The organism is Clostridium sp. C2-6-12 (genome assembly GCF_009928485.1).
In the GTDB taxonomy this organism is placed as follows: Bacteria; Bacillota; Clostridia; order Clostridiales; family Clostridiaceae; genus Clostridium.
This window is the reverse complement of sequence record NZ_JAABNP010000018.1, coordinates 57,672-114,206: the sequence shown is the minus strand read 5'-3', so window position 1 is coordinate 114,206 and position 56,535 is coordinate 57,672. Positions and strand designations below refer to the sequence as shown.

Sequence of the window (56,535 nt, the reverse complement as noted above, 5' to 3'; positions counted from 1 at the left end):
TTTGAAAAAGGAGCTATCGCTAACCGATTTTAATCCGCTAATGCGACAGCCCCTTGCCATTAATGTTTTATTTGTATTTTATTATATTCTTATGAAAATTTTCAGTCAATATAAATTTACAAATATTTGAATTAAAAATATTTTTTATAGATAGATTTTCGAATATAAAGTTATTTAAATGAATTTGTTTATTTTATACGGTTTCTTTAAACATTTGTGGGTTAAATTATTTTATTAACTTACAGTTTATTAAGAACATAAAAATATAATTTTTCTTTTTTATATAAAATTGAAAATAGCAAAATCCAATAAAGGAATTGTGAATAAAATAATTATGAGCAAAATTTTAATATTTATTAAATAAAATTATATTACATAAATGCGATTGACAAACTAGGAAACAATTGATAATATATATGTATTCCTACAGAAATTATATGAATTGAAAGAAAGTAACAAAAAGGAGATAAAAATGAGCATTGACTGGAATTTTGTAGTGACTAATCTGCCTTTATATGAAAAAGCTGCATGGCTTACACTTAAATTAGCAATTGCAGGAATAGCTTTATCATTGGTGATTGGATTACTATGCAGCATAGTATTATATTTTAAAGTAAAAATAATAGATGTTATTGTACAAGCTTATATAGAACTTTCAAGAAATACTCCACTTCTAGTACAAATATTTTTCTTATATTTTGGATTGCCAAAATTGGGAGTAAAAATGAGTGAAAGTACATGTGGAATAATTGGACTGGCTTTTCTTGGCGGAAGTTACATGGCTGAAGCTTTTAGAAGTGGGTTTGAAGCAGTAAATAAGACACAAATTGAATCTGGAATAAGCATAGGATTATCTAAAATTCAGGTTGTTAGATATGTGATAATTCCACAGGCCTTTTCTATAAGTATGCCTTCATTAAGTGCAAATTGTATATTCTTATTAAAAGAAACTTCTATATTAGGAGCAATTTCAATAATGGATCTTACTAATTTAACTAAGGATTTAATAGGAATGTATTATAGGACCTTTGAAGCATTAGCTATGCTGGTTTTAATATACCTTATATTGATACTGCCGTTATCTTTTTTACTATCTTTAATAGAAAGGAAGGTGCGATATGCAGAATTCGGGAATTAATGTTATTTTGCAAGAAAAAAATATTCAGCGTCTAATATTTGAAGGGTTATTTGTGACAATAGAAATTGCTTTTATTTCTATTGTAATAGGTTCGATTTTAGGTATCTTAATTGGATTAAGTAGAACAACGAAATCAAAAGTAATACTTTTTATAAATAGAGTTTATCTTGAAGCTTTTAGAATAATACCTACATTAGTATGGCTCTTCATTTTTTATTTTGGAGTGACTACAGCACTTGATTTAAATTTAAGTGGTGAAGTTGTTTCTATCATAGTATTTAGCCTTTGGGGAGCAGCAGAAATGGGAGATATTGTTAGAGGTGCGTTACAGTCACTTCCGCAGCATCAAATTGAGGCTGGTAAGGCTTTAGGATTAAATTATTATCAATTATATAGGTATGTATTAATACCTCAAGCTATAAGAAGAATGATTCCAGGAACTATAAATCTAGCAACAAGAATGATTAAAACTACTTCACTTGTAGTTTTAATAGGAGTAATAGATGTAGTTAAAATTGGTCAGCAGATTATAGAGACTTCGCGTTTTGAATTTCCGACTGCATCCTTTTGGGTTTATGCATGCATATTCTTTTTATACTTTATAATATGTTATCCACTATCTAAAATATCAAAAAGTCTAGAAGCTAAGTGGAGTAATTAGGAGGAAATACAATGGATAAGAATAATAATCCTGTTTTACTTCAAGTACAGGATGTTCATAAAAAATATGATGAAAAAGAAATATTAAAGGGAATAGATTTAAGTCTACACAAAGGTGAAGTTTTAGTTATTCTAGGACCTTCTGGTTGTGGGAAAAGTACTTTTCTAAGATGTCTTAATGGACTTGAAAAAATTCAAGGTGGAGATATTAAATTTAAAGAGCAAAGTCTTACAGATAAAAATGTAAAGATGCAGGAGATTCATGAAAAAATAGGTATGGTATTTCAAAATTATGAATTGTTTCCTCATATGACAGTTATAGAAAATATTCTTCTTGGGCCTTTAAAGGTTCAAAAAAGAAATAGAGCGGAAGCACTTGAACAAGCTGAACAGCTTTTAGATAGAGTTGGCTTATTAGATAGAAAGGATTCATATCCTCGTCAGCTTTCAGGGGGACAAAAGCAAAGAATAGCTATAGTAAGAGCTTTATGCATGAATCCAGAAGTAATTCTTTTTGATGAAGTAACAGCATCTCTTGATCCTGAAATGGTAAGAGAAGTTTTGGATGTTATCTTAGAATTAGCAAAGCAAGGAATGACAATGGTAATTGTTACTCATGAAATGGGTTTTGCAAGATCTGTAGCAGATAGAATAATCTTTATGGATAATGGAGAAATATGTGAAGAATCAATTCCAGAAGAATTTTTTACAAATCCAAAGACTGAACGTGCTAAGCACTTTCTAAATATATTTCAGTATTAATTAATAATTATAAATGAGAGGATGATGAATTATGAAAAACATAAAAAAAATCGTGACAGCACTGCTTATGAGCACTATAGTAATAGGAGGACTTGTAGGCTGCGGTAATTCAGCATCAACTGCAAATAAAAATGATTCAAAAACTGCATCAGCAAGTTCTATTGATGAAATAAAGAAACGTGGAACTATAAAAATTGGTGTATTTAGTGATAAAGCTCCATTTGGATATGTTGATTCAAATGGTAAAAACCAAGGTTTTGATGTATATATTGCAAAGAGATTTGCAAAAGATCTTCTTGGAGATGAATCAAAAGTTGAATTTGTTTTAGTTGATGCAGCAAGTAGAGTTGCATATTTGGAATCAAAAAAAGTTGATGTAATAATGGCAAACTTCACTGTTACTGATGAAAGAAAGCAAAAGGTAGATTTTACAAACCCTTATATGAAGGTATCTCTTGGTGTAGTTTCACCTGATGGTGCTAAAATTACTTCAGAAGATCAACTTAAAGGTAAAAAGATAATAGTTGCTAAAGGAACAACTGCTGAAACTTATATGACTAAAAATCACCCAGATGTTGAATTAGTTAAATTTGAACAATATTCAGAGATATTCCAAGCTTTAAAAGATAAACGTGGAGATGCTATTTTAAGTGATAATACAGAAGTTATAGCATGGGCTAAAGATAATCCAGGTTTCACTGTTGGAGTAGCATCACTTGGAAGCGCAGATACAATTGCACCTGCAGTAACTAAAGGAAATACAGAACTTAAAGATTGGATTAACACCGAGCTTGAAACTTTAGGTAAAGAAAATTTTGTTCATAAAGCTTATGATGAAACTTTAAAGTCAGTTTATGGAGCAGAATTTGAGGATAGCCTTGTAGTTGAAGGCGGAAAAATACAATAGAATAATTATATTTTTAGTTGATGTGGAAAGTTATTGGCTTCCACATCTCTTTTATTATGTTTTTTTATAGCAAAAGGTGTAAGAATATGTTAGTATTTTAATTGAAATGATGTTTAATGTAATTTGTTTTTTATCACTAATAGAGCACTGTTTTTAATTTAATTGGAGTGCATTTTTTATATAAATTATTTCATTTGGAGGTGTGTATGAGAGTTATTAGTGTCTCCAGCCTAAAAGGTGATGAAATACTTGCAAAGCAGATATATGATGAGACTGGCAGGATTTTACTTAGCGCTGGAGTGAAGCTTAGACCATATTTCATTGATAGAATTAAGGATCTTGGAATTCATTCTGTATATATTGAGGATGATATATCAAAAAATATTATCATAGAAGAAAATATATCTGATATGACAAGACAAATGAGTAAACATGCTATAAAACAAATGACTGAAAAATATTGCCGAGAAGGAAAAACTGATAGTAGAAGTATTATGAATTCCGTAAATTCAGTTATTGAGGACATACTTTCAAATAAAGATGTTTTAATAAATGTTGCGGAAATAAGTTCAAGTGATAATAATGTATATTCACATTCTGTAAATGTTTGTGTTTTAGCTACAATAATAGGAACACATATGGGATATAATATGTCCAAACTTAAAGAAGTTTCAACTGGAGCAATACTTCATGATATTGGAAAAATAAAGATTTTAAATGATAAAAAGATTTTAGAGCGATTCAATAATGAGGATGAATTAAATAAATATATTGAGCTTATGCACCCAAAAGTTGGATATGATTTTTTAGGGGAACAGTATGTTTGGAGTGCATATGTTAAGGTAGCAGCATTAATGCATCATGAGCGAAGTGATGGAAGTGGTTATCCATTGAAACTAAAAGGTGATGAAATAAATGAAATTGCTAAAATAGTTGCTATATGTGATGTTTTTGATAACTTAATCACTGGAAGGGGGAAAGATGATCCTAAACCAGTATATGAAGTTATTGAATATCTGGTAGGTATGAGTAATATTTATTTTGATGAAGAAATGGTTAGAAAATTTACTGCTAATATAGCAGCTTTTCCAACTGGAAGTGGAGTTATATTAAGTTCACATGAGAAGGGGTTAGTAATAAAGCAAAATAATTCGATGCCAATGAGACCAGTAGTAAAGGTTATTTATGATAAAAATGGGAAATTGCTTTCTGAGCCATATGAAATTGATTTGTTAGATGAATTAACCATATTTATTACAAAAACTTGTGAACTATAATTCAAAGGGGGCAGTTTTATGAGTGATATGGGATCAGAAGTAAAAACTATATATGCTGAAAAATTTCCAAAACTAATTCATGATACTTTTCAGAAATTTTTGACTTTGGGCAATATAGGGTATGAAGTTGAGTTAAAAAACACCTTGGAAGAAATCGGGGACTTATTTTATTTAGATAGAATATTTATTTGCTATTTCTGTAAAGATCCTACTTTTATGAAAATTGAATGCCAATGGAATAGAAAAAATATAAAACCTAAAAGAGAAAAGCTAGTGGAAGAACCAGTATATGCTTATCCGTGGACGATTCATAAGATTAAGAATGATGAAATAGTTGTAATAAATAATTTGGAAGATTATCCGGAAGATGCTATATTTGAAGTAGAAGCTTTTTCTAAGGAAGGATTAATATCTTCATTACTAATTCCGTTGAAAAATGGAAATACAGTAATTGGATTTATTGGATATGAGAGTTTATCGCGTTCTATTATATGGGAAGAATATCAAATAAAAATGTTAAATAATGTTGCGGCAGCCTTTGCATACACAAGAATGAAAATTGTAAAAGAAAAAACTTATGAATCTATAATTAAGGGACAATCTATATTGCTTAATAATTCTGAAGCGCAGATTTGGGCGTTGAGTAATGTCACTTCATATGCAACTGTCAATGAAGCTTATGCGAAATTTTTTGGGATGAAAATAAGTGATATAGAATACCACGATTTATATGATGTATTTGATGTAAAAACTGCTAATATACTGTCTGAGATTAATTGGGAGTTATTTCAAAAAAAAACTTGCTCAAATATAGATGTTGAACTAAAGAATAGTAAAGGTGAAAATAGATTACTAAGAATTAAAAGTAACCCTGAAAAAGATGATGCTGGAAATATTAAATACTTAATTTGTACTGCAGAAGATATTACTGAACAGAGAAAAGCAGAGAATGATTTATATAAAGCAAAAGAGCAAGCAGAAGCAGCTAATATTGCAAAAAGTCAGTTTCTAGCAAATATGTCTCATGAAATTAGAACACCTATGAATGGTATATTGGGATTTATTGAATTACTCCAATCAACTAATCTGGATTCAGAACAAAAAGAATACTTAAAAGAAGCCAAATCAGCTTCAAGTTTACTACTAAGTATTATTAATGACATATTAGATTTTTCAAAGATTGAAGCAAAAAAATTGACTATGGAGAAGATTGTTTTTAATTTGAGAAATACTATAGAAGATGCAGTTTCACTTTTAGCACCAAAGGCTTTCGAAAAAGGAATTGGTATTTTTACCGTTATTAAGGCTGGAGTACCTGAAGAAGTTATAGGCGATCCTTCAAGGCTTAGGCAAATATTAAATAATTTAATAAGCAATGCGGTAAAATTTACTGAAAAGGGAGAAATTACAATTACAGTTGACTCTATTGAGAAAGAAAATGATTTGATTCAGCTTAATTTTGAAGTTATGGATACTGGAATTGGAATACGCAGTGAGGATATTAATAAGCTTTTTCAATCTTTTAATCAGGCAGATGCATCAACAACTAGAAAATATGGAGGTACAGGACTTGGTCTCGCTATTTCTAAGGAATTGGTAATGATGATGGGCGGAGATCTTTATGTAGAAAGTAAATATGGTGAAGGTTCAAATTTTAAGTTTTATATTAATTTAAAGATTGCTAAAAGAAGGTTAGAATTACCGATAAATTTAATTAAATTAGACAAAGTCAATATATTAATAGTTGATAATAATAATAGTAACAGAAAAAGTGTTGTTTCCGCTCTTGAAGGAACAGGGCTTAGGGTATTTGAGGCGATAGATGCAGCAAGTGCTATTAACATTATTCGTTCAAATGCAAATTCAAACAACAAAATAGAAGTAGCGATAATAGATTATGAAATGCCGGATATGAGTTGTTATAAGCTTGCAGCTACACTGAAAAAAATGCCTATTTCTAAGGATGTTAAGTTAATGTTGTTAACCTATAATGCTGTAAAAGGTGATGCAAAGATTGCAAAAGAATATGGATTTTCATCTTTCTTATCGAAGCCGGTTAGAAGAGACGATCTAATTGGATGCATTGCGATTGCATTAGGTTTAAAGAATGATACCGAAGAAGAAATAATTACAAAACATACAGTTAAAGAAATTAATAATTTATTTAAGCCTAAAATACTATTGGTTGATGATAATGAAATGAATCGGAAGATTGTAATAAGTGTTCTTAAATCACACAATATGAATTGCGATATTGCTGTAAATGGAAGAGAGGCAATAGAGGCGGTGTCCAATAAGGATTATGATATGGTTTTTATGGATTGTCAGATGCCAGTAATGGATGGATACGAGAGTACGGCTAAAATAAGGCAAATGGAAGGAAATAAAAAACATACAACAATAATTGCTATGACAGCTAATGCAATGTCTGAAGACGAAGGAAAGTGCATTAAAGCTGGAATGGATTTCTATATTAGTAAGCCTATTGATTTTAATAAAATGTTTGAACTAATAGAAGCAAATACTAAAAAAAGAAAACCTGAGCTAGAGGAAAAATTAATAGAGGAAGACTTATTTGACTTAAATAACGATAATGAAAATAATGGTTCTATAAAGAAAGAAGATAAAAATAATGATTCCATCAATTATAATAATATAATTGATAAGTATATTGATTACTTTGTTGAAAGTTCAGGACTTGATAAAGAAGATGCTAGAGAAATATTAGAAGATTATATAAAGTATTTACCAGGACTTTTAAGTGATATAAATGAAGCTATTAATAATCGAGACTTAAAAAAGGCAGCGAGTTTAACACATGAATTAAAAGGATCTTCAGGTAGTTTTCGATTAAATTCCATACATGAATTAGCCAAAAAACTTGAGCAAAAGCTTATAGAAGAAAATCATGAAGAATGCGTTATAATTTTTAATGAAGTAATGGAATTATTGACTTGAGAATTTTATTAAATAAGAAATGCAAAAGGGGTTTTTAGTGTGAGAAAAATATTAATTGTTGATGATTCAACTTATATGAGAATGTTTATAAAAAAAATTATTGCAAAAGATAGTTTAAATATTATTTTTGAAGCTGGAACGAAAGATGAAGCTGTTGAATTATTCACAAGTGGTAAGCCAGACATAGTTATTTTAGATTTGAATATGTCAGAAAAGGAAAGAGAAGGTATTAGCATATTAACGGAAATAATGAAAATTGATCCTAATGCATATGTGATTATAATATCGGCAGTAGGATACGAACATGTTAAAGATGAATGCATATCACTTGGAGCTAAAGGATATCTTAAGAAGCCATTTGAAACAAAAGATTTATTAAAAGTATTAGAAGAGTACAGTCAATTATTATAGAACTGATTATTAGACATAATATTTGTTATAAAAATCCTTCATAAGCATTAATCTTATGAAGGATTTTTATTAATAATTATTTTTAGTTAATATTAAATATAGTAATTTTTACATTTATATAGTAAAATCAATAAAAGACATTAAGAAGGTGAAAAGCTTATGAAATATGATTATAGTAAACTTACAGGCAAAGTTGTGACTAAAGAAACTATTACTTATGAAGAGGATAGAGAAGCTTGGAATAGAGCTATTGAAAAATTTCCATTAGTAATTATTTATTGTATTAATGAAAAAGATATCAGCAATTCGATAGCTTGGGCACGTAACTATTCTTTAGAAATTAGAATAAGGTCAGGAAGGCATCATTACGAAGGGTATTCAACAGGTAATGATGTTGTAGTGATTGATATTAGTAATATGAATAATATTATTATTGATAAAGAAAAAAATATTGTTAAGATACAAGGTGGAGTTAGAAATCGTGAAATTTATGAAGCTTTAGGAGAACTGGGGTATCCATTTCCAGGGGGAGGGTGCCCCACAGTTGGAGTAACTGGATTAGCATTAGGCGGTGGCTGGGGATATTCTAGTAGATTATTTGGGCTGACAGCAGACAGTATGCTAGAATTGGAGATGATTGATTTTTGTGGGCATGTAATAACTGCTTCTGAAAATACTAATGAAGATTTATTTTGGGCATGTAGAGGCGCTGGAGGAGGAAACTTTGGAGTGATTTCATCAATGACTTTTAAATTGCCACAAAAAATTAGGATGGCAACTTTAATAAATATTGATTATATAAAAGCTGAAACTAAAGATATGATAAAAATAATTGAGATATGGATGGAATTTTTTAAAGATTTAGATAGAAGAATTAATTTAAAAATGGCAATATACAATTCTAAAGAAAAAGGAATAGGAATAAAGATTACAGGAATGTTTTATGGGAAAAAAGAAGAAGCTGATGAAATTTTATCTCCATTCAAAAGTATTTTTAAAAACGGAGTTTTTGATTTAGATGATATGACAGCCTTAGAAGCACTTAGAATAATTCAAAATAGTCATCCAGCATATGAGAAATATAAGTCGTCAGGAAGATTTGTATATAATGATTTCCATAGAAACACGATTGAGGAAATAATAAAGTTAGTAGATGAAAGTGCTGAGGGAGCTACTTATGCAGCAGTTTCTTTTTATGGATTAGGTGGAGCCGTAAAAGATAAAGGTAAAGAGGAAACAGCTTTTTATTATAGAGATGCAAATTTTATTATTGGATTACAGTCTGTTTGGGAAGATTCTAAATTTGCGCCTAAAAATATTGAATGGGTTAAACACAATTTAAAATATATTAGTAGTATTACAACTGGTGCTTATGTGAATTTTCCTTCAGCAGAACTGAAAGATTATGAAAAAGAATATTTTGGTTTTAATGCAGATAAACTTAAAGAGATCAAAAGAAGATATGATCCATTTAATGTATTTAATTTTCCACAAGGAATACGAATATAAATTTTTATATAGTTTTATATTGGTTCAGGAGTATTTATTTTATAATATAACCCTGAACCTTTTGTATTCCATAGTTATTTACTCTTCTGGAATACTGTCTATTGCTTTCTCCGGGTTCTCTTGGAATATATACATCTAATCTATTATCTACGCCAAAGTATTTGTCTGAACCTCTGTCGTTTACAGTAACCTGTCCATAACCTTCTAAATATATTTTAGTATTTTGAGGTATTACGTTATTAGCTACACCACCAGGGGTAAGTGGTTTATTTTGGCAGGTAACTGCACCTGCACTGCTATTTTCTGATTCAAGAGAGGTGTAAAAAGTTAGTATAAACTCCTTATATTCAGGTTTATTCTTTTTTTTCTCTTCACTTTTTTTCTTCTGTAGCTGTTCTGCTATTTCTAATTCATTTTGTTTTTTGAGTTCAGATTCTTTTTCTATCTCTATTTGATTTGAGTTTTGAATTTGTGAGTCAAAAGTTTCTTCCGCTGTTACAAATTTATCCTTATGTATTATTTCTATACTATTATTTTTAGTAGCATATATTGCTAAAGTATGAAATGGTGCTAGTGTACCTATATTATAAGAGCTAAATAAAAATATAAAGCTTAATAAGCACATTAGCCTATTTACTAGTAGCATTTGTCCACTCTCCTTTAAATGAAAAAACTAATATACAAATATTGGTAAATAAATTATAACACTTTTGTAAAAAAAATACAGTAAAAAATTTATAATATGTTTAATTAAAATTTAGTGTATATATTATATATATGCATAAATAAAATTATTATGTAAAAATAAAGAGTATTGTTAAATAAAACTCATTGGATTAAAGTTATTAAGGTTAATAAAGTTTTAGAAATAATATGAATACATCTATAAGAAAAAATCATATTATAGATTAGAAATTTTTTGAAGGGTGGAAATCATGTTTAGATTAGTAGATAACAATGATTACAGTTTCGAGGCATATGCGAGAGGTGACCATCACAATAAGCTTGAAGTTTTTGGAAAAGGTGTTGTTAATGTTAAGCCAGATGCAGCAGAAGTGGTAGTTGGAATAAAAACAGAAAATCCTCAATTAGAAATAGCTCAAGAGGAAAATGCAGCTATAACAAGGCAGGTCATTAGCAATATAACTAAAATAGGAGTATTACCTAGATATATACAAACTCAAAATTATAATATTAGAACAAATTATGATTATATTGATGGAAAGCAGGTTTTCAGAGGATATGAAGTAAGTAATGATTTGAAAGTCTATATTAGAAATCTTGAACTTGCTGGTGAAATAATTGATACAGCAGTAAAAGGTGGAGCTAATAATGTGGAAGGTATTAGACTTATTGTTTCTGATCAAACAACTTATTATTATGAATCCTTAAGGTTAGCGCTTACTGATGCTCAAAATAAAGCAAGAGTTATAGGGGAGAAGCTTAATGTAAATATAAATATTATTCCAATTGAAATAAAAGAGCATGAGATAGGGGATATAACTCCATTTGGAACAATGACCTTAAAGGAAGTAAGCTCTGCTACACCTATTGTAGCTGGTGAAAATAAAATAATTGCTGAAATTGGAGCTATATTTAAATATAGTGAATAAGTAAGAACACGTTGACATTTTTCTTATAATAAAAGGATAATATTATATAATATCAAAAGTTGTACAATATTAGCTTATATATAATTAGGTTTAAAAGTATCAATGTTTATAATAAAATATAAGTATAGATTTAGACATATATTGAATAATTTTCATTTAAATCTAATATATTGTTTTATTTCCTTTGATTAAATTATTTAATAAAGGTATGAATTATTATACAATTATACTATAAAAGGTTAGGGGGTACATAAGATGAAAAAAATTAAAATTAAAAAATTTGTAGCATTTTCATTAATAATGGCTTCAATAATGGCATTAAACCCTGTAAGAACAAATGCTGAATGGAAAAAAGACAACAAAGGCTGGTGGTATACAGAAGGAAATTCATGGGCTACAGGCTGGAGAAAAATTAATTTCAAGTGGTATTATTTTGGCCAAGATGGATATATGGAAATTGGTTGGTTACAAGATGATGATGGAAAGTGGTATTATTTAAATAATGATGGTTCAATGGCTCACGATACAATAATCGATGGCTATAAGCTTGGTAGAGATGGTTCGTGGATTAACTCTAATACAAGTAGTAGTAACTATGATTCATCTCAAGTGAGTTCATTAGGACAGGAGCTACTAAATAATATAAGTATGCAAAATCAATCTTTTACCATAGAATATACAGGCAATATAAATAATGCAGGAAATGTTATTCAAAATGAAATAGACAAGCTCAAATATACTAATCCCTATGAAGCATATAATATATCAAGTTATAAGTTGCAAATGTATTCCTGGGCAGGTTCAAATAGTGTAAAAGTAACAGTAGATTGTGTTTACAGAATGACAGCAGAAATGGCAGCAGCAGTCGATTTGAAAGCAAAATCAATAGTTGCAGAAATTGCACCAAGCAGTATGAATCAAGAACAAAAAGAACGAGCAATACATGATTGGATAGTTAACAATACAAGATATGATCAATCTTTTACAGTATATGATCCATATAATACTTTAGTTAAGCATACTGGAGTTTGTCAAGGATATTCTCTTTTGGCACAAAAAATGTTTACCATCGCTGGAATAAAATCTTTGGTTGTTGAAGGAACATCAAAAGGACAGTCTCATGCATGGAACTTGGTTTATATAAATGGAAAATGGAGACATGTGGATACTACTTGGGATGATCCTGTTTCTAATATCGACATCTTAAGATATGATTATTATAATTTAACAGATAAGGAAATTAGAGAAGATCATTCTTGGGATACATCAAAGTATCCAAAGGCTGATTAGAAGTGAGAATACAAATGTAAGAGAAAATTATAAACACAATTCAAATTATTGAGATGGGGGAAAAGTAATATGAGAGAGGATGAAAAATTAATTATATATAAATTGGAGGAAATAGAAAATTTAAAGGTTCACGGAAGAAGTACTGGATGCCTTTCTCCCTTGACGTTATTTTGGACTGGAAGTGGGATTGAGTTAAATGCAAAGGGAGGTGAACTTTGGATTGAAGTTGAATCAAACTATGACATGTATGAGCCATGGATGAGCATATTAATTAACTCGGTGCCCGTAAGCAGATTAATGTTAACAAAAGGGAGACAATGGATTTGTTTGTTTAGGAGTATGGACGAAAATGCAGTAAAGAATGTCCGAATTGTTAGAGATATGCAAGCTATGAGTGGAGACCAAGAAACTTGTATGCAAATACATAGAGTTAAATTTGATGGAGAATTTTTACCAGTTAAAGAGAGAAAATATAAAATTGAATTTATAGGAGATAGTATTACTTCAGGAGAAGGTGCAATAGGCAATAAACAGGAGGAAGACTGGATTCCAATGTGGTTTAGCGGAGTAACTAATTATACTGCAATGGCAGCAGAAGCATTAAATTCAGATTACAGAGTTATATCTCAGAGTGGATGGGGAGTATTAACAGGGTGGGATAATAATCCCAACAGTAACATACCTGAATATTATGAAAAAGTTTGTGGCTTACTTACTGGAGAAAAAAATAAAGTTTTAGGAGCATTTGAAGAAAATGATTTTACGTCTTGGCAGCCAGATGTGGTTGTAGTTAATCTTGGAACAAACGATACAGCAGCGTTTAATTCGCCAGAATGGAAAGATGAAATTACAGGAAAAATTTACAAACAAAGATTAAACGAAGATGGAAGTTTCAATGAGGAAGATTTAAAAAAATTTGAAGATGCTGTTATAAATTTTCTTGTTAAAATTAGAAAAAATAATGACAAAGCTAAAATAGTGTGGGCATATGGAATGCTTGGAATACCAATGATGCCTTCATTATATAGAGCAGTAGATAGATATATTAAGCAAACAAGAGATACAAGGGTTTCGGTTTTTCAACTTCCCAATACTACAGAAGAAACGGTTGGAGCAAGAAGCCATCCTGGAGCTTTATCACATGAAGGAGCAGCTAAAGCATTAAGTGGATATTTAAAGGAGCTATTAACAAGATAAGTTTATTTAAATGTTATTTATAATTATGATCTCTGTTTTAATTAGCATTATAATAATTTTATATTTGAAGGAAGCATAGAGTTTAGCTGTAATAAAAATCTATGATATAATAAAATAAATTAAAATATTATAGAACAATGATTGGATGATAGAAATGCAACTAAGACAATTGATTAAAGAAGAGATAAAAAAAATATATAGTGAACATATGGTAATAGATTTTCCCAAAGAAGAATTAAAACCTTTTGATGCAATAGAAAGACTCATGGGGAGAAAAATATATAAATGCTATGGTTTGTATGATAACGAAGAATTATTGGCGTATGCATTTTTCAACACTTCTAACTCATATTTACTCCTTGATTATTTTTCTGTTTGTAAAAAATATAGAAGTAAAGGTATTGGAAGTAAGTTTTTTAGTCTTTTGAAGGAAGAATGTAAAGACCATGATGGAATTATAGTAGAAGTTGAGGACTTAGAATCGGCTAATACTCAAACAGAAAAAATAATCCGTCAGAGAAGAATCGATTTCTATATGAAAAATGGAATGAAGATGACAAATGTCTTATGTGAATTATTTAATGTCAATTATTCTATTATGTGTATATCTAAAACTGAATTTGATGATTCAATTATTTGTGATGAAATTAAGAATATATATAAAGAAATGGTTCCAGTTAAATTCTATTCGAGATATGTTAAAGTAGGTTATAGAGAAAATAAATAAAGAGAGAAATGCCCAATGTATCAATTGAAATAAAAGATACATTGGGCTATTTTAATGAGTTTAAATTGATTAAAAGAAATTAATGATTATTTTTAGAATGAAATTTTACGAGGAAATTTTTTGTTTTTTCTTGACTTAGAGTTAACTTGAAGTAGTATTATAACATTGTGCATTTAGTTTAATGAGAATTAAAGTATTAAATAAATAAGTGAAATTATTTATAATATTTTATTAATAAACGATAGGAGGAAAATTAAAATGAAGCTTACAAGAAATTTGACAAAGGGTAGTCCAGCCAAATTAATACTGTTATTTACCATTCCTTTATTAATAGGGAATATATTTCAACAGTTTTATAGCATAGCAGATACGTTTATTGTAGGAAGAACGATTGGAGTTAATGCGCTAGCAGCAGTTGGGTGTACAGGAAGCATAATGTTCTTGATTTTAGGTTTTGCGCAAGGGTTAACAGCTGGTCTTTCAATTATTACAGCACAAAAATTTGGAGCGGATGATAAACAAGGGGTTAAGGAAAGTTATGTTGCAGGAATAGTAATAAGTATGATTGTAACTATAATTCTTACGGTTATAAGTACTTTTTCTGCTAGAACTATATTAGAGTTAATGAATACACCTGCAGAAATAATAGATGATGCTTATCGTTTTGTATTTGTCATATTTCTAGGAATAATTGCATCTATGTTTTTTAACTTTTATTCAAATATTATCAGAGCCTTAGGAGATAGTAAAACACCATTATTATATTTAATAGCTGCGTGTATTTTAAATGTAATTTTAGAATTTGCTTTTATTTTAATATTCAAAATGGGAGTTACAGGAGCTGCAATTGCAACAGTTATAGCACAAGGAGTTTCGGCACTACTATGCTTTTGGCATATAAAAAGAAATTTACCAATACTTAAATTAAAAAAGAGGGACTTAAATATATCAAAAGAGACTTTTTTAGAACATTTAAGAATTGCACTGCCAATGGGATTTCAGGCATCTATAATAGCAATTGGAGCTATTATATTGCAGTTTGCACTTAATGGTCTTGGGGCAACTTCTGTTGCAGCTTATACTGCAGCACAAAAAATTGACTCTATAGCAATCCAGCCAATGATGTCCTTTGGCATAACAATGGCTACATACACTGCTCAAAATTATGGAGCTAAAAAAATCCAAAGAATTAAAGAGGGGGTAAAGCAATGTGCGTATATATCAGTTACCTTCAGCATTGTAGTTGGTCTTATTAATATTTTTGCAGGACATTTTCTTACAGGGCTTTTTGTTGGATATGATCAAAAAGAAGTTATATCTTTATCACAAGTTTATTTGACATCTAATGGAATATTTTATTTTTTACTTTCTCTCCTTTTTATTTGTAGATATACTCTTCAAGGATTAGGACAAAGCTTTATTCCCACAGTAGCTGGGATAATGGAATTAATAATGAGATCTTTTGCGGCAATTATATTATCTAAACCTTTTGGTTTTTTAGGGGTATGTTTATCAAATCCATTAGCTTGGCTTGGAGCATGTATTCCTCTAATTCTTTCGTATTACTTAACTATGAAAAAGATAAATAATGAAAAGTAAAAAAATGTTAAAGTATTTTTGTTTTTATCCGATAATAAAATATTAAATTTGATCACAAGAGGAAATATAGCAAAATTATTGGATGGGTGTGAGGAAAATGTATATAGGATTAACAAATAGTAATCAAATATCAACAAAATCCGAAGGAATATTAAATAAGTGGTTACAGGATATAGGAGAAAATATGGATTTGGTTGTAGTAAATAATGTACCGATTTTAATAGATGACTGTTTATCTATATTAAAAGGTTCTGTAAGTTGTGTTAAAAATTATGCTGATAAATTAATTGTAACAACTCAAGACAATAGAAATTATATTTTTGAATCATTCAAATTAAACAATAATACTTACTAATTTCAATTTATTAATTATGGATTAATTTTGAATATATATAATAAATTCATTTGCTTTATTTCCTTGTGTAAGCAGAATATTTTGAAATTATTTTATAATTTTAAAATATTCTGTTCATTTTATGCGGGGCTCTAAATTATAAAAGTTATGAATATAAATTAAATTATTTTTTATATGAATATAAATTTTATGTAAGATTTCATAAGAGTTATTTTCTAACTGCAATTTTTATGTTAAGATAAAAATTGAATGATTTTCATATATAATAATATAGTGAATATTTCATAATGTTTTTAAGATAGATATTTAGTTTTTATAAAGTCATAGATAACATTATGAATACTGAATAGTAATATTAAAAACAGAAAAATTAAAGTAAAGGTGAGGAATAAAATGGAAAACGTACAAGATAAGATAAATCAATTCTTAGCTGAAAACAAAATAAATGTAAAAGGTGGAACAATAACAAGTGAAAGACAATTATCAGCGGTTTTAAGTGATCTTGCCCTAGGTGATCTTAATAACGGAAAAATAGATAAAGCTATTTACTTTATAGAAAAGTCATTAGAATTTAATGAAAAAAATTATTATTCATATTTTATAAAAGGTTTAATTAATAGAAGATTAGGAAAAATTGAAGAATCAATCGAAGCTTTTAACACTTATTTATCTAATACTGGAGCAGAAGATTCATTAGCCCATATATATGCAGGACTTTCTTATGCAGAATTAAACGATGTAGAAAATGCTTTGGATCACCTTAGAATCGGTGAAAAGGGACTTTCCAATGAAGAAAAAGAAGAACATTTACTATTGCTAGGTGTTACATATGAATGTATAGGAAATATATATTTAAATAAAGAAAATGTAGTTGAATTTACTGAAAGAGATAAATATAGCATTAATTACAAGACAGCAGCAAGATATTATAAAATGTCATTAAGAATCAATAGAAAAAATTGTGAGTTAATTAATAAATTAGCAGCATGTTATTGCCATTTAGAAGATTTTAATAAAGCATTATACTGCTATGAACAAGCAGCGAAAATAGCAGAAGATAAAACTGTATATTTAGAAGCAATTCAACAAATGAAGGATGAAGGAGCTAAGTCTGAGCAAGCAGGCTTCTAATCATATTTGAAAACATTAAAGGAAGTCATATAGACTTCCTTTAATTATTTAGGAACAATCGAAGCAATGAGTTTAAGAAAATGAAATCCAATAAAGGTGACGGAGGTATTGATGTGAAAATTCAAAAGTTATCACTTAAAAATCAGTTTATAATAAGTGGAACTCTCCTTGGGATAAGTGGTATTCTATTTATTTTTTCAAGGGTTGTTCCTAAATTTGCTGATATTTATTATAAATATATCTATTTAACATTAATAAACACTATAGGAAGATTGATTTCAGTAGTTTCCTTTTCAATTTATGAAATGGTTTTATATGGATTTTTATTGTTTATTATTTATAAAATAATAATGTATATAGTTTTGAGGTTTAAGAGAAAGCTTTTTATTAAGGAGATTCTACTAAGAGTTGTAAGTAATTTATTAATGTATATATCTATATTTATTTTTTTAAACATGATAACTTTAGGTGTAAATTCTTTTAGAACTGATTTTGTTACGTCTACAGGATTAAAAATAGAAGAAGGTTCAGAAGAAAAACTGAGTGTACTTTGTGGAAAGTTAAAAGAAAAACTTAATGAATTAGATGATAAAGTTAATAGAGATGAAAATGGATTTTTGAAATTGGATGACAGTATAAAGGAAGATGGAATAGAGAGTATGAAGAATTTGAGCTCCATTAATTCTGATTTAGAAGGTTTTTATACCTATCCTAAACCGTATGTTTTTTCTAGGACTATGTCCTATCAGTTTCTAGAGGGAGAAACTGATTTTACTTTAGAGGCAAATTACAACAATGATATGCCTAAATGTAATGTCCCAAGTACAATATGTCATGAATTAAGCCATGTAAGGGGGTTTAACAATGAATATGAAGCTAATTATATAAGTTTTTTAGCTTGTATAAATTCAAAAAAACTTGAATATCAATATAGTGGATATTTAATGGCATATTCTTATTGTATGAATGATTTATATAATTCAAATTTAGAAGAATTCAAAAAAATAAATAATGAACTTTCTGATAATGTAAAAAGAGAATTAAAAAATGATTCATTGTATTGGAATAGTTATAGAGGAAAAATCTCTGAAATTCATAGTGAAACTTATGATAAATTATTAAAAGCAACTGGTCAGGAAGAAGGAATAAGAAGTTATAATGCTGTGGTAAAATTGTTGATTTCGGGATACGAAAAACAGTTCGATTTTACTAATTACATTAATTAAATTTAAGAATAATAAATGAACTATTGTGAAAAGATACCTTTAACATAATAATTTAAGTTAGAGGTGTTTTTTATGAAGATAGAAAGTTTTTTTAGCGGAATTAAGGCTGCAAATGAAGCGGTAGAAGCATTGAAAAAAGTTGGGATAAATGCTGTAGTGGATATAAATGACCATTATACAGGGAATAATAATTCAGGAACAAATATGCCTGGAACTGCTAGCAGTACAAACAGTTTAGCAAGTTATGTGCTTTCAAGTGATGAACCAATAACTGACCCAAGTCTTGGCCCACTAGCAGCTGCAAGTCCTATGGTGAGCGGAATGGGGGGCTTTGAAGAAATTGCCGATGTAAATTATAAGGTGATTATAAATTCTTCAGAAGAAAGAGAGAGTGAAAAAGCAAAGCAAATTATTAAGAAAATGGGTGGAGATTTAAATGATCCTAATTTTAAAATGCCAGAAAGTTTACAAAATATTTCTTTAGATGATTTGATTTCTATTATGATAAATGACTTGGATGACAACATAAAGTAAATGTAAAGAAGGTTTGAAATTTTTTGAAATGATAAAGTAAATAATAAAAATTATAAATTACTTTAGATTAAATTATAAAAAAATGAATTGGAAAAATAATATTTGGGGAAAATACTTAAAGTAAATCAAGGAGGATTAAAGTTATGACCCCAAATATTAAGTTTTGTCCTAATTGTGGAGAAAAGGTTTTTGATGATTCAGAGTTTTGCAATATGTGTGGTTTAAAAATAGATAATATTATAATTAATACTAATGAAAGTGAAATTAGTAAAAAGGAAATTAGGTCAGAGGAAGATAATAACAGTGTTTGTTCAAGTTGTTCAGATAAGTCAAAGGATAATAATGGCCAAACAAAATTAAGATTGTTAGATCTTGTAGTAAATGTATTTAAGAAACACACTTTAGAGGAACGAGAGAATACTTTTATCTGTGGTACTTTGCAGACAGCACCTAAAGCAAGTGAAATTTGTTCAAAGTGGCCTAAACCATGGCTTTATTCTAGAATTTTTATTTTGTTTACTTTTACATTTATTGCGTTAGTAACTTTGCTAAGAGTCTTTAGAAATGTTTTAGCATTTCCAGGGATTATTTTTATAGGAGCATTTATAATTCCATTTACACTTCTTATATTTTTCTGGGAAGTAAATGCTCCAAGAAATGTTAATATATTTGATGTAGTTAAAATATTTTTTATAGGCGGCGTTTCTTCTTTATTAATAACTATGGTATTAAGCAGAATAGTGATCATAGGAGAAATCGATTATTATGGTGCATTTATGGTGGGATTTATTGAAGAGACAGGAAAATTAATTGTAGTTGCATATTATTTAAGAGGAAGTAAGCGAAAATATATTTTAAATGGACTTTTAGTAGGTGCAGCAGTTGGTGCAGGTTTTGCAGTGTTTGAAACAGCTGGATATGTATTTGCTTATGGATATGAAATCCCAGTAATGATGAAAATAATATATATGAGAGGTGCTTTAGCCTTTGGAGGCCATATTGTGTGGGCAGCAATGTGTGGGGCCTCTTTAGCCATGGTTAAAGAAGATGATAGATTAAGAATTAAACATATTACTAATTTGGAGTTTTTTAAATATTACATCATAGCAGTTATACTTCATGCAGTGTGGGATATGCCAATAAGTAATATAAGTGAATTTCCATATTCTCAAGGAATACTAACAATAATTGCTTGGGTTACTATATTAATATTAATTAGAGCAGGGTTGAATCAAGTTTCAAGATTAAAAGTTGTATGACAATTTCCTTTAAATACTTGAATATAAAAGACTTTAAATAAAATATAAAAGAAAACCATATATAAATATAAAATATTTCAGTATATATGGTTTTCAATCTATATTAATTCTATTTCTATTATATAACTTTATAAAGAATTTTTTGTTATTAATCATTAATTTTAATTTAATCTTTCCAAATATGCCATAAAGCATTATTTGTTCCTCTTGCAAATACATCAGTTCTATTAGGTCCCCAGGAAACAGCAGCTGGATCAGAGGTAATTGTGCCACCAATAGTTTCAAAGTCGCTCCAACGAGAACCGTTCCATGTTTTAACGATTAATTGATTGTTTTGGTTTCTTGCAAATACTTCCAGTCTATTAGCAGCTCTTGAAGATGCGGCAGGTGCTGAAGAGATATTTCCACCAAGGTCTTCAAAGTTGCTCCAGTTAGATCCGTTCCACCATTTATGATATAGACGATTTCCTTGACCTCTTGCAAAAACATCTATTCTATTATTTCCCCAAGAAACAGCAGTAGGAGAAGAGGTTAAATTTCCTTCAAGGTTTTCCCACTCACTCCAGCGAGAACCATCCCACCATTTATGATAAAGAGCATTATCGGTTCCACGGACAAAAGTATCCAGTCTATTAGCAGCCCAAGAAGAAACTCCAGGAGCAGAAGTTAAGATTCCACCAAGATCTTCCCATTCACTCCAGCGGGAACCATCCCACCATTTATGAAACATAGTATTTGTAGTACCTCTACCAAAAACATCAATTCTGTTGTTTCCCCAGGAAACTGCTCCTGGAGCAGAGGTTAAAATACCGCCAAGATTTTCATATTCGCTCCAGCTAGAACCATTCCAGTATTTATGATAAAGGGCATTATCAGTTGCTACTACAAAAACATCAAGTCTATTGGTAGCCCATGAGGAAACCGCAGGTGCAAAATTTAAAATGCCACCAAGATTTTCCCATTGGCTCCATCTGTTAGCTGGAGGAGGAGTTGGAACGGGTGTAGGATTTAAATTTCTAAGCGTAAATTCTATTATAGCTCTAAATGTACGATCTATTATATTGTTAGGAATACCAGAATTACGTAAAGATATAAAAAGCGAATTATACCTTCTCCTAAAAATATTATAGAGGTTATTTATTCTTTGGTTTATGTTTCCAGGATATTGTTCATAGTTATCTAAAGTAAACGAAATAGCGGTTTTAAAATAATTTTCTATAATTGGCTGAAAATCAGAAAAAAGTTGAGGCTGATTGTTCGAAAGTTGTCTTAATATATTATTTACATCTTGTTCAGGTGCTCTATTGTAAGTTAAGGAATATTGTTGTTCACGAAATAAATTGATATCATCAGTTTTATTGCTATCTTCATAGTAATCATAAGTTCTTGTTTTATCTAATTTACTGTATTTATCAACTACATCATCAAAAAGAGAATTATGATTTTGAGGAAGGGTGTAAGGATTATGGAAAAGGCTATTGTCGTTCATTAAAAATCTCCTTGTAAAGCTATATCAATTTCATTTTATGATAATTGAGAAAGATGGTTACACGGAAGAGATTATAAAAATATATAATGTGAAAAAAATATAATTAAGCATAATATTAAAATAAGCTAAATAGCAGGGAGTGTTGCAATAAAATAAAAAAATAATAAAAAATAAAGGAAAACTATAAATACTAATGTTTTTATGTGATATTATAAATATAATAAAATATATTAACAGAAAGTGATGATTGATTTATGAAGAACATATTACTTTTAACAACAGGAGGGACTATTGCATCTGCTCCAACTGAAAATGGTCTTGTACCAGCTATTCAAAGTGATAGTATTTTATCTTTAATTGGTGGAATAGCATCTAATTATAATATTACGACTAAAGACATACTTCAGCTTGATAGTTCCAATATACAGCCTGAGGAATGGAAGTTGATTGCTAACAGCATATTTGAAAACTGTGAAGATTATGATGGAATAGTAGTTACTCATGGAACTGACACTATGGCATATACAGCAGCAGCACTTTCTTTTATGTTGAAGAATATTCCAATTCCTGTAGTTATTACAGGTTCACAACTGCCTTTAATTAATCCTTTAACAGATGGAATTGAAAATTTGAGATGTGCCCTTGCTATGGCTGCAAGTAGTACAGCAGGAGTATTTGTAGCATTTAATCGAAAAGTTATTTTAGGAAGTCGTGCTGTAAAGGTTAGAACTACTGGTTTTGATGCATTTGAAAGTGTTAATTCACCATATGCAGCAACTATAGATTCGGCTGGATTACATATAAATCATGATGTTATTAAGCCAGTAAGCGGAGCCTTTAAGCTTCAAGATTATATATGCAAGGATATATTTTTAATAAAACTTACGCCTGGACTTAATCCAGAAATATTTGATATGCTTCTTAATATGAATTATAAAGGAATAGTAATAGAAGCTTTTGGTGCTGGCGGATTACATTTTATTAGAAGAGATTTAATATCTAAATTAGAAAAAATAGTTGACAAAGGAATAAGCGTAGTTGTCTGTAGCCAGTGTCTTTATGAAAGAAGTGATTTTTCAATATATGAAACTGGAAAATTAGCTTTAGAAAAAGGAGTGCTGCAAGGTTATGATATGACTACTGAAGCTGCTGTTACGAAACTTATGTGGGCACTTGGAAAAACAAGTGATACTGAGAAAATTAAAGAAATATTTAGCACAAGTTATGTAGGAGAAATAACTATATCATAAAGTATGAAAAATATTTAGAATTTAAAGAAAAGATGAGTAAACTTTATATAAAGGTTTGCTCTTCTTTTCTTTTTAAGAAGTGTAAGGAAATATTAATATTTTCTTAAAATGGAATAATAATCATAAAATGGACCTTAAATAAAATTTTTTATTTGTATTATATTAACGATTAGGTATTATAAATAATTTTTTTAGAGAGGACTAAATTATGAAAAGAAAAATGTTAACTAAAATAATGATTTTGACTTTAGGTGTAATAAGTGTTGCTTCAGTGATATTAAAAGGAATTGAAGCAAAAGCTGATATAACCAATGGCTGGAATAATGACAGTGGTAATTGGTATTATTACGAAAATGGTGAAGTGAAGAGAGGGTGGTTCATTGATAACGGAAAATGGTATACTTCTGATGAAAATGGTGTCATGAAAACTGGATGGTATAATACAGGGGGAGAGTGGTACTTTTTAGGCAATGATGGAAGTATGAAAACAGGCTGGATTATGGATGGAAGCAAGTGGTATTATTTAAATGATAATGGAAGTATGAAAAAAGGTTGGCTTGAATATAAGGGGAAATGGTATTATTTGTTGGATTCAGGTGAAATGGCTGTAAATACTACTATAAATGGATATAGATTAGATGCAAATGGATGGTGGCTTAGAGATATTAAAGCAGACCAAGATGCTGCTGAAGTAATAAATGCTAAAAATGCTATAAAGGAAGCTGATTCAAGTTATATTAATAGTAAGACTGGAGGCTACAAACTTATATACGATAAAACAAGTGATGAAGTTTCAAAGAAATTTGGAATAACAGAAGAAACTTATGCATTTGCCTTTCAAAATGAAGATCAAGTTGATAAATATTATTTTATAGGAAAGACAAGTAGAAATGTTTATAAGGCTTCAAGTAATGGACTTTTCGCTGCTTATTTAATAAAGGACGGGAATATAATAGAAAGATTTAAGGGACCTGAATATAATGAAAAATCAGAAAAGGATTATCTTAAATATTTAGGAAATGGTGAATTTAAATAAAAAAATATAGGCATATTTGGTATTTAAGCACACAAACATAAAAGTGAACATAATATATAGTATCTCAAACTACTAAGGAGGAAGCCTAAATGGGATACAATTATAATAACTATAATGTTTATTCAGAAGAAAATAATAAATGTAGAGACAATTATTATAAAGTGAAAAATCATAATCATGAATTTGAATCAAGTACAGATTATGAAGAAGATGATGAAGGCGTATTGCATAATCATCGTATTGCTGGTGTAACTGGGCCTCCAATTAAATGTGGTAAATCTCACATTCACAAAGTAAATGTGTTTACAGATACCTTCGATGATCATTTTCATGAGATTTGTGACACTACTGGTCCAGCTTTAGAGCTTCCAGGTGGAAAACACATTCATTTATTAAAAGGAACAACAACTCGTGCAGATGGGCATACACATGACTATTATTTTACTACTTTAATTCAAGATCCTACTAACGTTCCAGAGGATAAAAAATGTAAAGAAAAATGTTAATGAGTTAATTTTATAGTTGTAGTTTTTGAATGGCTATTGAAATTAAAACTAAATTATTTTCATAAAAAAGGCTATAGTAAATTTATTTTTAGATAAATTTACTATAGCTATTATTTACTAATTTAATTCTGGAATTTCAAGTACTTCATCTTCAGTATCATCAGCTTTAACAGTTTGCATATCATCAGAGAAGCTTAAATCAACTTCAGTTAAAGGAATAACTTTAGTCTTATGTTTTATTTTATATCCAAAGTATAATACTAAAAATAATGGAATTCCAATATAAGAAGCAATCATACCTTGCCAATCGATACCTTCAGGCTTTATACAAGAATAACCTTGACCTATGATTATGATTGTACACATTAGTAATGCTAATATAGGTCCGAAAGGATAAAATAAAGCTTTGTATTTTAATTGGCTAGGATCTTTACCTTGAGCAATAAAGGCTTTTCTAAATCTATAATGACATACGGCAATTCCAACCCAGGCTATAAATCCAGCAAGTCCAGATGCAGCAATTAACCATACATAAACTGTACTTTCTGCATAAAGACCAGTTAAGAAACAAGCAGAAGCAATTATTGTAGTTGCTATTACGGAATTTACAGGAACACCTCTTTTATTAGTGTTAGCAAATATTTTTGGAGCCATTCCCTCTTTAGCCATTGAAAATAACATTCTGCTTGATGCATACATACCAGAGTTACCAGCAGATAAAACTGAAGTTAATATAATAGCGTTCATTAAAGAAGCAGCACCAGCAACACCTGCTCTTTCAAATACCATTGTAAATGGACTTGTATCAACTGTTGCAGAAGTAAATGGTATTATAGCACCTAAAATAATTATTGTTCCTAAATAAAATATTAATATTCTCCAGAAAATTGATTTTATAGCTTTAGGAATAGTTTCTTCTGGCTTTTCACTTTCACCAGCAGCAATACCTATAAGCTCAGTTCCTTGGAAAGAGAAACCTGCAATTAAAAATATAGCAAAGATAGATTTTATACCACCATGGAAAGGACCATCTTCAATAACATAATTATGGAAGCCTACATTTTCCCCACCCATTATTCCAACTATCATTAAAATACCAATTACTAAAAATACTAAAACAGTAACTACTTTTATACCAGCAAACCAGTATTCTGATTCACCGTATGCTTTTGATGATAAAATATTTAATCCTAAAATAAGTACTAAAAATAATACACTCCAAACGAAACCACTAACATCAGGAAACCAATACTTCATTATTAAAGAACCAGCAACTAATTCTGCAGCTATTGTTATAGCCCAGTTATACCAATAGTTCCATCCAAGTGCAAAGCCTAGAGCTGGATCAATAAATTTAGTTGCATAAGAACTAAATGAACCTGAAATTGGCATATGTGTTGCCATTTCTCCTAGACTTGTAATTAAGAAATATACCATAATACCTACAAGTCCATAAGCTACTAAAGCACCTCCTGGACCAGCTTGACCTAAAGTGTCACCCATTGCAACAAATATACCTGTTCCAATAGAACCTCCTAAAGCAATCATGTTTAAATGTCTTGCTTTTAAACCTCTTTTTAATTCGTGATTTTGTTCACTCATTTTTGTATCCTCCTTATGGTTTTAATTTTCCATAAGTAACTAACTAAGATAATATCGTGATTTAACCAATAAAAAAATGCCATGAAAGCTTCTTCATGACATAAAATACGCGCATTATATATTAAAAATATATATAAAAGGTCGTAATAATTATTGAAAATAGCTCTCCACAAAAATAATTGTGACAGTCTTATGTATATTTTACATAAGACCAGTAAATAGCATTAAAGCAATTTGCTAAATACTTCGGCGAAAAATCCTTTCATATTATTTCAACGAGCTTACCTCCATAATATTACTTTTAAGTTTCGCACCTCTATCTTAAGTTATTTACTTGTTATTTATTAATAATTATGTGGGCAAAACAGAAAAAAGTCAACAAAAATATAATGTTTTATATAAAATATTATATTTTCATAAAAAATATAAAAATATTTAATAACATATGAATGCAATAAATGAAAAAAGTTACAAATAACATATCATATAGAAGCTTTATTTCGGATGTTTCATTGAACAATAATGAATACAGTAAGTATAGCCGAAATAGAAATATTGTTACTTCATTCATAGATAAAGAATTTTTAAAGTGAATATGATTTTTTCGCTGTAATCATATTTGAAAAGACAAAAATAAAGTAATTAACAGGAATGTAGAAAAAATGTTTATAAGGAGGTGAATGTACTTAAAATTATTTTACATAGTTGTTTCATTTCAACTGGAAAAAGGGTTTTGATTTTTTTATATAAATATTCAATCTGTTGAAACATAGCATTATAAAGCAAATATGGTAGTTTTGGATATAAAAAATCGAACTTCAGTGAAACACACCTGTCCTTCATTGGTTGACATATGGACAAATATAAGATAATATAGAATTCGTCAATAAGTAACATTTTTTTGATGGATTAATAATTTTATATGAAAATTATTAATTAATAGGAATTATTTTATATGGAAAATTAAAAAATAAAAAAGCAATATATATTTGATTGATATACGGGTTTTAAATATTTTATCTGGAAATAATATTTTCATAAATTGTTTTTACGCGTGCAAAATAACAATGAATTAGGAGGGCTATTTTATGAAAAGAAAAATTTCTTTGCTTTTGGTGCTGGCTATGACAACATCACTTATACTAGCAGGTTGTGATGCTAAGACAAAAACAAAAGAATATGTTGAAAGTGATGTTATTAAAATCGGTGTATTTGAACCGATGACAGGGGCGAACGCAGCAGGTGGACAACTTGAAGTTGAAGGAGCAAAACTAGCTAATAAGCTTTATCCAACAGTTCTTGGTAAAAAGGTAGAATTAGTTTTTGCCGATAACAAATCTGATAAGGTTGAAGCAGCTAGTGCAGCAGCTAATCTTATTGAACAAGAGCACGTTAATGCTATTATAGGAAGCTGGGGAAGTGGAAATTCTATGGCAGCAGGGGATATTGTAATGGAAGCAAAGGTTCCAGCTGTTGGGGCTTCTTGTACTAATCCACTAGTAACAGCAGGTAATGATTTTTATTTTAGAGTTTGTTTTATTGATCCTTTTCAAGGAACAGTTATGGCAAAATATGCTGCTAATAAGCTTAAAGCTAAAAATGTAGCTATTCTTCAGGAAGTATCTAGTGATTATTCAGTAGGTATTTGTAAATTCTTTAGTGATGAATTTATTAAGCTTACAGGAGATAAAAATGCTATTGTAGCTAAATCTAACTACAATACAGGGGATCAGGATTTTACAGCTCAGCTTACAAATATTAAGAGCAGTAATCCAGATGTAATATTTGCTCCAGGTAATTTTACAGAAGGGGCTATGATAGTAAAGCAGGCTAGACAGCTAGGGATAACGGCGCCTATTATAGGTGCAGATACGTGGGAAACACCAGAATTTTTAGATATAGGTAAGGAAGCTGTAGAAGGTACAGTATTTTCAACATTCTTTGCAAGTGAAACTCCTATAACTAAAGAATCAAAGGTATTCCTAGATTCATATAGACAAGAATTTAATAAAGAACCAGCAGCGGTTTCAGCTTTATCTTATGATGCGTATTTAGTAATACTAGATGCTATAAAGAGAGCAGGCACTGCTAATCCTGAAAAAATAAGGAATGAAATTGCAAAAACAAAGAATTTCCCAGGAGCAGCTGGAGTAATAACAATAGATGAAAATAACAATGCAGTAAAAGATGCGGTTTTAAAGGTAGTTAAAGATGGTAAGTTTACTTATCTTGATACCATAAAGCCAGAGCAAAATTAAATTAGGTGGTGAAGATATGGTTTTAATGGATTTAACTACATTTATGCAAAACTTAGCAAATGGAATTTCGGTGGGGAGTTTATATGCGCTTATTGCCATAGGATACACAATGGTATATGGAATATTAAAGCTTATAAACTTTGCACATGGTGATATATTTATGATGGCTGCTTACTTTGCCTTTTTTGGAGTAGCAACCTTTGGGCTTCCTTGGTACTTTGCTTTTATAATAGCAATTGCTTTAACAGCATTCCTTGGAATGGGGATTGAATTTGCTGCTTATAGACCACTTAGAAGTGCACCAAAGATTTCAGTATTGATTTCTGCTATAGGTGTATCCTTCTTACTTGAAAATTTAGCAGTTGTCTTATTTGGTGGAAGACCAAAGGCTTTCCCAGATGTTAAATTATTTACGGATGTAATTGTTATTGGTGGAGTTTCTATTCAAAGGCTTACATTTATAATTCCAATAGTTACAATAATATTATTATTTGCTTTATTACATTTAGTTAATAACACAAATGTTGGTATGGCTATGAGAGCTGCTTCCAAAGATGTTGAAACAGCAAGACTAATGGGAATAAACGTAAATAGAATAATTTCCTTTACTTTTGCTATAGGTTCTGGTCTTGCAGCAGTAGGATCAATGATGTGGACAGTAAAATATCCTCAAATAGTTGCTTTAATGGGGATGATGCCAGGGTTAAAATGTTTTATAGCAGCTGTTATTGGTGGTATAGGAGATATTAAAGGAGCTGTTATTGGAGGATTTATCTTAGGATTAACAGAAATCATGTTAGTTGGTTTCTTCCCAAGTTTAACAGGATACAGAGATGCTTTAGCATTTGTACTATTAATAGTAATATTATTATTTAAGCCTACAGGAATAATGGGCAAAAATTTAACAGAGAAGGTGTAAAAATGAACAATAAAAATAAATTTTTGAATATAGCTCTTATTGCAATTGTATTTTTACTCCTATTTGTTGCAAATAATAGCTTAGACTCTTATAAAATCAGAATCTTAAATTTGTGTGCAATATATACAGTTTTAGGCTTAAGTTTAAATTTAATTAATGGATTTACTGGATTGTTTTCATTAGGACATGCAGGTTTTATAGCAATCGGTGCTTATACAACTGCAATTCTTACTATGAGTGTAAAAGTTAAAACTCAAAATTTCTTTATGGAACCATTAATGGCACCATTTAATAATATTCAAGTGCCATTTATTGTAGCACTTATTATAGCTGGTCTTTTATCAGCTTTTATAGCATTTTTAATTGGTGCTCCTGCTTTAAGACTTAAAGGTGATTACTTAGCTATTGCTACTCTAGGTTTCGCAGAAATAATTAGAATAGTAATTACTAATGCACAAAGTCTAACTAATGGGGCACTAGGACTAAGAGGTATTCCTCGTACTACAAATTTATATTGGAGTTTTGGAGTTGCAATTGTAACTATAATAATTCTACTTTCATTTATAAATAGTTCATATGGAAGAGCATTAAAGTCTATTAGAGAAGATGAAATTGCAGCAGAAAGTATGGGAATAAGTTTATTTAAACATAAGACTATAGGTTTTGTAGTAGGGGCTTTCTTTGCAGGTGTAGGTGGAGGGCTTCTTGGAAACTTAATGGGGACAATAGATCCTAATATGTTTAAATTCAGTCTTACATTTAATATACTTCTTATTATAGTTATTGGAGGTATGGGAAGCGTTACAGGTACAGTAATTTCAGCTTTTGTTGTTACAATCCTTGGAGAAGCATTAAGATTCTTAGATATGGAAAAGAAATTTGATTTAGGAATTTTCAGTTTTAGTGGAATACCTGGGCTTAGAATGGTAATTTTCTCAATATTGCTTATGATAATAGTATTATTCTTTAGGCATGGAATTATGGGTTCAAAAGAATTTTCATGGAAATCAATATTTAAATATTCAAGTAAAAAACCTCTAGAAGAAGGAGGGAATAAATAATGGCTTTATTACAAGTAAAAAATGCTACAATGCAGTTTGGTGGACTTACAGCAGTTAATGATTTTAACCTTGAAATTAATGAAGGTGAAATAATTTCCTTAATAGGACCTAATGGGGCTGGAAAGACAACAGCTTTTAATATGATAACAAATGTTTATACACCTACAAAAGGTAAAGTGATTTTTAATGATAAGGATATTACTGGAATGAGACAGGATCTTATAACTCAAACTGGTATTGCTAGAACCTTCCAAAATATAAGACTTTTTAATGATTTAACTGTACTTGAAAATGTATTAATTGCAAATCATGTTCATATTAAATCAAATGTATTTGAAGCTATGTTCAAATTGCCAAAATACAGAAAAGAAGAAAAAGAAATGGTAGAAAAATCTATTTCTCTATTAAAGGAATTAGGTCTTGAAGATTTAAAGGATGAAAAAGCAAGCTCACTTCCATATGGAAAGCAAAGAAAGCTTGAAATAGCAAGAGCTCTTGCAACTAATCCTAAACTTCTTCTATTAGATGAACCTGCAGCGGGGATGAACCCTACTGAAACAGAAGAACTTACAGCTTTTGTTAGGGAAATAAAAGATAAATTCAACTTATCTATATTTATGATAGAACATCATATGAATATGGTTATGAGCTTATCAGATAGAATTCAGGTTTTTGAATATGGAATAACTATAGCTGAAGGTACACCTTCTGAAATCCAAAATGATAAAAAGGTTATCGATGCTTACTTGGGGGTGTCTGAAGATGATTAAAATAGATAATTTAGTAGTAGCCTATGGTGGTATAGAAGCTTTAAAAGGTGTAAGCTTAGAAGTACCAAGTGGTAAAATAGTAACTTTAGTAGGAGCTAATGGAGCAGGAAAAAGCACTACCTTAAAATCTATAGTAGGTCTTGTTAAACCTAAGAGCGGAAGTATAGATTATGAAGGCACAGATTTAACAAAGCTTAATACAGAGCTTATGGTTAAAAAAGGAATAGCTTTAGTTCCAGAAGGAAGAAAAGTTTTTGCAGATCTTACAGTACTAGAAAATTTAAAGATAGGTGCGTATTCAAGAAAAGATACTGCAGGTATAGCAGAGGATTTAGAAAAAGTATATTCACTTTTTCCACGTCTTAAAGAAAGAACTTGGCAGGCCGCAGGAACGCTTTCAGGTGGTGAGCAGCAAATGTTAGCTATAGGAAGAGCTCTTATGTCTAGACCAAAGTTAATAATGATGGATGAACCTTCGTTAGGTCTTGCTCCAATAATCGTAAAAGAGTTATTTGGAATCATAAAGAAAATAAATGAAGAAGGTATGACAGTTTTATTAATAGAACAAAATGCTAATGCAGCATTAAAGATTGCTGATATAGGTTATATTATGGAAACAGGTAGAATAACCTTAAGTGGTTCTGGTCAGGAATTACTAAGCAATGATGAAATTAAAAAGGCTTACCTTGGTGAAGCCTTGTAATATGAAAGTTTTTATATAGAAATATAAATAATAGCAGGTCAAATGCAATGGCATACTGGCTTGTTATTTTTTATAGTGTGTATTAATTTAATCAAACTAATATTAAGAGGGAGTATTCTTATGAAGAAAAAAATATCTTTACTTTTGACCCTAGCGATTATAACTACTTTTGGGTTAGGAGGGTGTGCTTCTAAAGCAAATACAAAAAGAAATGAGAATAGCGATGTTATAAAAATTGGTGTATTTGAACCAATGACAGGTGCTAATGCTGCAGGAGGAGCACTTGAAGCAGAAGGCGCTAAATTTGCAAATAAGCTCTATCCAACAGTACTTGGTAAGAAGGTAGAATTAGTTTTTGCTGATAATAAGTCTGATAAAGTAGAAGCAGCTAATGCCGCTGCAAATCTTATAGAACAAGAACATGTTAATGCGATTATAGGAAGTTATGGTAGTGGTTTATCAATGTCCGCAGGTGATATTGTGCAAGAAGCTAAGGTTCCAGCAGTTGGAGTTACGTGTACAAATCCTTTAGTAACTGCAGGAAATGATTATTACTTTAGAGTTTGCTTTATAGATCCTTTCCAAGGTACTGTTATGGCAAAATATGCAGCAAATAAACTAAAAGCTAAAAGAGTAGCAATTCTTCAAGAAGTTTCAAGTGATTACTCAGTGGGTATTTGTAAGTTTTTTATGGATGAGTTTAAAAAGCTTACAGGGGATAACAATGCTATTGTAGCTAAAGCTAATTATAATACAGGAGATCAAGACTTTACTGCACAGCTTACCAATATAAAGAGTAGTAATCCAGATGTAATATTTGCTCCAGGAAATTTTACAGAAGGTGCAATGATAGTAAAGCAAGCAAGGCAACTCGGTATAACAACTCCTATAATTGGGGCAGATACTTGGGAAACACCAGAATTTAAAGATATAGGTAAAGAAGATGTAGAGGGAACAGTGTTTTCAACTTTTTTTGCTAGTGAAACTCCTATAACTTCTGAGTCTAAAGTTTTCCTTGATGAGTATAGAAAAGAGTATAATAAGGAACCATCGGCAGCTACAGCCTTAGGTTATGATGCATATATATTAATTTTAGATGCAATTAAGAGAGCAAATTCTTCAGATTCAGTAAAAATTAGAGATGAAATTGCGAAAACTAAGAATTTTCCTGGTGCTGCTGGTGTAATTACCATAGATGAAAATAATAATGCAGTAAAAGATGCGGTTTTAAAGGTAGTTAAAGATGGAAAATATACTTATCTTGATACTATAAAACCTGAATAAAATTAAATTAGGGAAAGCTCTATAATTAGTAAATGGGTATCTCAAAATCATTTGAGTACCCATTATTTTCATAAAAATAAGTATAACACTGCTCACTTTTTTATGTTATAATCGATATACTCAGTAATTTTACGTGAGGTGATAGTGTGGAGAATTAAATTCTAGACATATTAAAACAAATGCAAAAGAGCATAGATAAATTGGATGAAAATCAACAAGAAATGAAATCAGATTTAAAGAATATTGATAAAAGATTAGATAGAATTGAATCAGACATAAAAGATATAAAACTAGATACTAATTCAATTAAAATAAATATTAAAGAAACTAGAGAAGATGCAAGAAGTTCTGAATTAGCAACAGCTCAAAATAGTTCTGAAATAGCACAGATAAAAATGAGAATGAAAATGACTTAATTACAGTTTGTTTATTAAGCGTATTTAGATTATAGATAGCTAAGGAGTAGCAGAAACTTCTTGGCTTTTTTTATTAGAAAAATTTTCATATAAATTTGAAATTTTAGGGATATATCATGTGATATTATGTAAGAAATGTTATAATAAGTACTGTAATAAATTAGAGGGGAATTAATAGTTTCAGGTAATATAAGGAGATAGATATGACTAAAGTAAATTTTTATGACAAAGTTAGCGATGAATTATTAAAGTTTGCAGTGATAATAGCAAAATCAAATGGGAAATGGGTATTCTGTAAACATAGAGATAGGGATACTTATGAATGTCCAGGAGGACATAGAGATGAAGGGGAAGATATAATAACAACAGCTAAAAGAGAACTTTTTGAGGAAACAGGTGCAGTTGAATATTATTTAAAATATATTTGCACATATTCAGTAATAAAGGAATATGGAACAAAAGAAAGCTCTGAAGAATCATTTGGAGCAGTATTTTATGCGGATATTAAAAATTTCGATGAATTACCAGACTTTGAAATGGAGAAGATAGAGTTATTTGATCAATTGCCAAATAAATGGACATACCCTGAAATTCAGCCAATACTTTTAAACAAAGTTAAAGATATGATTTAAAGTTTTTAGTAATATATAAAAATTATAAATAAAATTCGAAGGAGTTATGGTAGTAATTTTTGATAAAAAGTATACTATTTGAGGTAAAGTTATGGATGGAGTAAAAGTAATATTTTTTGATATGGGAAATACATTATTAAATTTTCATTATGGGAATTCCGATGAGGAAAAGGACGAGCAAGGATTAATATATCTTACAAGATATTTAAATAAATTTAATACTAATATTACTATTAATGAAGTGAAAAATATTTTTTTTAAAAGCTGGATGGAAGGGATAGAAGATAGGACTACTACTTTTAAAGAATATCCAATAGAAGATTTTTTAAATAATTTTCTAGCAGAATATAATATAAAGCTTAATATAAATGAATGTATAAAAGCAATCAATGAATTTTATACAGAATACAGAGAAAATGTATTTTTTGAAGATAATATATATAATACTCTAAAAGCAATAAAAGATAAGGGATATAAAATAGGAGTAATATCAAATACCTGCTATTATGATGAAGTTATGAAAGAATGTTTTAAAAAAGCTGGAATATATGAATTAATTGATAACTTTACTTTTAGCTATTCACTAAGAATTGGTAAACCAAACATAAAAATATTTAAAACTGCAATTGAAACAATGAAAGTTTTTCCAGAAGAAGCACTTATGATTGGTGATAATATTAAAAGTGATATTAAGCCAGCATTAGATTTAGGGATGAAAACTATATGGCTTAATAGCAAAAATGAAAAGGTAAATGATAAAATTATACCCAATAGAGAAATAACAAGTTTAGGAGAATTGCTTAAATATTTGTAGTTTAATATAGGAGTACTTTAGAATTATCTCTAATAATTCTAAAGTACTAAGATATCATAAAATATCTGCAATATAGTATATTTTTCACAAAGTTGAAAATAAAAACTGGATTGATATAATGAATATATTAGATTGCCAATATAGAAAGGAGAGGGAATTTAATGAATTATGATTTTAATAATTTAATATCGAGAAGGAATGCAGGATCTAGTAAATGGAATATGATGGCGAAGATTAATAAAGATGTCGGTGAGAATATAGTGCCATTTTCAGTTGCAGATATGGAATTTAAGAGCCCACCAGAAATTGCAGAAGGATTAAAAAGATATATAGATTCAAGTGTTTTAGGATATACAGAGCCTACAGAAGAATATTATAGATCAATACATTCTTGGATGGAGAGAAGGCATAAATGGAGTATTAAAAAGGATTGGCTTATTGAATTTCCAGGAGTAGTTCCAGCTCTATTTACAATAGTCAGAGCCCTCACAGAAGAGAATGATGGAGTCCTTATTATGACACCAGTATACTATCCGTTTTATAAAGCAATTGAAAAGAACCAAAGAAAAGTAATCAGTACAGAGCTAATTATTTCAAATGGACATTATGAGATAAATTTCGAAGATTTTGAAAAGAAAGCAAAATTAGAAAGCACAAAGCTTTTAATATTATGCAGTCCTCATAATCCAGTTGGACGTGTCTGGACGAAAGAGGAATTAAAGAAAATAGGAAGAATATGCATAGATAATGATGTGCTTATAGTATCTGATGAAATTCATTTTGATTTGATAATGCCTGGTTTTAAGCATACAGTTTTTGCAAGCATTTCAGAAGAATTTGCAAATAATTCTGTTATATGTACAGCTCCTAGCAAAACATTCAATTTAGCAGGATTACAAACCTCAAACATAATTATTCCTAATTTGGATATTAGAAAAAAAGTTATTCGTGAACATAGAAAGGTTTATGGAGATTATTCAGTATTAAATATCTTTGGATATAAAGCTTGTGAAATAGCTTATAACGAAGGTGAAGAGTGGCTTGAGCAATTAATTAAAGTATTAGAGGAAAATAAAAAACTTGTTCAGAGTTTTTTTGATCAGAACCTACCAGAAGTTAAGGTGATTAATTTAGAAGGTACATATCTCCAATGGCTTGATTTTAGAGAATTAGAATCTGATTATAAGGCACTGGAAAAATTTATGCAGATGGAGGCGCAGCTTTTTTTAGATGAAGGATACATATTCGGAGAAGGTGGGCAAGGTTTTGAAAGAATAAATTTAGCTTGCCCTAAAAGAATATTAGAAGAGGCATTACAGAGATTACTAGAGGCAGTAAATAAGTGCTATAAATAGCATAATGAAATTAGTTAGCAGCAATTATAGAATGGGGTGATTTCATTGAATTCTGAAAAAAGACCAGTTATAAATTTTCCACTAACTTGGAAGGATAAAATTTTAATTTTAATAGCAACAATTCCAATAATATTAACGTTAATATATATAAAAATCACTTGGAGTACCATTCCAGAAATTATACCAACACATTTTGGATTTTCAGGAACGCCAGATGCTTATGGAAATAAACGAAGTTTATTTATTATAGTAGTAATTACAATAATATTTCATTTATTGTTAGGGATGCTAAGTAAATTTCCTCAGTATTACAATTATCCATTTGAAATTACAGAAAAAAATGTGGAGCCATTATATAAAATTGGTAGACAAACAATGTTGCTAATAGATTTAGAAATATCAATTTTTTTAAGCATGCTGGCATGGCAAAATATTCAAGCTGCTATTGGTAAAATTGAGAAAATAAATGGTACATTCTTATTCCTATTTTTAATAGTTATATTTGGAACTATTATATTTGAAATTATTAAAATGAATAGATTTAAAGAATAAGAACAAACATACGTATAATAGTAATAGCATTTGGTAATAATTACACTATACATTATAATACGCTTATGATTAAATCCATGTTATAATTATTCTAGTAAATTTGAGTTTAACTATAAAAACTTTGAAAAATGAAAATAGCATAATTCATCTTTCAAAGAACTAAAAATATATTATATAAGAGTAAATTGATTTAGTATAAAAAGTATTAAGAAGCCGATTTTAAAATACTTTATCATGTGTATTAAGTATTTTAAAATAAGAAATTTATTATTGACAAAATTTATACAATAAGATATTATCGTAAGTAAATTGATATTTTAAAAGCAGTGAGAAAGAGGAGTAAAAATTTAGAGGCATTAGTAGGAAACTCAAATAAATTGAGTAGTACAGATTTTTCTAAATGATGATTTAGGAAAAATTCGCAAGAGAGAGGGGAAGGCTGGGAACCCTTATGCTAAGGATTTTGAAGGTAGCTTTTGAGCTTCTTTAGTGAACTAATAGTAGCTAAAGACGGTTTATCTGAATCGTTATTTAAATTAAGAGTCCATTAATGTAGAAATTCTGCATAAGTGGAAATAAAGGTGGTACCGCGAGTCTTCGTCCTTTTGTGATGAAGGCTTTTTTTGCGTTGAAAATCCAAAATTTTATATTTTGGTATTACAAAACATAAGTGAATGTATGCAAGTGATTTTTTCTTTATAAAATTCATAATAGAAAAATTCGACGAAACAAATATGTATTACATTAATAGGGAAAGGAGTGTTAGAATTATGTTTATGGATTATTGGTGGCAACTTTCACTATTACTAGTACTTAGCTATTTTATTGGTAACTTTTCAACTGCCATTGTTATATCAAACAAATTTATTCACAAAGACATTAGAGAGCTAGGAAGTAAAAATCCAGGTACTACTAATATGACTCGTGTATTTGGTATTAAATATGGAGTCATTACGTTATGTCTAGACTTTTTTAAAGGTTTTATTTGCGCAGTTGTGGGAAAAGTGATATTTACGTCTATGGGAGGAGCAGAATTTGGAATTCTTGCTGGTTATTTAGCAGGTCTTGCTGTTATATTAGGGCATAATTATCCTATTTTACTTGGATTTAAAGGCGGGAAAGGGTTTGCATCAGGTCTTGGAGTGTATATGGCTGTCAATCCAGTTTTTACAGTAATATTATTACTTTTTGGAATTATTTTATTATTAATTGTGGATAGGATGTCGGTGTTTGCATTAACTTTTTTTGCAGTAGAGGCAATTTATCATGGAATTGTATATACAAAAGAATATTGGTGGATTATCTTATTTGCAAGTATATATTTTGTATTAATAATTATTTCTCATCGGACTAATATAATCAGGTTATTACATGGGGAAGAAAAACCTCTTGGACTAATTAGTATTCTTAAGAATGGGAAAAAACTATAATAGAATAATGAAATCTATACTTTAAGTCAATGTTTTAAAAGGTAAAGCTGTGATTATGCACATCATGCCTAAATATGTTTTATTTAATAATTTAATGCTACAGTAATTTGTATGCAGTTATATAAAATGCTATGACAAGGAGCTTTTAATACCTTGTACACTAGAGATTAAACGGAGGAATATAAATGTCAGAAGAAATCAAAAACATAGCAACTACATATGATCCAAAAGAATTTGAAGAAAGAATTTATAAGAATTGGGAAGAAAAAGGTTATTTTACACCAATAGTTGATAAGAGTAAAAAGCCTTATACTATAGTTATGCCACCACCAAATATAACTGGTCAGCTTCACTTAGGTCATGCATTTGATGATACTCTTCAAGATATGCTTATTAGATTTAAGAGAATGCAAGGGTTTTCTACATTATGGCTACCGGGAGAAGACCATGCTTCTATTGCAACAGAAGTTAGAGTTGCAAATATGCTAGCTGAGCAAGGTTATGACAAGAAGGAAATGGGAAGAGAAGCTTTCCTTGAAAAGGTTTGGGAATGGAGCGATAAGTACAGAGCTACAATAAGAAACCAAGTTAAAAAACTTGGAGTATCTGCTGACTTTACAAGAGAAGCATTTACAATGGATGAAAATCTTAGTGCTGCTGTAAAACACGTATTTGTTAAGTTATATAATGAAGGCTTAATTTATCAAGGAAACAGAATAACTAACTGGTGTACACATTGTCAAACAGCTTTATCAGATGCTGAAATTGAATATGAAGAACAAGCAGGTCACTTCTGGCATATTAACTATCCATTAGCTGATGGAAGTGGGGTCCTTGAAATTGCAACAACAAGACCTGAAACATTACTTGGAGATAGTGGTGTTGCTGTAAATCCAAATGATGAAAGATATAAGCATTTAATTGGAAAGACAGTAATTTTACCATTAGTAAATAGAGAAATTCCTATAGTAGGGGATGACTATGTTGATTTAGAATTTGGAACTGGTGCAGTTAAAATGACTCCAGCTCATGATCCCAATGACTTTGAAGTTGGAAAGAGACACAACTTAGAAATCATAAGAGTTATGGACGATCAAGGAATTATCAACGAAAAAGGTGGAAAATACAAAGGTTTAGATAGATATGAAGCTAGAAAAGTTATAGTTAAGGATTTAGAAGAACTTGGACTTTTAGTTAAGATTAAAGACCACTCACATAACGTTGGTACTCATGATAGATGTGGAACCACTGTAGAACCAATCATATCAAAACAATGGTATGTTAAGATGGATGCTCTTGCAAAACCAGCTATAGAAGTAGTTAAAAATGGAAAAACTAAATTTGTTCCTGAAAGATTTGATAAGATCTACTTTAACTGGATGGAAAACATTCAAGATTGGTGTATTTCAAGACAATTATGGTGGGGGCATAGAATTCCTGTTTACTACTGTCAAGATTGTGGTGAAATGATGGTACTTGAAGATGCACCAAATACATGTACTAAATGTGGAAGCACTAACCTTAAACAAGATAATGACGTACTTGATACATGGTTCTCTTCAGCATTATGGCCATTCTCAACACTTGGCTGGCCACATAAAACAGAAGATTTAGAATATTTCTATCCAACAAGCACATTAGTTACTGGTCATGATATTATATTCTTCTGGGTTGCTAGAATGATATTCTCAGGACTTCATTGTATGGGTGAAACTCCATTTAATACAGTACTTATTCATGGATTAATTAGAGATTCACAAGGAAGAAAAATGAGTAAATCTTTAGGAAATGGTGTAGATCCATTAGAAGTAATTGAAACTTATGGAGCTGATGCTTTAAGATTTATGATTGCTACTGGTAATGCTCCAGGAAATGATATGAGATATTACCCAGAAAGAGTTGAATCTTCAAGAAACTTTGCTAATAAGATTTGGAATGCTTCAAGATTTGTAATGATGAATCTTGATAAAGATATAATGAACAAGTACAAAGACTGCAAAGAATATTCTTTAGCAGATAAATGGATCTTATCAGAAATGAATACATTAATTAAAGAAGTTACAGAAAACATGGAAAAATATGAACTTGGAATTGCAATGCAAAAGGTTTATGATTTCATGTGGACTGAATTCTGTGATTGGTATATAGAACTTGTTAAACCAGTATTCTATGGTGATGATGAAAAAGCTAAGGGAATAGCTTACAATGTATTAAACACTGTATTAATTACAGGTTTGAAATTATTACATCCAGCTATGCCATTTATAACAGAAGAAATCTTCACTCATTTAAGCGATGAAGAAACTATAACAACTTCAGCTTGGCCAGTATTTGATGAAGCTTTAGTAAATAAAGAAGCAGAAAATGATATGGCATTTGTAATTGAAGCAATAAAAGGATTAAGAAATGTAAGAGCTGAAATGAATGTACCACCTTCAAGAAAGGCTAAAGTAATCTGCTACATTGCTGAAGATGCTAAAAAGGCATTTAATGCAGGAAGTGCATACATTGAAAAATTAGCTTCAGCTTCAGAAGTTGAGTTTATTGCTGATAAAGCTAATGTTCCAGCTAATGCTGTATCTTTAGTAGTTAAAGGTGGAGAATTATTTATGCCACTTTTAGACTTAGTTGATAAAGAAAAAGAATTAGAAAGATTAAATAAAGAATTAAAGAAATTAGAAGGCGAAATTGATAGAATAGATAAAAAACTAGGAAATCAAGGCTTTGTTGCTAAAGCGCCAGCAGCTGTTATAGAAGCTGAAAAAGAAAAAAGAGTTAAATATGTAGAAATGCTTGAAGCTGTTAAAGTTAGGATTGAAGCATTAAATTAAATAGCTTAAATATGAAAAGACATTGTCAGAAGGATTGAGTTCTGATAATGTCTTTTTTATTTCATTATTTTGTTTACATGTTTTAAAATATGGTAATAATTTAAGAAAAATTAATATATATAAAAGTAATAAGAATTATGAAATATAACAAACTAAAAGAGTTGGAGGAAAGAAAAATTAATAGAAATATATATATGTATGATAAAAAAATAAGATCATTAGGTTTTGAATGCAGAGGCAGCCATAAAAAATATATGAGTAAAAAGCTTTTAATAATTCTAATAACTGTATTAATTGTATTTGATAATAAAAAAGTTTGTGGTCATATAGAAATAAATAATAATCAAGATGGAAAAATTAATAAATCTATAAATGAAAATATTGATTTAACTTCAGATATTTTTATAGCTGGCAATAACGTTTACAAAAAATTAAAACAAGGAGATGTAATGTTATGGTCAAATAATAATGATAACGTTGTTGTAAAAAATACTATTAGTTATAATGGTAACAATTTTAAAGTTAAGTATATATATGAAAAAGCTTTTGAAGATAAAGATTTAAAAAACCTAGTCATTGAAGAAAATATTTTAGGGTTTTGTGATTCAAATGGAAATCCTATTATAAAGCTAGGTGGAGTATTTAAAAATAAAAGAAATCTTACAAATGTAGATTTAGGGGAAATTGATTGTACTTTATATGGAAGGTGCTTCTTTAATTGTAATGGCTTAAAAAATTTTAAAATGTCTAAAAATATAAGTAGTATAGGAAATCACTCATTTGATGGATGTGCTTTGCTAAAAGAAATAAATTTAAATGGTATAAAAAAAATAGAGGAAGAAAGTAGTTTTGCATTTTGTAAAAAATTAAGTGATATAGGAAAGTTTAATCATGAGTTGATTGAATTGCCGGCAAGAACTTTTATGAATTGCAATAATTTACGTATAGATAGTTTAGATAATATATATAAAATAGGAGATAGTTGCTTTGAAGGTTGTACTGCATTGAATAAAGATATATTAGATAATGTTCAAGAAATTGGAAGGAGATCTTTCTGGGGGTGTGGCTTTAATAAATTATATTTAAAAGAAGCTAAGAAAATAGGAGAAAATGCTTTAGGTGGAATGGCTAGTTTAAAAACAGTGAGATTTGGTAATCGGGAAATACCTTTCTTAGAGCAAAATATTTCAATGGGAAGTAATATAAGCGAATGGATATACCCAAAAGACTACATAAATCAAGAAGAGTATCAACGCTTTTTAAGTAAATTAAGATTAGTAAATGTTAAATGGTATCCTAATTATGATGATTCAGAAAGCATAGTAACACAAGATATTAATTTAAGTATAAAAACAAATAGGAATATGAATAAAGATATATATAAAAGCAAGGTGCCGGATGTTTCTAGACTAGGGTATGAAATAGAAGGTTGGTATAAAGAACCTGAGTGTATTAATAAAGTTAATATAATAGCAGATTTAGGAGAGGTTATAGACTCTGATATAGTTATAAAAAACTCCAAATTATATGCTAAATGGACAAAGACGGAAGATAAAAACAAAAAGGATGAAAAAAATACTGGAGAAAAAGGTGAAGCAGAAAACTCAAATGATAAAGAAAATTCCAAGTCAAGTGATACAAATAAACCATCGATTGAAGAAGATAAAGGAAAAACAGATGAAAAAACAGCAGGAGAAAAAGATGGATCAGAAAAGTCAAAGGACAAAGAAAATTCCAAGTCAAGTGATACAAATAAACCATCGACTGAAAAAGAGGATAAAGGAAAAACGGATGAAAAAACTGCAGGAGAAAAAGGTGAACAAGAAAAATCAAATGATAAAGAAAATTCGAAATCAAGTGATACAAATAAACCATCAACTGAAAAAGAAGAAGATAAGGGAAAAAACGATCAAAAAAATACTGGAGAAAAGGGAGAAGCAGAAAAATCAAATGATAAAGAAAATTCTAAGCCAAGTGATATAACTAAACCATCGGCTGAAAAAGAAGAGTACAAAGGAAAAAACGATGAAAAAAGTGAAGTAGAAAAGCCAAATGATAAAGAAAATTCCAGGTCAAGTGATATGACTAAACCATCAGCTGAAATAAATGAAGATAAAGCAAAAAATTATGAAAAGGATAATATGGCCAAGAAAAGTGATTTGGATAAGATAAAAGAGCAAGTGCCAGAAAAGAATTATGTTGACGAGGAATCAAAAGAGAAAAAAAGACATAGGGTAAAGAGGAGAAACATTTCAAATCAAAATCAAGAATTATCAAAAAAATTAATTAATAAAAATAATTTAATAAATCAGATAAAGACTTTTACAATAATAAGCAACAATGACAAAAAAGAAGTAGAATTAAAGAAATGTAGTGTATCATCACTGGATTATAAAATGGCTGAAGAATTTTTATTAAGATTATTAATAAAGTACAATAATATAGAGGTTGATACCATAACTTACAATGATATAGTTAATAATAATATGGAAATTTTTAAGGGCGGAGTTTTAGGCGAAATTGCAAATGATGGATTTAATGGTGTATATTTGAGAAGTTTTGATTATTTAAAAACGAATTCTTTTTTAGAAATCAAATTTAAAGAAAACCCAAATTTAAATAATCTTTATTTGTATAACTCGGATACGAGAAAATTTTTATTAATGAATGAGAATTTAGAAGTAGCAGATAATGTGGTTAGAATAAAACCAATAGATAAAAAAGAATATATCATTACTAATTTTGAGTTGAATAAAGAAGAGGTAATACATGAAGGCTGGAATAAGATTAATAATGAATGGTATTATATTGATAAGGAAGGAAGCTTGGTGATTAATTCCGTTGTTGATGGATATAAAGTTGGAAGTGACGGAAAATTGATTTGAAGATTTTAATAAAATAAGGATATTACAGAATAAATATTAATATACATAATTTAAGAGAAATATGTATGGAGGGATTTATTTTGAAAACGAAAAAATCCTTATTAAATTTAATTTGTTGGATTTCATTATCAATGATCTTTAATATCTTTATATTCTATTTAAAAGGAGAAAAAGCAGCGTGGGAATATTTTGGCGGATATATAGTGGAAATGTCTTTAAGCTTAGATAATTTATTTCTATTTTTAATGGTCTTTTCAAGCTTTAAGATAAGAGAAGAGCATCAGGAAAGAGTACTATTATATGGAGTCATTGGGGCTATGGTTTTGCGATTAGTTTTTATTTTACTAGGAGTGGCTATAATAAGCAAATTTAGTATGCTCCTTTCAATATTTGGAGTAATACTACTTATTAGTGGATTTAAAATGTTTTCTAAAGAAAATGACAATATTCAAGTAAAGGATAATTTTGCTGTTAAAGTTTTAAGACACATTATACCAATAACCAATAATTTTTATGGAAATAAATTTTTTATAAAAAGAAAGGGAATTACTTATGCAACACCTCTTTTGGCGGCTCTTTTAGTAATAGAATTTTCAGATATCATTTTTGCAATAGATTCAATACCAGCAATATTTTCAATAACTACAAATACATTTATAGTATATACCTCTAATATATTTGCAATATTAGGTTTGAGAAGTATGTATTACATTCTTCAAAAAATGAATAACATGTTTAAGTTTATGAAATATGGTGTGGGAGGTATATTAATATTTACTGGTTTAAAGCTTATGTTAATATTTTGGAAAATTGAAATATCAGTTACAAACTCAGTATTGATAATATGCATTATGTTATTAATCAGCATACTAGTATCTTCTGTATGGAATGAAATAGCGAAATTAAAAAGTTAATAAGAGAAAACTTATTTGGAAAATATATGATGTTAAAATTATTGACTAGTTAAATGAAGGTTCATATTATTTTTGGATTTAATTTGAAAAGTTGAATGATTATTATTAATAAATGTAAGGATTACCTGTGGAATTTAAGTTTATATTAGTCATTACTTAATAATTAAAGTATAATAGAAGTAATAAAAATTTTATTAATAATAAAAAAGACACGAGGTAATTCAAAATGAACATGACTTATAATGAAGCAATGAACTATATTTCAAGTGTTGGGAAATTTGGTTCTAATTATGGATTGGAAAGAACATTTAGACTTTTGGAACTTCTTGGGAGTCCTCATGAAAAATTAAAGTTAATACACATAGCAGGAACTAATGGAAAAGGTTCAACAACAGCTATGATTACAAAGATTTTAAGGGGTTATGGATATAAGGTAGGAATGTATACTTCTCCTTATTTAGAGGAATTTGAAGAAAGAATTCAAATTAATGGGGAGAAGATTAATAAAGTTACTTTAGTGAATTTGTTAGAACAGGTAAAGATTGCAATAAACAAAGTAATAGAAGAAGGATATGAACATCCAACAGAATTTGAAATTATAACGGCTCTTATGTTTTTACATTTTTATAATGAAAAAGTTGATTATGGTGTTATTGAAGTTGGTTTAGGAGGAAGATTAGACTCAACTAATGTATTAACTCCAAAGGTAAGTGTAATAACATCCATAAGCTTAGATCATATGAACATTTTAGGAGATAATTTAAAAGATATTGCAAAGGAAAAAGCTGGAATAATAAAAGAGGGTGTGCCAGTAATACTGTATCCTCAAGAAAAAGAAGTGGAAGAAGTTATATTAAAGACAGCAGAAGAAAAAAATTCAAAAGTGTATTTAGTTAAAAAAGAAAATGGAGAATTGATTGATATTAATTATGAACAATTATATCAGAAGGTACAAATTAAAGGCTGTAAAAATACATATACAATTAATCTGCCGCTACTTGGGGAACATCAAATAATAAATTTAGGAGTAGTTTTAAATGCTATAGAAGCTTTGTTTGATATAGAAAATATTTTACTAGATAAAAAGATAGTAGAAAAGTCTTTAGAAGATGTAAAATGGATAGGAAGACTTGAAGTATTAGGAAGAAAACCAACTATATTAATTGATGGAGCACATAATATAGATGCAATTAAGTCTCTTAAAAGGAATGTGGAAAAATATTTTAAGTATAATAAGATATATCTGTTATTAGGGATTTTAGCCGATAAACAAGTTAAAGAAATGATAGAAGAAATAACACCTATGGCCAAAAAGGTTTATGCTTTAACACCACATAGTGAAAGGGCTGAACTTAGTGAAGATTTGAAAAATGAAATACTGAAATGCAATTCTAATGTTGTTGCTATGGATAATTATGAAGAGGCATTTATATCAGCTATTAAGGAAGCTAATGAAGAAGATTTAATATTAATAAGTGGATCATTATATATGATAGGAGATATGAGAAAAATCATAACTAAGATAATTTAAGTATAGTTGATAATAAATCAGTAGAATAGTTTATTATTTTGTTTAAGGTGTTTTGTAGAATTTTGCTTAAAAGGAGTAGTATTGGGGATATGACTAAAATTAAAGACAATTTGACTAGCAAGGATAAATCAATATACTATATTCTGAAAGAATTTTATGATATAAATTCAGAGGAATTATATAATGATCAAGATTTTGAGAAAGCAGGAAAAGTAGAATTTAACTGCGTTACAAATAAAACAGATAGACTTAAGGAATATGAAAAGAACAGATTGGCACATGGACTAATAAAAATAATGTTAAATGAAGAACTTAATAAAGAAACTGTAATAAAAATAAGTAATTATATAACGTTGAATCCAATTGTAACTTATTATAATGAGTTGGTTAAAGAGTTTAAATATTCCTTGGAGTTAAGTGAAAATAAGAATAAAATAAGTTGTTTGTTAGAAAAATTTATTATAGAAAGTAGCTCCAGTGAGGAAATAAAATTAGGATTATTACTTGGGCCAATATGTAAAATTAAAAGTATAGATGAATTTTTAAAGATATTTTCAATTCATAATGAATATATTTTTTATGTTGTTAAAGCATATGAATATACAGGAAACAGAAATGAAAATATTTTCGAGCTAGCAAAAAAGTCGGAAGGTTATGGAAAGGTATTTTGTGTAATGAGCTTGATTCCAACAAATGATGAAATTAAAAAATGGATGATCGAAGAAGGTCCAATAAATCAAGTTGGAATACCAGAATTACTTTCAAGTTGTATGCTTTCAATAGATATTTTAGAGTATCTAGAAAGTAAGGAATTTAACAGTGAAGAAATTGAAGTTTTTTCAAAAACTTTTAGTATGCTGCTTTCTGATTATGGAATTTATGAGATAAAGGATGCAATAAAAGTTTGTAAAAAATTAATTAATATTATAGACAAAGTCGATGGAAAAATATACTCTTTATATTCAGTTATTTCAATAATTTATTCTATAGAAGCTGTTTTAATCGATGATTATAAAACAAAGAGAAATCATAGTTTCTTTAAATATAGTAATGATGTTAAAGATATAGTTGAAAGCTGCAAAAGGATATGTAAAAAAGAAATCTGGCATAAAGTAATTGGGGATAATGTTCTAATAGACGATATTGATAGCAGTGTTATTATAAGTTGTTCAGAAAAAACTTCTTATCACTTAAAAAAGAAAGAATTTGAAATACTTTTAAAAAGAGATTCAACTAATGCGTTGTTATACAAATATGCTTTTGCAATAGGAAATAAAGCATTAAAAAAATGTGCATTTGAATTAGGTCTTAGAAAGCTTCCTATGAATAAGATATTAAGTGGTCAAGATGAAATTAGAATAGATAATCTATCCTATGAAGATATTGGACAAATTTGCTTTTTTATAGTAATCAAATATGCTCAATACGAAGATTTTTCAGATAAATACAAAGATATTAATTTGCAGGCATTAAGAGCAGCTTTAATTGAAACAAGAATTCAAGCAGCTACAAATCTTCAAAGATTTATAGGAGAGTTTGATTCTTATGAAGAAGAACTTATTAGCAACGCTATAAGTTGTGAGATGGTGGATGTTGTGAGAAGAACTCTTAATTCTCTTTTAATTAAAACAAATAATAAGGAAAAGAAGTATATTAAAATTAAAGAGAGTATGATAATAGAAGAACATACTAAAGATATATATTTAAATAGTATATATGTTGCTGGGACAAATTATTTAGATATAAGTGAAGCCTATAATAAATTAACAGAAGGCAGTATTCTTTGCTTAATAAGAGAACCTAATAATCCATATGATTCAAATGCAATTTTAATTTCAACTGTAGATGGCCATGTAATAGGATATGTCCCTAAAGAAAGTAACTTAATATTAAAGAATTTAATAGATAATGGAAAATATTTGTATGGAAAGATAAAAGAAGTAAGTGATGAATTTGACCATATAAATGTTGATATATATTTAAGTTATAAAGATATAATAGAAGAAATAACAGGAACTTTATCTTTATTATCAGGTGAAAGAAAATCTTATCTTCAATAAAAAAACTCCTTACTTAAATTATTTATAAGTATAAACTCGAAGAGTTACTTATATTTACAACAAGTTTAAGTAAGGAGTTTTTAAAAATTAAATTATATTTACTTAGAAATTTCTTTTTTCCATTCTAGCAAAGCCTTAGATAATTGATCAGGACAAGATGTTCCTTTGCCTTTGCAGTCAAGACCATTTAATTTGCTAATAACATCATCTACTGACATACCTTTTACTAATTGCCCAATACCTGAAAGATTACCAGCACAACCACCTACAAATTCAACATTTTCAATGATATTATCTGCAATATCAAGATTAATTTTTGATGAACAAACACCAGATGTCTTATAAGAAAACATAAAATGCACTCCTTTAGTTAAAATTTATATGTTAAACTCTAATAAATTTATAGCATATACCTATTAATGTATATAACGTATATAAAATAAATTTATTAAGATTTTAACTATTTCATAAATAATTTTCATATTAATGAAATTTAATACTCTTATTATAAAGGATATTTGTCGAGAAATAAAGATAATGCCCTTAAGAAATTGTGCCAATAATATATTTTTAGAATATATTATTCATAAGAATATGATTGTTTTAAGGGGGAGATGGAGTGAGCTATATTGTTGTTTGTAATACAGGTTCAGATAGTTTAAATAAAATAAATACTGAGAATTTTAATACCCAAAGAGTAGTTTTATCAGCAGCTGAAAGTCCATTTGGCCCTCATGGATTATCATTATATAAAGATAAAATATTGGTAGCTAATAATTACAATAATAGTATTTCATTAATAGATTATAATACCTTTAAGGAAGAAGGAAATATATATATTGGTGCTCATCCAAATGATATAGTTGCGCATAATGATTTTATTTACGTGTCTTGTGGAGAATCGAATTCTCTTATTATATATAATTTGATAAATGAAAGAATTGATTTTGAAATACCAACAGGCAGATTTCCACATAATATTGTATTAGAAGAAGAGCGTAATATTTTATTTGTAAGCAATATGGAAGATGAAAGTATTTCTGTAATAGACAATATAAACAGCAAGGAAATTAAAAGAATAAAAGTTAAAAATACACCTATGAAAATGAGTATTTCAAATAATAAAAAGTATCTATATGTATGTATAAGCTGCTTAGGAGATGACAAAAATGGAAGTATAGGTATTATAGAATTAAATACACTAAAATTAATAGGAAAAGTTGAGGTGGGATTATCACCAGTTGATTTATTTGAAGAGGATAACTATATTTATGTTTCGAATTTATGTGATGGTTCTATAAGTGTTATAAATTTAAATGAATTAACGGAAGAAAAGAAGATAGTTATCGGTGGAATGCCAAGAGGAATAATAAAGATTAAAGAAAATATATTTGTTGGAGATTATTTAAACGGCAAATTAAATGTAATAGGAATTGATGAAAAAAATATAAAAGTCATACCACTAGGCAAAGAGCCTAATGCTATGACTTTAGCTCACAAGAGATATTAATCAATTAATATCTTAATTACATTTGTATATATTTCGGAAGGATTTTCCTTCCACTTATTACAAATTAAAGAAGCTTGTTTTTTAGTAGGAACTGATAATTTTAATTCCATTAATAAAGCTTTGTCTTCAATTGCCTTTAGATCAACAATAAAATTATCATCGCCGCTGCCAAGAGTATAATCAGCGTGTATGGTTAATTCCTTTTTTATTATCCCTATTTTTTCTTTTATATATTGATCTACAATAGACATTTGCGAAGGAGATATTCTTGCTTGAAATAAAGAAAGAACATTATCTCCTTTTTCTGTTAAAGCCAATAATTTTTTATCGTTAATTTCCTGATATTCAACGAATTTAGATTCTTCAAGCTCAGATAAATATTGTTGAAACGTAAAATAATTAATAAAGTTATTTTCAAGAATTATTTCAGTAAGCTGAATATTTGATATTGGTTCATTTATTGTTTTTAAAACATATAACATTAGTAATTTATTTTCTGCTAATTCCGATGAATTTTCGTACATAACTACCTCCATAACCACTTAAAATCTACACCTATATAAAGAGCAGCTATGCTGCAATCTGAAACTTAACCAAAGTCGCCTCCGATTTTTTTATTATATCACAAATTATGTTTTAGTGAAAATAGGAACAAATAAATAAAACTATTTACATTATATAATGAAAACTATATAAACAGCATAAAAGAAATTTTAATGAATATAGTTTAAATAGAAGTCTTGAAATAAGAAGGTGTGAATATAAAAAGTGGTATGGAAGAAAAAACGGATTTGTATAAATTTATTTTTGATATTTATATTAATAGTAGTATCAATTGGTATTAATAAAGGAATAAGTGTTATGGGAAATATACAAGAAGAGGAGCCTATATATTGTGTGGATACAAGTGAAAAAGTAGTTAGTTTAACTTTTGATGTAAATTGGGTAGAAAAAGATAATATAGAAGTAATATTAAGCATTTTGAAAAAATATAATGTAAAAGGAACATTCTTCATAATGGGTGGATGGGTTAATTACAGTGAGGAAAATGTTAATAAGCTTAAGGCGATAAAAGAGGGGGGGCATGAAATAGGAAATCATAGTTACAAGCATCCAAGCTTTACTAAAATTGGAGCTGCCAGAATGAAAGAAGAAATAGAAAAAACTAATGAGATTATTGAAAAATATACAGGAGATAAACCAAAGTTATTTAGGTTTCCAAGTGGGGATTATAATAAGGATGCTTTTTTAAAGGTAAGAAACTTAGGATATATGACTATACAATGGGATGTTGATTCTGTAGATTGGAAAGAAGCGTCACCTGAAATGGAATATAACAGGGTTATGAAAAATGTAAAGCCAGGCTCAATTATTCTTTTTCATAATGCAAAATATACTCCTCAAAATTTAGAGAGAATTATAAAAGAACTTAAGGATAAAGGTTACGAATTTAAGCCAGTAGGAGAAATGATATTTTTTGAAGATTACAATGTAGACAACCAAGGTATTCAACATAAACAAAAATAATAATATTTATTGAAAATAAACTAGTTTTTGTATTATAATGGTAATATATGCTAGTGGGAGCATATATTGCACAAAATAAAATAATTTCCGATGGAGAGAGGGATTACAAATGGATAATTTAATGCTAAATAACAAAATTTACCTTGAAGGTAAGGTAACATCTGGATTAGAGTTTAGTCATGAAATGTATGGGGAAGGGTTCTATACTTTTGATTTAGATGTAATGAGATTAAGCGATTCAGTAGATACATTGAATATCACTGTTTCAGAAAGGCTGCTTAATGATATTAAGTTAGAGGTAGGAATAGACGTAATTGTAGAAGGACAACTAAGATCTTATAATAAATTTATCGATGGATCAAACAAGCTAATACTTACTGTTTTTGCAAGAAACATTGAACCATGTCTTGAAAGAAGCAAAAATCCTAATGAGATATTCTTAGATGGATATATCTGCAAGGAACCTATTTATAGGACAACTCCTTTTGGTCGTGAAATTGCCGATGTATTACTAGCTGTAAATAGAGCTTATAATAAATCAGATTATATTCCAACTATTGCATGGGGAAGAAATTCGAGATTCTGCCAATCTTTAAGCGTGGGTGATAATATTAAAGTATGGGGAAGACTTCAAAGTAGAGAATATCAAAAAAAGGTTTCTGAAAGTGAAGTAGTTAAGAAAGTCGCATATGAGGTTTCTATTTCAAAAATGGAACGAGCTCACAAAGAAGAAATGACAAGTGAACAAGGGGCAGTATAAGTCAGTAATATTAATAGCTTAAAAAATCTAAAGTGGTCAATAATTAATTAGTATTTATTAAATAATTTAGTTTTCTTTTAAAATTAAAAAATGAGATGTTAAGTCTAGTTTACGTTATAACCTTAAAGGGTGTTTCAAAATTTAAATTTTGAAACACCCTTTTAAAATTATGTAAGATCAAAAATCAAAAAGTCTATTTTCTTAAATCTTCTAAAATTTGAGTTTTGTCTTTAGTCTTATCATCCACTGTTTTAATTATTTTTGCAGGTGAACCAGCAACAACAACATTTTCTGGAACATCTTCAGTAACAACAGAACCTGCAGCAACAACAGAACCTGCACCAACCTTAACTCCTTCAAGAATTACAGAATTAGCACCGATTAAAGCATTGTCACCAATCATGCAAGGTTCTTTACTAGGTGGTTCTAATACACCAGCAACAACTGCTCCTGCACCTAAGTGAACATTTTTACCTAATTGTCCACGTGCTCCAACTACAGCATTCATATCTACCATAGTTCCATCACCGATTTCAGCTCCAATATTAATCACAGCTCCCATCATGATAACTGCATTCTTACCAATAGTAACCTTATCTCTTATAATAGCACCTGGCTCAATTCTAGCATCTACTTCTAGTAAATCTAGCATAGGAATAGCAGAATTTCTTCTATCATTTTCTATTCTAAAGTGTTTTATAAGGTGTTTATTATCTAATACTATTTTTGTTATAGAATCAGATTCTCCCATTAGTATATAAAATCCATTAGTACCATACCATTCTACATCATTCATATCAGCATTGCTTAAATCTCCGTTAACATAAACTTTAACTGGAGTAGATTTTTTTGATTCCTTAATAAATCTAGCGATTTCATAAGGATCTGTTAAATTATATGACATTATATCACCCTTTCTAGTAATTTTACAATCAATTTTATTATAATAAAGTTTGGGAATAATTAAAAGAGAAATAAGTATAAAAATACAAATAGTTTGAAGGAATTTTAGTAATGTTGTAAAATAGGGTTATATTATCTTAACAGGGGGCAGTATATTTATGAATAAACAAGTAGAAAAAATTCAGATTTCTGGAATACGGAGGTTTGCAGAAAAGGTTAAGAAGGTAGATGGGGCAATTTCTTTAACAATTGGGCAGCCAGATTTTCCAGTACCTCAAAGTGTATCAGAAGCAATGATTAAAGCTATTAATGAAAATAAGACTATATATACTTCAAATGCAGGTATAGATGAGCTTAGAGAAGAAATATGTACTTATTTAAAAGGCTTTAATATAGAATATTATAAAGATGAAATATGTATTACTGTTGGAGGAAGCGAAGGGTTATATTCAGTTTTATTTGCTTTAATGAATCCAGGAGAAAAGATTTTAATACCAGGACCAGCGTACCCAGCTTATGAAAATATTTCAATAATGATAGATGCAGATGTTGTAAATTATAAGTTAAATGATGATTTTACTGTAAATATAGAAGATATAAAAGAAAAATTAGATACACAAAATATAAAATATTTAATTCTTTCTTTTCCTTCAAATCCTACTGGAGCAATTTTAACTAAAGGTCAAAGAGATGACTTGGTTAAATTAATAAAGGAAAGAGATGTTGTAGTTATAACTGATGAAATGTATTCAGCTATAATTTTTGATGATTATTATTCAGTAGCTCAGGAAAAAGAAATAAAGGATAAAATTATTTTTGTAAGTGGATTCTCAAAAATATTCTCAATGACAGGGCTTAGAATAGGATATGTAGCATGTCAAGAAAAATATATGAAGGAAATAATTAAGGTTCATCAGTATGGTGTTTCTTGTGCACCATCTATAGCCCAATATGGAGCTCTTGAAGGTCTGAGAAATTCCCAAAATGATGTTGAAAACATGAGGAAGACCTTTGAGAGAAGAAAAAATTATTGTATGAGCAGATTGAAGGAGCTTAATATAGAGGTAACAGAACCAAATGGGGCATTTTATATTTTTCCTTCAATCAAAAAATTTAATATGCCTTCAGAAGAATTTTGTGAAAAGTTATTAAATGAAGGAAAATTAGCTTGTGTTCCAGGAACAGCTTTTGGGGAACTTGGGGAAGGCTATATGAGAATATCTTATTGTTATTCTGATGAAATTCTGAAAGAAGCTTTTGATAGACTTGATAAATTTATAAAAATAAATTTTCCAAATTGTTAATCAATATATTATAATATTATAAAATGTACTTAATAGGGGGCTAAAACAAATGGTTAAATTTACTGAAATAGAGGTTAAAGAATTACAAGAGCGCAGGGAGATACTATTAAAAAAGTATGAAGATTTTAAAAGTATGAATCTTAAGTATGATATGTCACGTGGAAAACCTTGCAAAGAACAATTGGATTTATCAATAAAGATGATGGAGATGCAAGATTATAAGAGCTTAGATGGAATAGACTGTAGAAATTATGGTGGTTTGGATGGTATCCAAGAAGCAAAAGAGCTTTTTGCAAAAATTCTTGGTGCTGATTCAGCTGAAACTATTGTAGGTGGTAATTCCGCTCTTACTATGATATATGATACAATTGCACGTGCAATGACTTTTGGGGTGCCAGGTAGTGAAATTCCATGGGGAAAACTTCCTAAGGTTAAGTTTTTATGTCCTAGTCCAGGATATGACAGACATTTTGCTATATGTGAACTTTTTGGTATTGAAATGATTTCTGTAGATATGAATTCTGATGGACCGGATATAGAAATGATTGAAAAGCTTGCAAGCAGTGATGAAGCAATAAAAGGAATTCTATGTGTACCAAAGTATAGCAATCCTGATGGAATTACTTATTCTGATTATATTGTGGATAGGCTTGCTCAAATGAAAACTAAGGCTAAAGATTTTAGAATCATTTGGGATAATGCATATGTAGTACATGATCTTTTTGGCAAGGGAGATAAACTTAAAAACATACTTACAGCTTGCAAGGAAGCGGGAAATGAAGATAGAGTGTTTATGTATGTTTCAACTTCAAAGATAACTTTTCCAGGGGCAGGCGTAGCAGCAATGGCAGCTAGTAAAGCAAATATAAGCAAAATTAAGGAACAGTTATCACTTCAAATGATAGGGCCTGATAAAATGAATCAGCTTCGTCACGTAAAATTCTTAAAAGACATGAATAATATCGAAGCCCATATGAAAAAACATGCTGAAATTCTTAATCCTAAATTTTTGGCTGTTTTAGATACTCTTGGTGCTGAACTAGATGGGAAGGAAATTGCTTGGTGGAATAAGCCTAATGGAGGATATTTTATTAGTTTAAATACTCTTGATGGCTGTGCTAAAGAAGTAATTAAAATGACAGCCGAAGCAGGAGTAATAATGACACCAGCAGGAGCTACCTACCCATATGGTAAGGATCCTAGAGATAGAAATATTCGTATTGCTCCATCATTTCCATCGGTTGAAGAACTAAAAAAGGCAATGGATATATTCTGTACTTGCATACAAATAGTAAGTATAAATAAGCTTTTGTTAGAAAAATAAAATAATATAAACAAGGGGGCCACAATAATGAGTGAATTTAAAAATGTCACAGCAGTAAAAAAGGCAAATGTATATTTTGATGGTAAGGTTACAAGCAGAACAGTAATCTTTGAAAATGGGGAAAGAAAAACTCTTGGAATAATGTTACCAGGTGATTATGAATTTGGTACAGGAGATAAGGAAGTAATGGAAGTCTTAGGTGGTTCAATGGATGTTAAACTGCCAGGAAGTGATAAGTTTGTTACATATAAAGAAGGGGAAAGCTTTGAAGTTCCAGCAAATTCTAAGTTTAATTTAGAAGTAAAAGAAGTAGCAGATTATTGCTGTTCATATATTAAAGAATAATTTAAAAACGA

General features: G+C 29.1%; 50 protein-coding genes, 1 riboswitch and 1 other annotated feature. Of the genes, 44 read left to right on the top strand and 6 right to left on the bottom strand.

Annotation, left to right across the window (positions count from 1 at the left end; genetic code table 11):
* Positions 1-472: 472 nt before the first annotated feature.
* The 8 genes from GXK56_RS15985 to GXK56_RS15950 all read left to right on the top strand — a co-directional run bounded on the left by GXK56_RS15985 (position 473) and on the right by GXK56_RS15950 (position 9,622).
* Positions 473-1,138: an amino acid ABC transporter permease gene (locus tag GXK56_RS15985; protein ID WP_160689169.1), complete on the top strand. Its 666-nt coding sequence runs from the start codon at positions 473-475 to the stop codon at positions 1,136-1,138.
* The gene (locus tag GXK56_RS15980) at positions 1,119-1,799 is read left to right on the top strand and encodes an amino acid ABC transporter permease (protein ID WP_160689167.1); all 681 of its coding nucleotides are present in this window, start codon (positions 1,119-1,121) and stop codon (positions 1,797-1,799) included. The genes GXK56_RS15985 and GXK56_RS15980 overlap by 20 nt, the downstream gene beginning before the upstream one ends.
* Positions 1,800-1,810: 11 nt before the next feature.
* Positions 1,811-2,560 carry an amino acid ABC transporter ATP-binding protein gene (locus GXK56_RS15975; protein ID WP_160689165.1) on the top strand — a complete coding sequence of 250 codons (750 nt, stop codon included), beginning with the start codon at positions 1,811-1,813 and terminating at the stop codon, positions 2,558-2,560.
* A 31-nt stretch (positions 2,561-2,591) separates the two neighbouring features.
* Positions 2,592-3,467, top strand: coding sequence for a cysteine ABC transporter substrate-binding protein (locus GXK56_RS15970; RefSeq protein WP_160689163.1), 876 nt, complete (start codon positions 2,592-2,594; stop codon positions 3,465-3,467).
* 206 nt (positions 3,468-3,673) lie between these two features.
* Complete coding sequence (locus GXK56_RS15965) at positions 3,674-4,744, top strand: HD domain-containing phosphohydrolase (protein WP_160689161.1); 1,071 nt, start codon at positions 3,674-3,676, stop codon at positions 4,742-4,744.
* Between the two features lie 18 nt (positions 4,745-4,762).
* Positions 4,763-7,702 carry a response regulator gene (locus GXK56_RS15960; protein ID WP_160689159.1) on the top strand — a complete coding sequence of 980 codons (2,940 nt, stop codon included), beginning with the start codon at positions 4,763-4,765 and terminating at the stop codon, positions 7,700-7,702.
* 39 nt (positions 7,703-7,741) lie between these two features.
* Positions 7,742-8,113 carry a response regulator gene (locus tag GXK56_RS15955; protein ID WP_160689157.1) on the top strand — a complete coding sequence of 124 codons (372 nt, stop codon included), beginning with the start codon at positions 7,742-7,744 and terminating at the stop codon, positions 8,111-8,113.
* A 159-nt stretch (positions 8,114-8,272) separates the two neighbouring features.
* Entirely contained in the window at positions 8,273-9,622 is a 1,350-nt protein-coding gene (locus GXK56_RS15950) for an FAD-binding oxidoreductase (protein ID WP_160689155.1), read from the top strand.
* 34 nt (positions 9,623-9,656) lie between these two features.
* On the opposite strand, the gene GXK56_RS15945 is transcribed toward GXK56_RS15950, so the two are convergent.
* Positions 9,657-10,268: a 3D domain-containing protein gene (locus GXK56_RS15945; RefSeq protein ID WP_160689153.1), complete on the bottom strand. Its 612-nt coding sequence runs from the start codon at positions 10,266-10,268 to the stop codon at positions 9,657-9,659.
* Positions 10,269-10,557: 289 nt separating this feature from the next.
* Here GXK56_RS15945 and GXK56_RS15940 point away from each other — a divergent pair, with 289 nt between their 5' ends.
* The 10 genes from GXK56_RS15940 to GXK56_RS15895 all read left to right on the top strand — a co-directional run bounded on the left by GXK56_RS15940 (position 10,558) and on the right by GXK56_RS15895 (position 20,553).
* Positions 10,558-11,235, top strand: a complete 678-nt coding sequence (locus tag GXK56_RS15940) for an SIMPL domain-containing protein (RefSeq protein WP_160689151.1) — start codon at positions 10,558-10,560, stop codon at positions 11,233-11,235.
* 255 nt (positions 11,236-11,490) lie between these two features.
* Positions 11,491-12,525, top strand: coding sequence for a transglutaminase domain-containing protein (locus tag GXK56_RS15935; protein ID WP_160689149.1), 1,035 nt, complete (start codon positions 11,491-11,493; stop codon positions 12,523-12,525).
* A gap of 69 nt (positions 12,526-12,594) precedes the next feature.
* Positions 12,595-13,722: an SGNH/GDSL hydrolase family protein gene (locus GXK56_RS15930; protein ID WP_160689147.1), complete on the top strand. Its 1,128-nt coding sequence runs from the start codon at positions 12,595-12,597 to the stop codon at positions 13,720-13,722.
* Between the two features lie 154 nt (positions 13,723-13,876).
* Complete coding sequence (locus GXK56_RS15925; RefSeq protein WP_160689177.1) at positions 13,877-14,449, top strand: GNAT family N-acetyltransferase; 573 nt, start codon at positions 13,877-13,879, stop codon at positions 14,447-14,449.
* 258 nt (positions 14,450-14,707) lie between these two features.
* Positions 14,708-16,048: an MATE family efflux transporter gene (locus GXK56_RS15920; protein WP_160689145.1), complete on the top strand. Its 1,341-nt coding sequence runs from the start codon at positions 14,708-14,710 to the stop codon at positions 16,046-16,048.
* Positions 16,049-16,145: 97 nt separating this feature from the next.
* Complete coding sequence (locus GXK56_RS15915; protein ID WP_160689143.1) at positions 16,146-16,403, top strand: hypothetical protein; 258 nt, start codon at positions 16,146-16,148, stop codon at positions 16,401-16,403.
* A 393-nt stretch (positions 16,404-16,796) separates the two neighbouring features.
* Complete coding sequence (locus GXK56_RS15910; protein ID WP_160689141.1) at positions 16,797-17,534, top strand: hypothetical protein; 738 nt, start codon at positions 16,797-16,799, stop codon at positions 17,532-17,534.
* A gap of 113 nt (positions 17,535-17,647) precedes the next feature.
* Complete coding sequence (locus GXK56_RS15905) at positions 17,648-18,760, top strand: DUF3810 domain-containing protein (RefSeq protein ID WP_243156144.1); 1,113 nt, start codon at positions 17,648-17,650, stop codon at positions 18,758-18,760.
* 72 nt (positions 18,761-18,832) lie between these two features.
* Entirely contained in the window at positions 18,833-19,294 is a 462-nt protein-coding gene (locus tag GXK56_RS15900; protein WP_160689137.1) for a hypothetical protein, read from the top strand.
* Between the two features lie 143 nt (positions 19,295-19,437).
* The gene (locus tag GXK56_RS15895) at positions 19,438-20,553 is read left to right on the top strand and encodes a PrsW family intramembrane metalloprotease (RefSeq protein ID WP_160689135.1); all 1,116 of its coding nucleotides are present in this window, start codon (positions 19,438-19,440) and stop codon (positions 20,551-20,553) included.
* A gap of 166 nt (positions 20,554-20,719) precedes the next feature.
* On the opposite strand, the gene GXK56_RS15890 is transcribed toward GXK56_RS15895, so the two are convergent.
* Positions 20,720-22,042, bottom strand: a complete 1,323-nt coding sequence (locus tag GXK56_RS15890) for a sialidase (protein ID WP_160689133.1) — start codon at positions 22,040-22,042, stop codon at positions 20,720-20,722.
* A gap of 254 nt (positions 22,043-22,296) precedes the next feature.
* On the opposite strand from GXK56_RS15890, the gene GXK56_RS15885 reads away from it, so the two are divergent.
* The 3 genes from GXK56_RS15885 (at position 22,297) to GXK56_RS15875 (ending at position 24,834) form a co-directional block, all read left to right on the top strand.
* Positions 22,297-23,292, top strand: a complete 996-nt coding sequence (locus GXK56_RS15885; protein ID WP_160689131.1) for an asparaginase — start codon at positions 22,297-22,299, stop codon at positions 23,290-23,292.
* Positions 23,293-23,500: 208 nt separating this feature from the next.
* Positions 23,501-24,328 carry an N-acetylmuramoyl-L-alanine amidase family protein gene (locus tag GXK56_RS15880; protein WP_160689129.1) on the top strand — a complete coding sequence of 276 codons (828 nt, stop codon included), beginning with the start codon at positions 23,501-23,503 and terminating at the stop codon, positions 24,326-24,328.
* 89 nt (positions 24,329-24,417) lie between these two features.
* Complete coding sequence (locus tag GXK56_RS15875; protein ID WP_160689127.1) at positions 24,418-24,834, top strand: YmaF family protein; 417 nt, start codon at positions 24,418-24,420, stop codon at positions 24,832-24,834.
* Between the two features lie 117 nt (positions 24,835-24,951).
* On the opposite strand, the gene GXK56_RS15870 is transcribed toward GXK56_RS15875, so the two are convergent.
* Positions 24,952-26,436, bottom strand: coding sequence for an amino acid permease (locus GXK56_RS15870; RefSeq protein ID WP_160689125.1), 1,485 nt, complete (start codon positions 26,434-26,436; stop codon positions 24,952-24,954).
* Between the two features lie 152 nt (positions 26,437-26,588).
* Positions 26,589-26,763: riboswitch (Lysine riboswitch) on the bottom strand.
* A gap of 761 nt (positions 26,764-27,524) precedes the next feature.
* On the opposite strand from GXK56_RS15870, the gene GXK56_RS15865 reads away from it, so the two are divergent.
* The 17 genes from GXK56_RS15865 to GXK56_RS15785 all read left to right on the top strand — a co-directional run bounded on the left by GXK56_RS15865 (position 27,525) and on the right by GXK56_RS15785 (position 48,851).
* Positions 27,525-28,694, top strand: a complete 1,170-nt coding sequence (locus GXK56_RS15865; protein ID WP_160689123.1) for an ABC transporter substrate-binding protein — start codon at positions 27,525-27,527, stop codon at positions 28,692-28,694.
* Between the two features lie 16 nt (positions 28,695-28,710).
* Positions 28,711-29,613, top strand: coding sequence for a branched-chain amino acid ABC transporter permease (locus GXK56_RS15860; RefSeq protein ID WP_160689121.1), 903 nt, complete (start codon positions 28,711-28,713; stop codon positions 29,611-29,613).
* Positions 29,614-29,615: 2 nt separating this feature from the next.
* On the top strand, positions 29,616-30,674 hold the full coding sequence (locus GXK56_RS15855; protein WP_160689119.1) for a branched-chain amino acid ABC transporter permease: 1,059 nt from the start codon (positions 29,616-29,618) through the stop codon (positions 30,672-30,674).
* Complete coding sequence (locus tag GXK56_RS15850; RefSeq protein ID WP_160689117.1) at positions 30,674-31,444, top strand: ABC transporter ATP-binding protein; 771 nt, start codon at positions 30,674-30,676, stop codon at positions 31,442-31,444. Before GXK56_RS15855 ends, GXK56_RS15850 begins: the two co-directional genes overlap by 1 nt.
* Complete coding sequence (locus GXK56_RS15845; RefSeq protein WP_160689115.1) at positions 31,437-32,147, top strand: ABC transporter ATP-binding protein; 711 nt, start codon at positions 31,437-31,439, stop codon at positions 32,145-32,147. Before GXK56_RS15850 ends, GXK56_RS15845 begins: the two co-directional genes overlap by 8 nt.
* A 120-nt stretch (positions 32,148-32,267) precedes the next feature.
* Positions 32,268-33,431 carry an ABC transporter substrate-binding protein gene (locus GXK56_RS15840; RefSeq protein WP_160689113.1) on the top strand — a complete coding sequence of 388 codons (1,164 nt, stop codon included), beginning with the start codon at positions 32,268-32,270 and terminating at the stop codon, positions 33,429-33,431.
* A gap of 179 nt (positions 33,432-33,610) precedes the next feature.
* A complete protein-coding gene (locus GXK56_RS15835; RefSeq protein ID WP_243156143.1) occupies positions 33,611-33,847 on the top strand; it encodes a hypothetical protein in 237 nt (78 codons plus the stop codon).
* Positions 33,848-34,050: 203 nt separating this feature from the next.
* On the top strand, positions 34,051-34,479 hold the full coding sequence (locus GXK56_RS15830; protein WP_160689111.1) for an NUDIX domain-containing protein: 429 nt from the start codon (positions 34,051-34,053) through the stop codon (positions 34,477-34,479).
* A gap of 91 nt (positions 34,480-34,570) precedes the next feature.
* Complete coding sequence (locus GXK56_RS15825) at positions 34,571-35,293, top strand: HAD family hydrolase (RefSeq protein WP_160689109.1); 723 nt, start codon at positions 34,571-34,573, stop codon at positions 35,291-35,293.
* A gap of 161 nt (positions 35,294-35,454) precedes the next feature.
* Complete coding sequence (locus tag GXK56_RS15820; protein WP_160689107.1) at positions 35,455-36,648, top strand: MalY/PatB family protein; 1,194 nt, start codon at positions 35,455-35,457, stop codon at positions 36,646-36,648.
* Positions 36,649-36,693: 45 nt separating this feature from the next.
* Positions 36,694-37,200, top strand: a complete 507-nt coding sequence (locus tag GXK56_RS15815; protein ID WP_160689105.1) for a DUF1648 domain-containing protein — start codon at positions 36,694-36,696, stop codon at positions 37,198-37,200.
* A 317-nt stretch (positions 37,201-37,517) separates the two neighbouring features.
* Positions 37,518-37,808, top strand: a binding site (T-box leader).
* A 162-nt stretch (positions 37,809-37,970) separates the two neighbouring features.
* Positions 37,971-38,630 carry a glycerol-3-phosphate acyltransferase gene (locus tag GXK56_RS15810; RefSeq protein ID WP_160689103.1) on the top strand — a complete coding sequence of 220 codons (660 nt, stop codon included), beginning with the start codon at positions 37,971-37,973 and terminating at the stop codon, positions 38,628-38,630.
* 185 nt (positions 38,631-38,815) lie between these two features.
* Positions 38,816-41,461, top strand: coding sequence for a valine--tRNA ligase (locus tag GXK56_RS15805; RefSeq protein ID WP_160689101.1), 2,646 nt, complete (start codon positions 38,816-38,818; stop codon positions 41,459-41,461).
* Positions 41,462-41,598: 137 nt separating this feature from the next.
* Positions 41,599-44,346 (top strand): leucine-rich repeat protein, encoded by a 2,748-nt coding sequence (locus GXK56_RS15800; protein WP_160689099.1) that lies wholly within the window; start codon positions 41,599-41,601, stop codon positions 44,344-44,346.
* Positions 44,347-44,426: 80 nt separating this feature from the next.
* The gene (locus GXK56_RS15795) at positions 44,427-45,260 is read left to right on the top strand and encodes a TerC/Alx family metal homeostasis membrane protein (protein ID WP_160689097.1); all 834 of its coding nucleotides are present in this window, start codon (positions 44,427-44,429) and stop codon (positions 45,258-45,260) included.
* 226 nt (positions 45,261-45,486) lie between these two features.
* On the top strand, positions 45,487-46,791 hold the full coding sequence (locus tag GXK56_RS15790; protein WP_160689095.1) for a folylpolyglutamate synthase/dihydrofolate synthase family protein: 1,305 nt from the start codon (positions 45,487-45,489) through the stop codon (positions 46,789-46,791).
* A gap of 89 nt (positions 46,792-46,880) precedes the next feature.
* Positions 46,881-48,851: an HIRAN domain-containing protein gene (locus GXK56_RS15785; protein WP_160689093.1), complete on the top strand. Its 1,971-nt coding sequence runs from the start codon at positions 46,881-46,883 to the stop codon at positions 48,849-48,851.
* Between the two features lie 98 nt (positions 48,852-48,949).
* On the opposite strand, the gene GXK56_RS15780 is transcribed toward GXK56_RS15785, so the two are convergent.
* Positions 48,950-49,204: a TIGR03905 family TSCPD domain-containing protein gene (locus tag GXK56_RS15780; protein ID WP_160689091.1), complete on the bottom strand. Its 255-nt coding sequence runs from the start codon at positions 49,202-49,204 to the stop codon at positions 48,950-48,952.
* A gap of 266 nt (positions 49,205-49,470) precedes the next feature.
* Between GXK56_RS15780 and GXK56_RS15775 the strand changes: the two genes are divergently transcribed.
* Positions 49,471-50,361 carry a YncE family protein gene (locus GXK56_RS15775; RefSeq protein WP_160689089.1) on the top strand — a complete coding sequence of 297 codons (891 nt, stop codon included), beginning with the start codon at positions 49,471-49,473 and terminating at the stop codon, positions 50,359-50,361.
* Here the strand turns inward: GXK56_RS15775 and GXK56_RS15770 are convergent.
* Positions 50,358-50,885, bottom strand: coding sequence for a DUF4364 family protein (locus GXK56_RS15770; RefSeq protein ID WP_160689087.1), 528 nt, complete (start codon positions 50,883-50,885; stop codon positions 50,358-50,360). The genes GXK56_RS15775 and GXK56_RS15770 overlap by 4 nt on opposite strands.
* 244 nt (positions 50,886-51,129) lie before the next feature.
* Between GXK56_RS15770 and GXK56_RS15765 the strand changes: the two genes are divergently transcribed.
* The gene (locus GXK56_RS15765) at positions 51,130-51,888 is read left to right on the top strand and encodes a polysaccharide deacetylase family protein (RefSeq protein ID WP_160689085.1); all 759 of its coding nucleotides are present in this window, start codon (positions 51,130-51,132) and stop codon (positions 51,886-51,888) included.
* A 109-nt stretch (positions 51,889-51,997) separates the two neighbouring features.
* Positions 51,998-52,648 (top strand): single-stranded DNA-binding protein, encoded by a 651-nt coding sequence (locus GXK56_RS15760; RefSeq protein ID WP_160689083.1) that lies wholly within the window; start codon positions 51,998-52,000, stop codon positions 52,646-52,648.
* A 193-nt stretch (positions 52,649-52,841) separates the two neighbouring features.
* Here the strand turns inward: GXK56_RS15760 and dapD are convergent, their stop codons facing one another.
* Complete coding sequence (gene dapD / locus GXK56_RS15755; RefSeq protein ID WP_160689081.1) at positions 52,842-53,552, bottom strand: 2,3,4,5-tetrahydropyridine-2,6-dicarboxylate N-acetyltransferase; 711 nt, start codon at positions 53,550-53,552, stop codon at positions 52,842-52,844.
* Between the two features lie 157 nt (positions 53,553-53,709).
* Between dapD and GXK56_RS15750 the strand changes: the two genes are divergently transcribed.
* Genes GXK56_RS15750 through GXK56_RS15740 form a run of 3 tightly spaced genes read left to right on the top strand, consistent with a single transcriptional unit; the run spans position 53,710 to position 56,524 of the window.
* Positions 53,710-54,855 carry an aminotransferase class I/II-fold pyridoxal phosphate-dependent enzyme gene (locus GXK56_RS15750; RefSeq protein ID WP_160689079.1) on the top strand — a complete coding sequence of 382 codons (1,146 nt, stop codon included), beginning with the start codon at positions 53,710-53,712 and terminating at the stop codon, positions 54,853-54,855.
* A 49-nt stretch (positions 54,856-54,904) separates the two neighbouring features.
* Positions 54,905-56,179 (top strand): aminotransferase class I/II-fold pyridoxal phosphate-dependent enzyme, encoded by a 1,275-nt coding sequence (locus GXK56_RS15745; protein ID WP_160689077.1) that lies wholly within the window; start codon positions 54,905-54,907, stop codon positions 56,177-56,179.
* Between the two features lie 27 nt (positions 56,180-56,206).
* Positions 56,207-56,524: a pyrimidine/purine nucleoside phosphorylase gene (locus tag GXK56_RS15740; protein ID WP_160689075.1), complete on the top strand. Its 318-nt coding sequence runs from the start codon at positions 56,207-56,209 to the stop codon at positions 56,522-56,524.
* The last annotated feature ends 11 nt before the right edge of the window (positions 56,525-56,535 follow it).

Coding starts and splice junctions, on each gene's coding strand:
- GXK56_RS15865 (WP_160689123.1), top strand. CDS start 27,525: ATGAAAAGAAAAATTTCTTTGCTTTTGGTGCTGGCTATGACAACATCA.
- GXK56_RS15860 (WP_160689121.1), top strand. CDS start 28,711: ATGGTTTTAATGGATTTAACTACATTTATGCAAAACTTAGCAAATGGA.
- GXK56_RS15900 (WP_160689137.1), top strand. CDS start 18,833: ATGAAGATAGAAAGTTTTTTTAGCGGAATTAAGGCTGCAAATGAAGCG.
- GXK56_RS15850 (WP_160689117.1), top strand. CDS start 30,674: ATGGCTTTATTACAAGTAAAAAATGCTACAATGCAGTTTGGTGGACTT.
- GXK56_RS15895 (WP_160689135.1), top strand. CDS start 19,438: ATGACCCCAAATATTAAGTTTTGTCCTAATTGTGGAGAAAAGGTTTTT.
- GXK56_RS15745 (WP_160689077.1), top strand. CDS start 54,905: ATGGTTAAATTTACTGAAATAGAGGTTAAAGAATTACAAGAGCGCAGG.
- GXK56_RS15810 (WP_160689103.1), top strand. CDS start 37,971: ATGTTTATGGATTATTGGTGGCAACTTTCACTATTACTAGTACTTAGC.
- GXK56_RS15915 (WP_160689143.1), top strand. CDS start 16,146: ATGTATATAGGATTAACAAATAGTAATCAAATATCAACAAAATCCGAA.
- GXK56_RS15910 (WP_160689141.1), top strand. CDS start 16,797: ATGGAAAACGTACAAGATAAGATAAATCAATTCTTAGCTGAAAACAAA.
- GXK56_RS15925 (WP_160689177.1), top strand. CDS start 13,877: ATGCAACTAAGACAATTGATTAAAGAAGAGATAAAAAAAATATATAGT.
- GXK56_RS15950 (WP_160689155.1), top strand. CDS start 8,273: ATGAAATATGATTATAGTAAACTTACAGGCAAAGTTGTGACTAAAGAA.
- GXK56_RS15825 (WP_160689109.1), top strand. CDS start 34,571: ATGGATGGAGTAAAAGTAATATTTTTTGATATGGGAAATACATTATTA.
- GXK56_RS15875 (WP_160689127.1), top strand. CDS start 24,418: ATGGGATACAATTATAATAACTATAATGTTTATTCAGAAGAAAATAAT.
- GXK56_RS15740 (WP_160689075.1), top strand. CDS start 56,207: ATGAGTGAATTTAAAAATGTCACAGCAGTAAAAAAGGCAAATGTATAT.
- GXK56_RS15750 (WP_160689079.1), top strand. CDS start 53,710: ATGAATAAACAAGTAGAAAAAATTCAGATTTCTGGAATACGGAGGTTT.
- GXK56_RS15805 (WP_160689101.1), top strand. CDS start 38,816: ATGTCAGAAGAAATCAAAAACATAGCAACTACATATGATCCAAAAGAA.
- GXK56_RS15975 (WP_160689165.1), top strand. CDS start 1,811: ATGGATAAGAATAATAATCCTGTTTTACTTCAAGTACAGGATGTTCAT.
- GXK56_RS15885 (WP_160689131.1), top strand. CDS start 22,297: ATGAAGAACATATTACTTTTAACAACAGGAGGGACTATTGCATCTGCT.
- GXK56_RS15855 (WP_160689119.1), top strand. CDS start 29,616: ATGAACAATAAAAATAAATTTTTGAATATAGCTCTTATTGCAATTGTA.
- GXK56_RS15880 (WP_160689129.1), top strand. CDS start 23,501: ATGAAAAGAAAAATGTTAACTAAAATAATGATTTTGACTTTAGGTGTA.
- GXK56_RS15940 (WP_160689151.1), top strand. CDS start 10,558: ATGTTTAGATTAGTAGATAACAATGATTACAGTTTCGAGGCATATGCG.
- GXK56_RS15965 (WP_160689161.1), top strand. CDS start 3,674: ATGAGAGTTATTAGTGTCTCCAGCCTAAAAGGTGATGAAATACTTGCA.
- GXK56_RS15920 (WP_160689145.1), top strand. CDS start 14,708: ATGAAGCTTACAAGAAATTTGACAAAGGGTAGTCCAGCCAAATTAATA.
- GXK56_RS15980 (WP_160689167.1), top strand. CDS start 1,119: ATGCAGAATTCGGGAATTAATGTTATTTTGCAAGAAAAAAATATTCAG.
- GXK56_RS15790 (WP_160689095.1), top strand. CDS start 45,487: ATGAACATGACTTATAATGAAGCAATGAACTATATTTCAAGTGTTGGG.
- GXK56_RS15780 (WP_160689091.1), bottom strand. CDS start 49,204: ATGTTTTCTTATAAGACATCTGGTGTTTGTTCATCAAAAATTAATCTT.
- GXK56_RS15890 (WP_160689133.1), bottom strand. CDS start 22,042: ATGAACGACAATAGCCTTTTCCATAATCCTTACACCCTTCCTCAAAAT.
- GXK56_RS15845 (WP_160689115.1), top strand. CDS start 31,437: ATGATTAAAATAGATAATTTAGTAGTAGCCTATGGTGGTATAGAAGCT.
- GXK56_RS15985 (WP_160689169.1), top strand. CDS start 473: ATGAGCATTGACTGGAATTTTGTAGTGACTAATCTGCCTTTATATGAA.
- GXK56_RS15930 (WP_160689147.1), top strand. CDS start 12,595: ATGAGAGAGGATGAAAAATTAATTATATATAAATTGGAGGAAATAGAA.
- GXK56_RS15960 (WP_160689159.1), top strand. CDS start 4,763: ATGAGTGATATGGGATCAGAAGTAAAAACTATATATGCTGAAAAATTT.
- GXK56_RS15840 (WP_160689113.1), top strand. CDS start 32,268: ATGAAGAAAAAAATATCTTTACTTTTGACCCTAGCGATTATAACTACT.
- GXK56_RS15785 (WP_160689093.1), top strand. CDS start 46,881: ATGACTAAAATTAAAGACAATTTGACTAGCAAGGATAAATCAATATAC.
- GXK56_RS15870 (WP_160689125.1), bottom strand. CDS start 26,436: ATGAGTGAACAAAATCACGAATTAAAAAGAGGTTTAAAAGCAAGACAT.
- GXK56_RS15935 (WP_160689149.1), top strand. CDS start 11,491: ATGAAAAAAATTAAAATTAAAAAATTTGTAGCATTTTCATTAATAATG.
- GXK56_RS15970 (WP_160689163.1), top strand. CDS start 2,592: ATGAAAAACATAAAAAAAATCGTGACAGCACTGCTTATGAGCACTATA.
- GXK56_RS15800 (WP_160689099.1), top strand. CDS start 41,599: ATGAAATATAACAAACTAAAAGAGTTGGAGGAAAGAAAAATTAATAGA.
- GXK56_RS15760 (WP_160689083.1), top strand. CDS start 51,998: ATGGATAATTTAATGCTAAATAACAAAATTTACCTTGAAGGTAAGGTA.
- dapD (WP_160689081.1), bottom strand. CDS start 53,552: ATGTCATATAATTTAACAGATCCTTATGAAATCGCTAGATTTATTAAG.
- GXK56_RS15835 (WP_243156143.1), top strand. CDS start 33,611: ATGCAAAAGAGCATAGATAAATTGGATGAAAATCAACAAGAAATGAAA.
- GXK56_RS15945 (WP_160689153.1), bottom strand. CDS start 10,268: ATGCTACTAGTAAATAGGCTAATGTGCTTATTAAGCTTTATATTTTTA.
- GXK56_RS15820 (WP_160689107.1), top strand. CDS start 35,455: ATGAATTATGATTTTAATAATTTAATATCGAGAAGGAATGCAGGATCT.
- GXK56_RS15830 (WP_160689111.1), top strand. CDS start 34,051: ATGACTAAAGTAAATTTTTATGACAAAGTTAGCGATGAATTATTAAAG.
- GXK56_RS15770 (WP_160689087.1), bottom strand. CDS start 50,885: ATGTACGAAAATTCATCGGAATTAGCAGAAAATAAATTACTAATGTTA.